The sequence below is a fragment of the Streptomyces sp. NPDC006197 genome (assembly GCF_040613865.1).
In the GTDB taxonomy this organism is placed as follows: domain Bacteria; phylum Actinomycetota; class Actinomycetes; order Streptomycetales; family Streptomycetaceae; genus Streptomyces.
Map to the genome: position 1 here is coordinate 1 of NZ_JBEXSZ010000021.1, position 55,224 is coordinate 55,224.

Here is a 55,224-nt window from a genome sequence, read left to right on the forward strand (position 1 = left end):
GCGGCGCCGAAGAAGGTCAGGTCGCCGTCGACCCGCTCGGACTTGGCGGCGGCGGCGTAGGTGAGCTGGCGGGCGGCCTCCAGCTTCATGGCCATGTCGGCGAGCATGAACTGCACGCCCTGGAAGTCGGCGATCGGCTTGCCGAACTGCTTGCGCTCGCCGACGTAGCCCTTGGCGTAGTCCAGGGCGCCCTGGGCGACGCCGAGGGCCTGGGCGGCGATGGTGATGCGGGTGTGGTCGAGGGTCTTCATGGCGGTGGCGAAGCCGGTGCCCTCGGCGCCGATCATGCGGTCGGCGGGGATGCGGACGTTGTCGAGGTAGACCTCGCGGGTGGGCGAGCCCTTGATGCCGAGCTTCTTCTCCGGGGCGCCGAAGGACACCCCCGGGTCGGACTTCTCCACCACGAACGCGGAGATGCCCTTGGAGCGCTTGTCGGGGTCGGTGACGGCCATCACGGTGTAGTACTCCGACACGCCGGCGTTGGTGATCCAGCGCTTGACGCCGTTGAGCACCCAGAAGTCGCCGTCGCGTACCGCGCGGGTCTTCATCCCGGCCGCGTCCGAGCCGGCGTCGGGCTCGGAGAGGGCGTAGGAGAACATCGCCTCGCCCTTGGCCAGGGGGGCGAGGTACTTCTTCTTCAGTTCCTCCGAGCCGGACAGGATCACCGGCAGCGAGCCCAGCTTGTTGACCGCCGGGATCAGCGAGGAGGAGCAGCAGGCGCGGGCGACCTCCTCGATCACGATCACCGTGGCCAGCGCGTCCGCGCCGGCGCCGCCGTAGCTCTCGGGCACGTGCACGGCGTGCAGGTCGTTGGCGACCAGCGCGTCCAGGGCCTCCTGGGGGAAACGGCCCTCCTCGTCCACCGCCGCCGCGAACGGGGCGATCTTCGCCTCCGCGAGGGCACGCACCGACTCACGGAGCATGTCGTGCTCCTCCGAGGGCCGATAGAGGTCGAAGTCAGTCGTACCCGCCACGTTCATTCACTCCCACACTTGCTAACTACCGTTAAGTAACTCGAATGGTAGGGCGTGACCGGGCCCCGGACCAGGGCCCGACTATGCTCGGGCAGGCATTCCGCCCGACGTTCCCATGGAGTCCCGCATGGCCCTCAAGATCACCGTGATCGGCACCGGCTACCTCGGCGCCACCCACGCCGCGGCCATGGCGGAGCTGGGCTTCGAGGTGCTCGGCCTGGACGTCGTCCCCGAGAAGATCGAGATGCTGTCCGCCGGACGCGTCCCGATGTACGAGCCGGGCCTGGAGGAGCTGCTCGCGAAGCACGTGGCCGGCATCGAGGGGTCGAGCGGGCGGCTGCGCTTCACCACCTCCTGGGAGGAGGTCGGCGCCTTCGGCGACGTGCACTTCGTCTGTGTGAACACCCCGCAGAAGCACGGCGAGTACGCCTGCGACATGAGCTACGTGGACGCCGCCTTCGCCTCCCTCGCCGGGGTCGTCCGCGACGGGGCCCTGGTCGTCGGCAAGTCGACCGTGCCGGTCGGCTCGGCCGAGCGGCTCGCGGCGCTCCTCCCGGAGGGCGTCGACCTCGCCTGGAACCCCGAGTTCCTGCGGGAGGGCTTCGCCGTCCAGGACACCCTGCACCCGGACCGGATCGTGGTCGGCGTGCGCGGCTCCGGCGAGCGGGCCGAGAAGACGCTCCGCGAGGTGTACGCGGTCCCCGTCGGCGAGGGCTCGCCGTTCGTGGTGACCGACTTCCCGACGGCCGAACTCGTGAAGACGGCCGCCAACTCCTTCCTGGCCACGAAGATCTCCTTCATCAACGCGATGGCGGAGGTCTGCGAGGCCGCCGGCGGCGACGTCGTCAGGCTCGCGGAGGCCATCGGCCACGACGACCGGATCGGCGCCAAGTTCCTGCGCGCCGGCATCGGCTTCGGCGGCGGCTGCCTCCCGAAGGACATCCGGGCCTTCATGGCCCGCGCGGGCGAGCTGGGCGCCGACCAGGCCCTGACCTTCCTCCGCGAGATCGACTCGATCAACATGCGGCGGCGCGGCCAGATGGTCGAGCTGGCCCGCGAGGCCCTCGGCGGGTCCACCTTCCTGGGCCGCCGGGTCGCCGTGCTCGGCGCCACCTTCAAGCCGGACTCGGACGACGTCCGCGACTCCCCCGCCCTGAACGTGGCCGGCCAGATCCACCTCCAGGGCGGCCAGGTGACCGTCTACGACCCGAAGGGCATGGAGAACGCCCGCCGGGTCTTCCCGACCCTCGGCTACGCCTCCTCCGCCCTGGAGGCGGTGCGCGGGGCGGACGTGGTGCTGCACCTGACCGAGTGGCGCGAGTTCCGCGAGCTCGACCCGGCGGAGCTGGCCGGGGTCGCCTCGACGCGGGTGATCCTCGACGGCCGCAACGCCCTCGACGGGGAGCGGTGGCGGGCGGCCGGCTGGACGTACCGGGCGATGGGCCGCCCGACCGCCTGACGGTACGGGACGGAGGGGCGCACCTGGTGCGCCCCTCCGTCCCGTCCGCGTACGGCTCAGGCCGCGGCCCGCCGGATCCGGTTCGTCCGGGACAGGAACTCCGTCTCCCGCAGCGCCCGGGTGGCGTTGCCGTGGGCGAGGCCGACCAGTTCCTGCGCGGTCCAGCCCCGGCGGAGCAGCTCGGCGAAGAGCGGTGCGTAGCCGACGGCCGGGGCGGTGGTGTGGGAGACGCCGACGCACTGCGGGCCCGCCCCCGCCCGTACCCGGTCGAGGGCGTCGGCGGCGGCCGCCGGGTCCTCGGTGACGGTGACCATGAGGACGGCGCCGTTCCCGCCGAGGAGGCGCAGGACGTCGTCCGGCAGGGCCTCCGGAGCCGCCCTGGTCAGCAGGGCGGGGGCGCGGGTGACCGCGAGGGCGCTGCGGACCGTGTCCGGGTCGGCGCCGGAGAGGTCCACGGCCAGGCCGATGCGGTTCATCTCCCGTACGGCGTCGCGGGCGAAGCGGTCGAAGCAGGTGAGGTTCACGGCCCGCACGCCCAGGGCGTGGTAGGCCCGCAGGGTGGCGGCCGAGCCGCCGAGCGCCGTCCAGCCGACCGGGCCGAGCAGGGCGGCGACGCGGCCGCAGTTGCGGGCGTCGGCCAGCTCGGAGGAGGTGTGCGCGAGGCGCAGGTCCTCGGGGCAGGTGGCGACGAGGGCGCGGACGGAGTCGATCCGCCGCAGGGTCCCGATGACGCCCTCGTCCGCCTCGACGTGCAGGGACCAGAGCTGGGCCCCGGCCTCCCGGGCGCGGACGGGCGGCAGGTCCTCGGGGTCGAGGGACTCGGGAAGCTCGGTGTGCCCCTCGGTGACGGGCTGGGCGGCCAGGAGGGCGCGGGCCCGGGCCGTCTCGTCGAGCGGCGGGGGTGGTGGGTCCGGGGGCGTGGGCGGCGGGGACGGGTCCGGGGGCGTGGGCACGCCGGCGGCAGGGGCGGTGGAGAGGGTGGGATGGTCGTCTAGCAGTTCCGCCATGGTGTGACTCCGGACTCGGCGATGCAGTACCGCCCCGCCGAGCGCGGCGGGGCGGTACCGTCCACCGTGCCACCGGCCCCCTCGGGGGGCTCGGTGGGCTGGACCGTCCGGGTGACGACAGGCCCTACGGAGCGTCGAGCGCGTCGATCGTCGCGTTCGACGGGGCCGTGCGGGCCTTCAGGTCGCGGGAGACCGCTTCCGCGTCCCTCAGGGCGCGGACCGCGTTGGACCAGGTCAGCTTGGCCAGGTCCGGGCGGGACCAGCCGCGGTCCAGGAGCTCCGCGATCAGGTTCGGGTAGCCAGCGACGTCGTCGAGGCCGGCCGGGGTGAAGGCCGTGCCGTCGTAGTCGCCGCCGATGCCGATGTGGTCGATGCCGGCGGCCTCGCGCATGTGGTCGAGGTGGTCGGCGACCGTGGCGGCGGTGGCGACCGGGCGGGGGTTGGCCTCCTCGAAGGCGCGGTGCAGCCGCATCGCCTCGGGGGTGGTGTCGAGGTGGTCGAAGCCGTGCGCCCGGAGGTTGTCGTCCGCCCGGGCGGTCCACTCGACGGCCGCGGGGAGGATGAACTTGGGCACGAAGGTGGCCATCGCGACGCCGCCGTTCGCGGGCAGCCGCTCCAGGACGTCGTCCGGGATGTTCCTCGGGTGGTCGCAGACCGCCAGGGACGAGGAGTGCGAGAAGATCACCGGCGCCGCCGTGGCGTCGAGCGCGTCCCGCATCGTCGTCGCGGCGACGTGCGAGAGGTCGACGAGCATGCCGGAGCGGTTCATCTCGCGGACGACCTGCCGGCCGAAGGCGGAGAGTCCGCCGACGCCGGGCTCGTCGGTCGCCGAGTCCGCCCAGTCGTTGTTGTCGTTGTGCGTGAGCGTCATGTAGCGCACGCCGAGGGCGTGCAGCGCGCGCAGGGTGGCGAGGGAGTTGTTGATCGAGTGGCCGCCCTCGGCGCCCTTGAGGGAGGCGATGCGGCCCTGCTTCCGGGCCGTCTCCATGTCGTCCGCCGTGAGGGCCGGGGCGAGGTCGGCGGCGTACCGGTCGAGGAGCTGGTCGACGACGTCGATCTGCTCCAGGGTCGCGCTGACCGCGTCGTCCCCGGCCAGCCGGCAGGGCACGTACACCGACCAGAACTGGGCGCCGACGCCGCCGGCCCGGAGCCGGGCGAGGTCGGTGTGGAGCGCGCCGGTCTGGTCCGCGCCGATGTCCATCCGATCCAGGTCGTAGCGCACGTGCTCGCGCAGCGCCCACGGGAGGTCGTTGTGGCCGTCGACGACGGGGTGGCCCGCGAGCAGCTCGCGGGCCTCCTCCAGACGGTCGGCCGCGGTCACCTGGCGAAGCCGAAGGACGCCGCGCCCTCGACCTTGGCCCGCAGCCGCTTGCCCTTCTCCGTGGCCTGGTCGTTGAGCTCCTGCAGGAACTCGGTCATCCGGGTGCGGAGCTCGGCGTCGTGCGCGGCGAGGATCCGGGCCGCGAGCAGGCCCGCGTTGCGCGCGCCGGCGACGGAGACCGTGGCGACGGGGATGCCGGCCGGCATCTGCACGATGGAGAGCAGCGAGTCCATGCCGTCGAGGTACTTCAGCGGCACCGGCACGCCGATGACCGGCAGCGGGGTGACGGAGGCGAGCATGCCCGGGAGGTGGGCGGCGCCGCCGGCGCCCGCGATGATCGCCTGGAGCCCGCGGCCGGCGGCCTCCTCGCCGTACGCGATCATCTCGCGCGGCATCCGGTGCGCGGAGAGGACGTTCACCTCGTACGGGATCTCGAACTCGTCGAGGGCCTGGGCCGCGGCCTCCATGACGGACCAGTCCGAGTCGGACCCCATCGCGATGCCAATGAGCGGATTACTCAACGATCGTTCCTCGCAGATAGCCGGCGGCGTGACGGGCGCGCTCCAGCACGTCGTCGAGGTCGTCGCCGTAGGTGTTGACGTGGCCCACCTTGCGACCGGGCTTCACGTCCTTGCCGTACATGTGGATCTTGAGCTGCGGGTCCCTGGCCATGCAGTGCAGGTACGCGGAGTACATGTCCGGGTAGTCGCCGCCCAGGACATTGCACATCACGGTCCACGGCGCGCGCGGGCGCGGATCGCCGAGGGGCAGGTCGAGAACCGCCCGGACGTGGTTGGCGAACTGCGAGGTGATCGCCCCGTCCTGGGTCCAGTGGCCGGAGTTGTGCGGGCGCATCGCCAGTTCGTTGACGAGGATGCGGCCGTCCTTCGTCTGGAACAGCTCGACGGCGAGGTGGCCGACGACGCCCAGCTCCTTGGCGATCCGGAGGGCCAGCTCCTGCGCCTGCCCCGCGAGCTCCTCGTCGAGGCCGGGCGCGGGCGCGATGACCGTGTCGCAGACGCCGTCGACCTGGCGGGACTCGACGACGGGGTAGGCGACGGCCTGGCCGTGCGGGGAGCGGACGATGTTCGCCGCGAGCTCGCGGACGAAGTCGACCTTCTCCTCGGCGAGGACCGGGACCCCGGCGCGGAAGGGGTCGTGGGCGTCCTCGGGCGTGCGGACGAACCAGACGCCCTTGCCGTCGTAACCGCCGCGCACGGTCTTCAGGATGATCGGGAAGCCGCCGACCTCGGCCGCGAAGGCCGCGGCGTCGGCCGGATCGGCGACGATGCGGTGCCGGGGGCTGGGCGCGCCGATCTCGTCGAGCCTCGCACGCATCACCCCCTTGTCCTGCGCGTGCACGAGGGCCTCGCGGCCGGGGCGGATGACGACGCCGTCCGCTTCCAGGGCCGCCAGGTGCTCCGCGGGCACGTGCTCGTGATCGAAGGTGATCACGTCGCAGCCGCGCGCGAAGTCACGCAGCGTGTCCAGGTCGCGGTAGTCGCCGAGGACGACCTCGCTCACCACCTGGGCCGCGGAGTCCTGCGGGGTGTCGCTGAGGAGCTTGAACTTGATGCCGAGGGGGATGCCGGCCTCATGGGTCATACGGGCGAGCTGCCCGCCTCCGACCATGCCTACTACGGGGAACGTCACCCTCTTAGGGTATCCGCACCATCGGGGAACACTCGTCCGGCTGTGCTTTGGCACAAGTTCCGGGTGGGTGGGGCATGCCCGGGAAACGGGTTGTCCACAGGTTTGCGAGCTACACGGGCGGGTGACAGGGGCCCTGGTTAGCATGGATGGGTTGACGTCGCCCGGACGTCATCCGGACGGACGGACACTGCGATCACCATGAGTGAACCCGGCGCACTGCGTATGCGACTCGAGGGGCTCTTCCGCGAGGTCGCCAAGTTCGGTGCCGTGGGTGCCGTCGGGGTCCTGGTCGACCTCGGCGTGTTCAACCTCGTCCGTCACTTCTCGGAGCTGCCGGTCGTGCGGGCGAGCATCGTCGCCACCGTGGTGGCGATCGTGTTCAACTACCTCGGCTTCCGTTACTTCACCTACCGGGACCGGGACAAGAGCAGCCGCACCAAGGAGCTGGTGCTCTTCCTCCTCTTCAGCCTGGTCGGCCTGGTGATCCAGAACGGCCTGCTGTACGCGGCGACGTACGGCTTCGGCTGGGACTCCCCGCTGCAGAGCAACTTCTTCAAGTTCTTCGGCATCGGCGTCGCGACGCTGTTCCGCTTCTGGTCGTACCGCACGTGGGTGTTCCGCGCACTGCCGGCGAAGGAGGCCGTGCAGACCGCCGAATCGTTCCTGGAGAAGCCCCCGCGGCAGACGGTCCGCCGCCAGCCGGACCACGTCTGACCTGCCCTTTCGCCGCCGGGGGCCCTCGAGCGTGGGCTACCGTACGGGGCGGTCCTGCGGCTCCGTCGTGACGCTCCTGACCTCGCGGCTCAGGAAGAGCGCGAAGACCGGCGGCTGCTGCTGGAGCAGTTCGAGACGCCCGCCGTCCGCCTCCGCCAGGTCCCGGGCCACCGCCAGGCCGATCCCCGTCGAGCTGCGCCCGCTCACCGCCCGCTCGAAGATCCGCGCGCCGAGGTCGGCGGGGACGCCCGGGCCCTCGTCGGTGACCTCGATCACCGACTGGTTGCCGGTGACGCGGGTGCGCAGGGCGACCGTGCCGCCGCCGTGCATGAGCGAGTTCTCGATCAGGGCGGCGAGGACCTGGGCGACCGCGCCCGGGGTGCCGACCGCCCGCATGCCCTGCTTGCCGGAGTGCACGATGGCCCGCCCCGCGCTGCGGTAGGCCGGGCGCCACTCCTCGATCTGCTGCTTGATGACCTCGTCCAGGTCGAAGGCGACGGCGGAGCCGGTGCGGGGGTCCCGGGCGTTGGTGAGGAGCCGCTCGACGACGTCGGTGAGCCGCTCGACCTGGGTGAGCGCGATCGTCGCCTCCTCCTTGACCGTGTCCAGCTCCTCGGCGAGGGCGACCTCCTCCAGGCGCATGGAGAGCGCGGTGAGGGGCGTACGGAGCTGGTGGGAGGCGTCGGCGGCGAGCCGGCGCTCGGCGGTGAGCATCCGGGCGATGCGCTCGGCGGAGGCGTCGAGGACGTCCGCGACCCGGTCCAGCTCGGGCACCCCGTACCGCTTGTGCCGGGGCCGCGGGTCGCCGGAGCCGAGCCGCTCGGCGGTCTCGGCGAGGTCCGTGAGCGGGGACGCCAGCTTGTTCGCCTGCCGTACGGCGAGGAGGACGGCGGCGACGACCGCGAGCAGGGCCACCGCGCCGATGATCAGCAGGGTGCGGCCGACCTCGGCGGTCACCGCGGAGCGGGACTCCTCGACGACCACGGTCTCGCCGCGCTCGCCGTGGGCGGTGCCCCGGATGGCCTCGCCGTCGGGGCGGGTGCCGATCTCGATGGCGTCGCGGCCGGGGATGCTGATCCGGGCGTACCGCTTGGCGCCGCCCTGCTCGGCGAGGATGTCCGGGTTGACCGGCTCGCCGCCGATGAGCCGGCTGTCGACGATGGAGACGAGCCTCAGCGCCTCCGAGTCCACGCTCTCCTGGGCGCTGCTGGAGATCGTGCGGGTCTCGACGGCGACCAGGGAGACGCCGAAGACGGCGATGACGACGAGGACGACGGCGAGGGTGGAGTTGATCAGGCGGCGGCGCATGGGCCCTCCGGGGGGTGCTGGGAGTGCGGCGTCCCTGGGGTGCGGGCCCGGGTGCGGGGGCGGCCCCGGGGTGCGGGTTCAGGCGCGGGAGCCTGGGCCCGGCAAGGGGCGCCGTCCCGTTGTGCCCACCCTCCCCCAAGCTCTCGGCTTCGCTCGAGCAGGGGGGACCCCCTTGCCCCAGCGGAACAGTTGCCCACAACGGGGTGGGCGGGGCGGAGGTCGGGGACGGCGGGTTAGCTCTTCTCGAAGCGGAAGCCGACGCCTCGGACCGTGGCGATGTAGCGGGGGTTCGCCGCGTCGTCGCCGAGCTTCTTGCGCAGCCAGGAGATGTGCATGTCGAGGGTCTTGGTGGAGGACCACCAGGTGGTGTCCCAGACCTCGCGCATCAGCTGGTCGCGGGTGACGACCCGGCCGGCGTCCCGGACCAGGACGCGGAGGAGGTCGAACTCCTTCGCGGTGAGCTGGAGCTCCTCGTCGCCCATCCAGGCGCGGTGCGACTCGACGTCGATCCGGACGCCGTGGGTCGCGGGGGCGACGGCGGGCTCGGTGGAGCCGCGCCGGAGCAGGGCCCGGACGCGGGCGAGGAGCTCGGCGAGCCGGAAGGGCTTGGTGACGTAGTCGTCGGCGCCCGCGTCGAGCCCGACGACGGTGTCGACCTCGTCGGCGCGGGCGGTGAGGACCAGGATCGGCACCGTGTGGCCCTCGGCGCGCAGCCGGCGGGCGACCTCCAGGCCGTCCATGCCGGGCAGGCCCAGGTCGAGCACGACCAGGTCGACGCCGCCCTGGAGGCCGGCGTCGAGGGCGGTGGGGCCGTCCTCGCGGACCTCGACCTCGTACCCCTCTCTCCGCAGGGCGCGGGCCAGCGGCTCCGAGATGGATGCGTCGTCCTCGGCGAGCAGTACACGGGTCATGGGGTGATGGTAGTCCGCACGGCGCCCGGGCCGGGGCGGGATCCGCAGGGCCCGGATGACCCCTGGGGATCTTGTGGGCATCCATCAGATGACCTTCGAAAGATCGCGTACGGTTCCCTTGTCGCCTGTGATCCATGTCTCAAGTCCTTCCATATCCGACCCTGTCGTGTCGTATGGTGGCGATACGTCAGTAGCGGTAATCGGGGACCTTTGGCCAGCTTCGCGCGCCAAGGTCCTCTTTCTGCGTAGGGTCGGCCCGGCCGAACCTGGAGACGGTGAAGACCTGTGGGCCGGGTCCCGGAGCGCGCACACGCGCCTGCCGGGGCGTGGATCCCGGCGGAGTCCCTCGACCCCGCCGGTGCCGGCCTCCCCCACCGGGCGCATCACGCTCACAAGGCGTGCGTCCCGACAGAGCAAGGATCGACATGGCGTCCAGCCTGACGACGGCTTCGAACGGAACCTCTGATTCCGGGAAGACGTTCTTCGGCCACCCCCGTGGTCTGGCCACCCTCTTCATGACCGAGATGTGGGAGCGCTTCTCCTACTACGGCATGCGGGCCCTTCTCGTTCTGTACCTGGTCTCCGGCGGCGCGGACGCGGCGACCGGCAGCCAGGGTGGCGGCCTCGCCATGACGGCGGCCACGTCGACGGCCATCTACTCGGTGTACGTCTCGATGGTCTACCTGATGGCCATGCCCGGCGGCTGGTTCGGCGACCGCGTCTGGGGCGCCCGCAAGACCGTCACCATCGCCGGTTTCGTGATCATGGCCGGTCACGCCTCGCTGGCCATCCCCGGCCAGGCGATGTTCTTCGTCGGCCTGGCGCTGGTCGCCGCCGGCTCCGGTCTGCTCAAGGCCAACATCTCCACGATGGTCGGCCACCTCTACGACGGCCCGGACGACCCGCGCCGTGACGGTGGCTTCACGCTCTTCTACGTCGGCATCAACCTCGGCGCCTTCCTCGCCCCGCTGGTCATCGGCACCGTCGGCGAGAACTACAACTGGCACCTGGGCTTCCTGCTCGCGGCCGTCGGCATGGCCCTGGGCCTGGCCCAGTTCCTGTACGGCAGCCGCCACCTGAACGAGAAGAGCAGCGTCGTCCCGAACCCGCTCGACGCCGCGGAGCGCAAGGCGATCCTGGTGAAGGTGTGCCTCACGGTCGTCGCCGTCGCCGTCTTCTACGGCATCGTCGTCGCCGCCGGCATGTACACCCTGAACTGGGCGCTGGTTCCGATCACCCTCGCCGGCCTGATCATCCCGATCGCCGTGATCGTCCGCATCAAGCGCGACAAGGACCTGACCAAGACCGAGCAGTCGAAGGTCTCCGGTTACATCTGGTTCTTCGTGGCCGCGGCCGTCTTCTGGATGATCTACGACCAGGGCGGCTCGACCCTGTCCCTCTTCGCGGACAGCAAGACCGCCGACCACATCGGTCCGCTCAGCTTCCCGGCCACCTGGTTCCAGTCGCTGAACCCGCTGTTCGTCATGGCGCTGGCCCCGGTCTTCGCCTGGCTGTGGCTGTGGCTCGCCCGCCGCAACCAGGAGCCGAGCACGATCGTGAAGTTCTCGCTGGGCCTCCTCGGCATCGGCATCTCGTTCTTCGTGTTCCTCGCCCCGATCGGCCTGGCCGGCGACGGCAAGGTCAGCCCGATGTGGCTGGTCGGCATCTACATGATCCAGACCATCGCCGAGCTGTGCCTGTCCCCGGTCGGCCTGTCGCTGACCACGAAGATGGCCCCGCAGAAGTACGCCTCGCAGATGCTGGGCGTCTTCTTCCTCGCCGTCACCGCCGGTGACTGCACCACGGGTCTGCTCTCCCTCGCGGGCGTGGACCTGAACGGCACGGGCATCATCGCCCTGGAGGCGGCGGCCGCCACTCTCGCCGCCTTCGCGATCTTCATGTACCGCAAGAAGGTCCGGGCGCTCATGGGCGACGTCCACTGACGTCCGTCCGTACGCCTCGGAGGGCCGCCGCACCGGGTTCGGTGCGGCGGCCCTCCGCCGTTTCCGCCCGCCTACCTGCGCAGCCGCGCCCAGGGGGTGAAGGTGAAGACCGCGCCGCCGACGAGGACGATCGTGCCCGCGACGAGGGCGAGGGCGCGCAGGGCGCCGTCGTTCTCGGCGCCGGTGTGGGCGAGGCTCCCGCCGTCGGAGCCGCCGGAGCCGCCGGAGCCGGACCCGGACCCGGAGGAGCCCGAGGCGGTGCTCGTGTCCGTCCCGCCGTCGGAGCCGCCGGAGGCGCCACCGGCCTGCTTGCTCGTGTCCAGCGTCAGGGAGGCCTGCACGGCGCCCTTGACCTGGCAGGGGATGACGATCGGCGAGCCGCCGAGCGAGACGCTGATGGTGAGCGCGCCGGGGCTGAGGGTGGACCTGCCCGTCGCTCCGGGGGTGTAGGTGCCCTTCATGTCGGGCAGGTCGACCGGCTTGCCCGCTTCGAGGGGGGCCGCGTTGGCGGGGCCGGTGACCTTCACCGTTCCGCTGTCGGCGCCGCCGAGCCCGACCGCCATGGACGGCTTGAGGGCGCCGGCGGGCAGGGCCGCCGGGCTGTCCATGACGCCCTTGGCGGTCTTGACCGTGAGGTCGTAGCCGTTGCCGTTCTTCCTGGCGTCGATCGTCACCTTGGAGGCGATCGAGGTGGGGCCGGGGGGCTGGCAGGAGAACTGGACCGCGACCTGCTTGCCGGGGAAGTCGGTCTGCCCGCCGGAGCCGCCGCCTGAGCTTCCGCCGGAGCCTCCGGTGCCGCTTGTTCCTCCTGTTCCTCCTGTTCCTCCCGTTCCTCCGGAGGAGCTGGTCGCGGAGCCGCCGGTGTTGTTCGAGCCGCCGCCGGTGGAGCTCGTACCGCCGCCGGAGGTGGTCGTGGAGCCGCCCGAGGTCGTACCGCCCGACGTGGTCGTCGTACCGCCCGACGTCGTCGTCCCCCCTCCCCCGTCCGTGACCTTGATCGTCGCGCCGACCGGCACCGCCTCCTTCGGGGAGCACTTGGTGTCCGTCGACAGGGGCTTGGAGACGTTGATCGTGTACTTGCCGGGCGTCAGCGTGATCTCGCCCGCCTTCTCCAGCTTCAGCTTCCCCTTCATGTCGGGCAGGACCATCGGGGAGTTCTTGGGGATCGGCGGGTTCTGCCGGGGGCCCTCCATCGCGACGGTCCCGCTCCCGGCGCCGCCGACGGTGAGGACGCCGGTCGGCTTCACCGTGTCCTTGCCGAGGTCGAGGACGTCGGGGTTCTTCGAGGCGGCCTGGACCGTCTTCCAGACGATCTCGACCTCGTCGCCGACCTTGGCCTCCGCGGGTGCGGTGATCAGCACCTTCGTCGTGCCCTGGACGGGCGGAAGGCCCGAGATCGACGGCGGGATGCACTCCGTCGCATAGCTCACCTCGGCGGCCTGGGCGGGGCCGGCGGCATACAGGATCCCCGCGCCGCCGAGCATCAGCGCGACTCCGGCCGCGCTCATCCTCCGTTGCGTACTCACACCTGTCCCTTCGTCGTCGGGCTGCTGCTCTCTGGCGCTGACGGTGCGGAGTCAGGGCTGAACCACGGCAGGGCCGCGGTCGTCTCCCCGTCCCCCGGTGCGGGGGCGGAAGCGGGTGTACGGGCCGGGGCGCGGCGACGCGGGCGCGCCCTCGCCCGGGTCCTGGCGGCCGGGGCCCGGCCGGCCCCGGAAGCGGGCCGCGCGCGGTCGACCACGGCCATGCCGATCCGGAACAGCGCGGCGGGCACCACGACGGCGAGGAGCACCCAGAAGAGGGTCACGCCCCAGGGCCTGCCGACGCCCCAGGGCTGCTCGACGAGGAGCTTGCCCGCGTACTTCACGGAGACCTGGTAGTCGCCGTGCGCGCCGGCGGTGAGCTCGGCGGGGAGGCGGATCAGGGCCTTCCCGCCGGGTTCGATCGTGCCGCGCCACTGGCGTTCCTCGTACTGCGGGGCGAAGACGCCGTGGCTGGTGCCGACCTGGAAGACCGGGTCCTTGACGGGGGCCGGGCCGAGGTTGCCGACGGTGAGGACGACCTCGCGGCGCGGGGGCGCCCCGAACCAGACGAGGAGCCCGCTGGAGCCGTCGAGGCGTACGGCGGCGAGGACGGCGAGGCGGCCGTCGCCGGAGGCTTCGGGGAGCGGGGCCGTGGGGTGGCCGGCGACCGCGAACTCCTTGTCGACGGCGTCCTGTTGTCCGGTGACGCCGGCGACGTGCACCACGCAGGGGCAGGGCTCGGGCGGTTCGGCGACGGGGAGCTTCGTGCTGAACGCGCCCCTGGCGTCGACGGTGGCGGCCCGGCCCTCGGCGTTGGCGCAGGAGTTGGTGCCGCCGATGACGCCCTTGCCGGGGGCGCCCTGGCCGCAGATCAGGAGCATGAGCAGCGCGCCGGGCTTCCAGCCGCTGCCGCTGACGGTGATCTCGCCGCCCTTGCCGCCCTCGGTCTTCGAGAGCTCGACCACCGGCCCCGGGGCCGCCGTCGCCGCGGGGAGGGCGGGCAGCAGGACGAGGGCGAGGGCGGTGAGGAGTGCGGCGGCCGTACGGATCGTCCTCATGGTGCCTCCGGCGCCGGCTGGGTACGGGACTTTCCGCGCCGCCGTAGCGCGTACCCGGCTCCGGCCGCCGCCGCGACGAGCAGTCCGGCCGCTCCCGCCGACGCGGGGCCCGAGGCGAAGGCGGCCTCGGTGCGGGCGGTGGCGGGGGCGGCGCCCGGTGCGGTGGCCGTCAGCCGGACGGTGACGGAGTCGAGGGCGGGCGGGTCGGGCCAGGGCTCGGTCCGGGTGGCCCGCTCGCCGGGGCGCAGGGTGAGCGGCAGGGCACGGTCCGGCCGGTCGAGGACGGTGCCGAGGAGGCCCTCGGCGCGGACCGCGAGGCGCGGGGCGAGGACCGTGGTGCCGCGGTTGACCAGGGTGTAGCGGAGGTCGCCGGTGGCCCCGTCGACGTGGACGTCCTCGACGGTGAGCGCGGCGAGGCGCGGTCCGCTGACCCGTAGCCGCAGGTCGACGCGGACCTCCCGGCCGGCGGCCGAGGCGCGGACGGTGCCGCGGTGTTCGCCGGGCGGGGTGTCCGCGGTGACGGTCACGGCGAAGGGCACGTCGGCCCGGGTCCTGGCGGGCACGCGTACGGTCCGCGCGGCGAAGGACACCGGGGTGCCCTGGCCGGTGAGGCGGACGGTGAGCGGTGCGGTGCCGGGGTTGGTGACCGACAGGGTGTCCTGGAGGACGCTGCCGGCCGGGCCCTCCAGGTAGGCGTACGGCCGTCCGGCGGCGGGCGCCGCCGTCCAGTCCCCGGCGCCGGGGGGCGCCGCCGCGACCGCGCCGAGGAGGGCGACGGCGGCGGCCACGAGCCCGGCGCGGGCGTGCGGCCGCATCAGCGTGCCGTGCGCCGCGTGAGCCAGAGGACTCCGGCGGCGCCGGTCAGCAGGACGGTGCCGCCGAGGGTGCCGAGCGCCGGGGCGGAGTCCAGCGGGCCGGTCCTGGGCAGCTGGTCGCCGTCGCTGGCGGGCGGCGGGGCGTCGTCCTCCGAGCCTCCGCCGGCGACCCCGGTGACCTGGAGCTCCAGCGACGGCTTCGGGTTGTTCTTCGGTGTGCAGACGGCCGCGTCCATGCCGAGGGCGTGCACGGTGAGGGTGCCCGCCGTGAAGGTGACCCTGCCGTTCTTCTTCGGGGTGAACGTGCCGGTCAGCGTGCCGATCCTGATCGGGGTGTCGGGCGGGACGGCGGCCGTGTTCGGCGTCCCCGTGACCTTCACCGTGCCGCTCGCGTCCCCGCCGAGGACGAGCTCGGCGCGCGGGGTCATGACGCCCTTGGGGAGCTCGACCGGGCTGTCGGAGACGCCTTTGTCGAACGACATGGTGATCGTGTAGCCGCCGCCGCTCTTCACGGCCTTGATGTCGACGGGCGAGACGGCGTTCTTGGGGCCGATCTTCGTCTCGCAGGCGTAGTCGACGTCGACGACGGCCGCCCGGGCGGCCGGTGCTCCGGCCAGCACGGTCGCGCCCGCCACCGCGGCCGCCGCCGTGAGCGCGGCGGTCGTTCTCCTCCGGTTCGGCACCTTGGACACCCCGAGCACCCCTCACCGCAACGTAACTGACGGTCTTTCAGATTGGCCGTCAAGGTACGCCCGGGGCCCTGAGGAGGGAAGGCAGGGGAAAGGGTGAACTTGTGAAGGTCCTAAACGGGTGCGGCCAGTTCGGCCCAGACCGTCTTGCCGGGGGCTCCCGGGGTGCGGTCGATGCCCCAGTCCAGGCAGAGCCGCTGCACGATGAACATGCCGTGGCCGCCCGGCCGCCCGGACCGGTGCGGGGTACGCGGCGCGGGCTGTCCGGCGCCGCGGTCGGTGACTTCGAGGCGCAGCGTCCGGGGCATCCGCAGGACGCGCAGCCGCTCGGGGCCCTCGGCGTGCAGACAGGCGTTGGTGACGAGCTCGGAGACGACGAGCAGGACGTCCTCGGCGGCGGCCCTGCGGTCGGCGGTGGCGGCCGGCAGCCAGCCCCACTCGTGGAGCGCCGTCCGCGTGAAGTCGCGCGCGAGCGGCACGGTGCCGCTGGTCTCGCCGAGGGCGAGCGTACGGACGTCGGAAGCTTGGTCCATCAACGCTTCACCTCACCTATCGACGGGACGGAGGAACAGGAATGTACGAGCACCACGGAGCGTGGCCGAGCGGTCGTGCGACGTGGCGGCCTCAGTCCGGGAGGGCTGTGGCGAGCGTCTCGTGGACGGTGAAGACGGCGTCCGCGCCCGTGATGTGGAACACCCGGGCCACCGCGGGCGGCATCGCCACCAGATGGACGCCGCCGCCGGCCGCGTCCGCCCTCAGCCGGGCGCCGAGCAGCACGTTGAGCCCGGTCGAGTCGCAGAACTCCAGGCCCGAGCAGTCGACGACGAGCCGCGCGCTGCCCTCGTCGAGGGCGTCGTCCAGGGGCGTGCGCAGCAGGTCGGCGGTGTGGTGATCGAGCTCACCGACGGGCGTGAGGAGCGTGCTCCCCGCCACGTCCCGGACCTCGACCCGCAGTCGCGCGGGCGGCGCGCTGCCGATGTGTTGGCGGTCCATGGCCGTGCCTCTTTCGCTCTCGCGGATGCCGACTGACGTGCCTCGAACCCTACAAGCGGCACGCCCTTCCATGCACACGAGGTACCGCGCATATCGGAACGAAAGGGATTATTGCCACTTGCAACCATCCGGGTCGACCGGGTAGGGCTAGAAGGGAACATCCGACCCGGCCGGCTTTGGAGGCGCCGCAAACCGCAGCGAGAAGCACCAGAAGGAGACCCATGTCACCCCGGCTCGACGCCCCGCGTACCCCCGACGCGCCGTCGGCAGTGCTCCCCCAGCACTCTGTCCCCCCTGTCGTCGACCTGCCCGACCGACTGATCGACACGCCGCTCGACCGGATCGGCCCGGTCGACGCCCGCGCCCTGTCGAAGCAGCTCTTCGCCCGGCTCTCCGAGCTGGAGGAGGGCACCCATGAATACGCGTATGTCCGCAACACCCTCGTCGAACTCAACCTCGCCCTCGTCAGGTTCGCCGCCGCCCGGTTCGGCACCCGCAGCGAACCCATGGAGGACATCGTCCAGGTCGGCACCATCGGCCTCATCAAGGCGATCGACCGCTTCGAACTGACCCGGGGCGTCGAGTTCCCGACCTTCGCGATGCCGACGATCATCGGCGAGATCAAGCGCTTCTTCCGCGACACCTCGTGGTCCGTGCACGTGCCCCGCAGACTCCAGGAGCTCCGGCTCGACCTCGCCAGGGCCGGTGACGCGCTCGCCCAGCGCCTCGACCGCGCCCCGACCGTCGCCGAACTCGCCGAGGAGCTCGGCATCGAGCAGCAGGAGGTCGTCGAGGGCATGGCCGCCAGCAACGCCTACACCGCGGCCTCGCTCGACGCACAGCCCGACGAGGACGACGGCGCCGGCGGCGAGGCCGCGCTCGCCGACCGGCTCGGCTACGAGGACCACGGCCTCACCGGCATCGAGTACATCGCCTCCCTCAAGCCGATGATCGCCTCGCTGCCCGCCCGCGAGCGGCAGATCCTCTCCCTCCGCTTCGTCTCCGGCCTCACCCAGTCGGAGATCGGCGCGGAACTCGGCATCTCGCAGATGCACGTGTCCCGGCTGCTCTCCCGCACCCTCGGCCGGCTGCGGCGCGGGCTGACGCTGGAGGAGTGACCTCCACCGGCACCGCCGGGCTTCCGGAACGGCCGCGGAAGGGCCCGTTCACGGTCTGACGACCCTGGACGGGCCCTTCGCCCTTGCGGGGTACGGCGGCCGGGCCGGCGGAATCGAGGTGCCCGCCCCACGAGACCACCGCTACGGTGCAGGTCCCCGGCCCACGCAGAGAGAGCGAACCGCCATGACCGCCCGCCCCCGCCCGACGACGACCCTGTGGCGCCCCACCGGCCCCGAGGAGCTGGAGCTCGTGAGGGAGTCGGGTTGGCGCGCGTGGCCGGCGCGGCTGCCGGAGCAGCCGATCTTCTACCCGGTCCTCAACGAGGAGTACGCGGTGAGGATCGCCCGCGACTGGAACGTGAAGCACAGCGGCGTCGGCTACGTCACCCGCTTCGAGGTCGACACGGAGTTCCTCCGCAGGTACCCGGTCCAGCAGGCGGGCGGCCGGACGATCCTCGAACTGTGGGTGCCGGCGGAGGAGCTGGACGAGTTCAACGCGCACGTCGTGGGCGAGATCGAGGTCGTCCACGAGTTCCGCTGACGGCGCTCAGGACGCGGGCCGGGCGGCCGTGAACGACGCCTGGTGGGCGAGGCGTTCGTCCGCGGCGGCGCCGAGGCGTTCGAGCAGTTCGTCGAGGGCGAGGAACTCCTCCCAGCGGGACCTGCCGGTCGCCTCGGTCAGCCGGGCCACCACCAGGTCCTCCAGCTCGGGGACCCGCTTGTTCTTCCAGATCTTGTCGGCCGTGCTGACCAGGAGGTCCTCCAGGGTCGCCCCGGAGTCCGTCCACGTCGCGTGGGTGGCCGCGAAGCGGGCCAGGTCCGGGGCGAAGCCGTGGGCCGCGAGGAGTTCCCTCCCCGCCTCCTCGTGGAGGGAGCCGGGGCCGGAGAGTTCGGCCGGGTGCACGACCTTGCCGATGTCGTGGGTCGCCGCCCCGAACAGGACGGCCTCCCGGTCGACGGCCAGGCCCGGACAGCGGTCCTCCGTCCAGGCGACCAGGTGCCGGGCGACGTCGTGGACCGCGCGCAGGTGGGCGGCCAGGCGGGGCGGGGCGTCGAGGGTGCGGAGGAGGTCCGCCACGACGTGCGGGAGCGGGTGGAGCGGCGGGTCCGCCGGATCGTGCAGCGCTCGGGACAGTTCGTCGTCTGACGGTCGCATCCGGTCAGACTACGGGGCGGCGGGTGTTCAGTCCCCGAGAGCCAGCCGGAGGCCGAAGGCCGTGATGACCGTGCCCGTGAGGCGGTCGAGGGTGCGGCGGGCCGTGGGGCGGCGGAGCCAGCCGGAGAGGAGGCGGGCGCCGGCGATCAGGGCGGTGGACCAGAGGAGGCCGAGGAGGATGTGCTCCGCGGTGAGGAGGAGGCCCATCGCCAGGTGGTTCACATCCGCCGGCAGGAACTGCGGGAGCACCGCCACGTAGAAGGCGCCCACCTTCGGGTTGAGCAGGTTCGTGAGGGTGCCCTGGCGCCAGCCGGCCGTGAAGGTGTCCGGGGCGGCCCGTTCCTGGGCCGCCTCCTGCGCCGGGTGTCCGCCGAACGTCTTCCTCAGCATCTGGACCCCCATCCACACCAGATACGCCGCGCCCGCCCAGCGCAGCGCCTCGTACGCCAGGTGGGAGGCCGTGAGGAGCGCGGTCACGCCCAGGGAGGTGAGCGCGCCCCAGGCCAGGACGCCCGTCTGGATGCCGAGGACGACGCCCCAGGCCCGCGCGCGGTGCCCGAGGGCCGCCGTGCGGAGGATCAGGGCGGTGTCGAGCCCCGGCGTGAGGGTCAGGAGACCCACGACCAGGGCGAAGGACCAGAGCGCGGTGGAAACGGTCATGGGCCGAGCGTAGGGCCCCGCCCTCAGCCGCGGCGCTTCACGTCCGGGCAGCGGACGTCCGGGGAGGCGCCGTACGGGTCGAAGCTCGTCCGGGTGCCGTCGTAGCTGCCCGAGAGGCACAGGAAGCCGCCCATGGACCGGAGGTCCAGCGTGAACTCGACCTTTCCGTTCACCTGCCGGGGGCCGTGGACGCGGTAGGGGACGTCGTAGCCGATGCCCTTGAGGGCCTTCTCCACGGCGGCCGGGGTCGCGGCCGTCCCGCCCTCCAGCGCCTTCGCGATGCGCTTGCCGTGGAGCGGCGCCACGCACTTGTCGCCGCTCTCCAACTCGACCTCCTGCCTGGCCTGTTCGAAGTTCCAGGGGCTCGGGGAGGGCGGCGGCGGGGCATCGGTCGGGAGCTCGACCGGGTCCTCGGAGGGCGGGACGTCGGTGGACGGCGGACCGTCCGGCTCCAGCGGCGGCCCCGGCGGGAGTCCCTCCATGCACGGTTGGGCGACGGTGACCATCAGCCGCATGAACCGCAGCTCGGCCGCCTGCTCCTCGGGCGTGCGGGCGGGGTCGTCGGCGGGGTCGGTGGCCGGCGCGGTGGGGGTCGCGGACCGGCTCGCGGCGGGGGTCGCGGACCGGCTCGGGGTGGGACGGGCCGCCTGCCCGGCCCCCGGCCCCGACGGGGTTCCGCTCCCCGCCCCCTCCGTCCCGCAGGCCGTGAGGGCGAGGGCGCACAGGGCCGCCAGTGCCGTACCGCGGCCGACTCGGCCCTTGCGTACCGGAGTTGTCTTCATGGGGCGAGTGTCGGCCGTTCCCGTCCCGGCCCGCCTGAGTACGGCTACTCAATCCCCCCGCCCGGGCACTCAGACCGTCCGCGCGCCCTTCCGCCAGACCTCCGCGACCAGCGGCACGCCCGGACGGTAGGCCAGGTGGACGTGGGACGGGGCGTCGAGGACGACGAGGTCCGCGCGGGCGCCGACGCCCAGCCTGCCGACGTCGGTGCGGCGCAGGGCCGCCGCGCCGCCGGCGGTGGCGGACCAGACCGCCTCGTCCGGCGTCATCAGCATGTCCCGGACCGCGAGGGCGATGCAGAACGGCATCGAGGACGTGAAGGACGAGCCGGGGTTGCAGTCCGTGGACAGGGCGACCGTCACGCCCACGTCGATGAGCCGGCGGGCGTCCGGCCACTCGGCGCGGGTGGAGAACTCGGCGCCGGGCAGCAGGGTCGCGACCGTGTTGCCCTGGGCGAGGGCGTCGATGTCGGCGCTCGTCAGATGGGTGCAGTGGTCGGCGCTCGCCGCGTCCAGCTCGACCGCGAGCTGCACGCCGGGGCCGTACGAGAGCTGGTTGGCGTGGACGCGCGCCTGCAGGCCCTTCGCCATGCCGGCCTTGAGGATCGCGCGGGCCTGGTCGCCGTCGAAGGCGCCCTTCTCGCAGAAGACGTCCACCCAGCGGGCGTACGGGGCGCAGGCGTCCAGCATCTCGCCGGTCACCAGCTTCACGTACCCGGCCGGGTCGTCGGAGTAGTCCGGCGACACGATGTGCGCGCCGAGGTAGGTGACCTCGTCGGTGTGCTCGGCGGCGATGCGCAGGGCGCGGGCCTCGTCCTCGACGGTCAGGCCGTAGCCGGACTTGGTCTCGAAGGTGGTGGTGCCCTGGCGCAGGGCCTCCCACATGTAGCGGGCCACGTTCGCCGAGAGCTCCGCGTCGGTGGCGGCGCGGGTCGCCGCCACGGTCGTGCGGATGCCGCCCGCCTTGTACGGCTGGCCGGACATGCGGGCGTTGAACTCGGCCGTGCGGTCGCCGGCGAAGACGAGGTGCGAGTGGGAGTCGACGAAGCCGGGGATGACGGCGCGGCCCTGCGCGTCGACGGCCTCGTCCGCGGCGGGGGCCTGCGCCGCCGGGCCCGCCCAGGCGACGGTCTCGCCGTCCAGGACGAGGGCGGCGTCCTCGATCAGGCCGAGGGGGCCTTTGCCGAGGGTGGGGTCGTTCGTGACCAGGCTGCCGATGTTCGTGATCAGCGTCGTCGTCATGCGTTGCTCTCCGGTGGGGGCGGGCGGTTCGGGTGCGGGCCGGTGGCCGGGTTGTGCCCACCCGTTCCGCCCTGCGGAACGATTGCCCACAACCCGGGGGCCGCTCAGCTTCTGAGTGCGGCGATCGCCGAGGCCAGGGCCTCTCCCACGTCCGGTACGGCGACGTGGACGCCGTCGTGGACGATCGTCCGGCCGCCCACCACCACGTGGTGCACGTCCGCCGCCGTCGCCGCGAAGACCGCCGTCTCCGCCGCCAGGCGCGGGACCGGGCCGGCGGTGCGGACCGAGTCCAGGGTGATCGTGGTGAAGTCGGCCAGGGCGCCGGCCTCCAGGACGCCCGCGTCGGCCCAGCCGAGGGCCGCGTGGCCGTCCGCCGTCGCCGCGCGCAGCAGCGCGGCGGCCGTCCAGTGGCCCCGGGTGCGGGTGCGCAGGCGCTCGTTCAGCTCCATGGCCCGCGCCTCTTCGAGGAGGTCGACGACGGCGTGGCTGTCGCTGCCGAGGGAGAGCGGCGAGCCGGCGCGCTGGAGGGCGACCGCCGGGCCGATGCCGTCGGCGAGGTCCCGTTCGGTGGTCGGGCACATGCAGGTGCCGGTGGACGTCGACCCGATCAGGGCGATGTCCGCATCCGTCATGTGGGTGTTGTGGACGCCCGTCGTGCGCGCGCCCAGGACGCCGTGCTCGGCCAGGAGTCGGGTCGGCGTCATGCCGTGGGCCGCCTGGCAGGCGTCGTTCTCGGCGGTCTGCTCCGAGAGGTGGACGTGGAGGGGCGCGTCGCGCTCCTGCGCCCACCGGGCCACCGTCGACAGCTGGTCGGCCGGGACGGCCCGTACGGAGTGGATCGCCGCCCCGATCCGGACGCCCTCGCGCTCCTTCAGCGCCGAGACCCGCTCCGCCCACTTCTCCGCCGTGCCGTCGGTGAAGCGGAGCTGGTGCTGCTCGGGGGCGGCGCCGAAGCCGGAGGAGAGGTACGCGGTGTCGAGGAGGGTGATGCGGATGCCCGCCTCGGCGGCGGCGGCGACGAGCGCCTCGCCCATCGCGTTGGGGTCGGCGTACGGGGTGCCGCCGGGCGCGTGGTGCAGGTAGTGGAACTCGCCGACGGAGGTGATGCCGGCGAGGGCCATCTCCGCGTACACCGCGCGGGCGAGCGCGAAGTAGCTGTCGGGGGTGAGGCGCTGGGCGACGGAGTACATGACCTCGCGCCAGGTCCAGAAGGTCCCGCTGCCGACCTGGACCGTGCCGCGCAGGGCCCGGTGGAAGGCGTGCGAGTGGGCGTTGGCCAGGCCCGGGATCGTGAGGCCGCGCAGGACGACGGCGCCCGGCGGGGGCGCCTCCACCCCTGTGCGTACGGTCTCGATCCGGCCCCCGGACGTCACCTCCAGGGCCACGCCCGGCTCGACGTCCTTGTCGAGCCAGGCGTGTTCCAGCCAGTACGTCGTCAGCGGCACGCCAGCTCCTCCAGTACGTCGGCGAGTGCGATGACCCCGGCCACGCAGTCGTCCTCGGCGGCGAACTCGGCCGGGGAGTGCGAGACGCCGGTGGGGTTCCGTACGAACAGCATGGCGGTCGGGATCGATTCGGACAGGATGCCCGCGTCGTGTCCCGCGCCCGTGCCGAGGACCGGCACCTTGCCCGAGGTGCCCAGGATCCGGGAGAGCTCGTCGCGCAGGGCGTGCGAGAAGTCCACGACCGGGGTGAACGACTCCCGTACGACGGCGAGGTCGATGCCGTGGCGGTCGGCGTACTCCCGGGCCGCGGCCTCGACGCCCGCGACGACCTTGTCGAGGGAGCCCTGGTCGGCGGCGCGGGCGTCGAGCCAGCCGCGGACCATCGAGGGGATGGCGTTGACGCCGTTCGGCTCGACCGCGATCTTGCCGAAGGTGGCGACGGCGCCCGCGAGTTCGGCCTCGCGACGGGCGGCGAGGACGGTCTCGGCGTAGGTGAGCATCGGGTCGCGGCGGTCGACGAGCCGGGTGGTGCCGGCGTGGTTGGCCTCGCCGGCGAAGTCGTACCGCCAGCGGCCGTGCGGCCAGATGGAGGAGGCGATGCCGACGGCGTCCCCGGACAGGTCCAGGGCGCGGCCCTGCTCGACGTGGAGCTCGACGAAGGCGCCGATGCGGTCCAGTCGCTCGGGGTCGGGGCCGATCCCCGAGGGGTCGTACCCGGCCGCCTCCATGGCCTGCGGGAGGCTGATCCCGTCGGCGTCGCGGAGCTCGTACGCCTGCTCCTTCGTCAGCCGGCCGGCGGTGAGGCGGGAGCCGACGCAGGCGAGGCCGAAGCGGGCTCCTTCCTCGTCGCCGAAGTTGACGATGGCGAGGGGCCGCTTGAACGAGGCGCCGCGGGCGCGGAGTTCGTCGAGTGCGGCGAAGGCGGACACGACGCCGAGGGGGCCGTCGAAGGCGCCGCCGTCGGGGACGGAGTCCAGGTGGGAGCCGGTGACGACGGCGTCGCCGGCCGTCGGGTCGCCGAGCCAGGCCCACTGGTTGCCGTTGCGGTCGGTCTCGACGTCGAGCCGGCGGGCCTCGGCCTGCATGCGGAACCAGAGGCGGCAGTCGGCGTCGGCGGGGGTCCAGGCGTAGCGGCGGTAGCCGCCGGAGGCCGCGTTGCGGCCGATGCCGTGGAGGCTGGTCCACATGGCGTGGAAGCCTGCGCCCACGGCCGCCTCGGGTTCCGGCGCGCGGGCGGGTGCACCCCGGTGGTCGGGTTGCACCCGCCCGTCCCGCCCTGCGGGACGATCGCCCGCAACCACCGTTACTCCCCCTCGCGCATCGGGACGCGGACGCCGCGCTCGTCGGCGACGCGCTCCGCGATGTCGTAGCCGGCGTCGACGTGGCGGATGACGCCCATGCCGGGGTCGTTCGTCAGGACGCGGCGGATCTTCTCGCCGGCGAGCTTCGTGCCGTCGGCGACCGAGACCTGGCCGGCGTGGATGGAGCGGCCCATGCCGACGCCGCCGCCGTGGTGGATGGAGACCCAGGACGCGCCGGAGGCGACGTTCACCATGGCGTTGAGCAGCGGCCAGTCGGCGATGGCGTCGGAGCCGTCGAGCATGGCCTCGGTCTCGCGGTACGGGGAGGCGACGGAGCCGCAGTCGAGGTGGTCGCGGCCGATCGCGAGGGGCGCGGCGAGGGTGCCGTCGGCGACCATGTCGTTGAACATGGAGCCCGCCTTGTCGCGCTCGCCCTGGCCGAGCCAGCAGATGCGGGCGGGCAGGCCCTGGAAGTGGACGCGCTCGCCGGCCATCTTGATCCAGCGGTGGAGGGACTCGTTCTCCGGGAAGAGGTCGAGGATCGCCTTGTCCGTCTTGTGGATGTCCGAGGCCTCGCCGGAGAGGGCGGCCCAGCGGAAGGGGCCCTTGCCCTCGCAGAACAGCGGGCGGATGTAGGCGGGGACGAAGCCGGGGAAGGCGAAGGCGCGGTCGTAGCCGGCGAGCTGGGCCTCGCCGCGGATCGAGTTGCCGTAGTCGAAGACCTCGGCGCCGGCGTCCATGAAGCCGACCATGGCCTCGACGTGCTTGGCCATGGACTCGCGGGAGCGCTGGGTGAAGCCGGCCGGGTCCTTCGCCGCCGCGTCGGCCATGTCCTCGAAGGCGACGCCGACCGGGAGGTAGGAGAGCGGGTCGTGGGCCGAGGTCTGGTCGGTCACGATGTCGATGGGGGCGCCCTCGGCGAGCATCTGCGGGAGCAGCTCGGCGGCGTTGCCGAGGAGGCCGATGGAGAGCGGCTTCCTCTGGTCGCGCGCCTCGGTGGCCAGCTGGAGGGCGTGGGCGAGGTTGTCGGCCTTGACGTCCAGGTAGCGGTGCTCGATGCGGCGCTCGATGGCGCGCGGGTCGCAGTCGATGCAGATGGCGACGCCGTCGTTCATGGTGACGGCGAGGGGCTGGGCGCCGCCCATGCCGCCGAGGCCGGCGGTGAGGGTGATGGTGCCGGCGAGGGTGCCGTTGAACTTCTTGGCGGCGACGGCCGCGAAGGTCTCGTAGGTGCCCTGGAGGATGCCCTGGGTGCCGATGTAGATCCAGGAGCCGGCGGTCATCTGGCCGTACATGGTGAGGCCGAGGTGCTCCAGGCGGCGGAACTCCTCCCAGTTGGCCCAGTCGCCGACCAGGTTGGAGTTGGCGAGGAGGACGCGGGGGGCCCACTCGTGGGTCTGCATGACGCCGACGGGGCGGCCGGACTGGACGAGCATCGTCTCGTCCTGCTTGAGGGTGCGCAGGGTGCGGACCATGGCGTCGAAGGAGCGCCAGTCGCGGGCGGCCTTGCCGGTGCCGCCGTAGACGACGAGCTTGTCGGGGTGCTCGGCGACCTCGGGGTCGAGGTTGTTCTGGAGCATCCGGAGGGCGGCTTCCTGCTGCCATCCCAGGGCGCTCAGTTCCGTACCGCGGGCTGCTCGCACGGGGCGGGGTCCTGACATGGGGGTGCCTCCTCGGAATGTCGTTCAGATATTCACATCTTGGCCCGCTGAATAGTTGTAGTCAACAGGGCGCCCCGGCCGGACGATGGACGAGGATGGGCCGCATGGCCTCCTACCGCCGTGATCTCGCCGTCCGAGCCTCCGTCGACCAAGGTCTCCTCTCCCCCGCGCAGCCGGTCGTCGCCCTCCTCGACACCGCCGGCATCCGCGCCTCCGCCGCCGCCCTGACCAGCGCTTTCGCCGCCGTCACCGACGCACCCGTCCTGCACGCCTTCGCCGTGAAGGCCGCCCCGCTCGTCCCCGTCCTGCGCCTGCTCCACGAGGCGGGGCTCGGCGTCGAGGTCGCGAGCCCCGGCGAGCTGGCCCTCGCCCGCGCGGCCGGCGTCCCGCCCGCGCGGACCGTGCTCGACTCCCCCGCCAAGACCCCGGCCGAGCTCCGCCAGGCCCTCGCGCTCGGGATCGCCGTCAACGCCGACAACCTCCAGGAGCTGGCCAGGCTCGACGCGCTCGTCGCCTCCGTCCCCACCGCCTCACCGCTCGGCCTCCGGGTGAACCCCCAGGTCGGAGCCGGCTCCATCGGCGCGCTCTCGACCGCGACCGCCACCTCCAAGTTCGGCGTGGCGCTCCGCGACGAGGGCGCCCGCGAGACCGTCGTCCGGGCCTTCCTGGACCGGCCCTGGCTGACCCGGCTGCACACCCACACCGGCTCCCAGGGCATCCCGTTCGCCCTCATGGCCCAGGGGGTCGGGGAGGCGTACGCACTCGCCGAGGAGATCAACCGGGCGGCCGGCCGGCAGCAGATCGACACCCTCGACATCGGCGGCGGACTGCCGGTGAACTTCGCCTCCGACGAGGAGACGCCGACGTACGCGGAGTACGCCCGGCTGCTCGCCGACACCGTCCCCGGGCTCCTCGACGGCCGCTACCGGCTCGTCACCGAGTTCGGGCGCTCCCTGCTCGCCAAGCACGGCACGGTCCTCGCCCGGGTGGAGTACACGAAGACCTCCGGCGGCCGCCCGATCGCCGTCACCCACGCGGGCGTGCAGCTGGCCACCCGCACGGTCTACGCCCCCGCCTCCTGGCCCCTGCGCGTCCTCGCGTACGACTCCGAGGGCCGGCCCCGCACCGGGGACGTCACCGTCCAGGACGTGGCGGGCCCCGCCTGCTTCGCCGGGGACCTGCTCGCCACGGGCCGCGCGCTGCCGCTGCTGCACCCGGGCGACGTCGTGGCGGTCCCGGACACCGGCGCGTACTACTTCGCCCACCACTACGCGTACAACAGCCTGCCCCGGCCCGCGATCCACGGCTTCACGGTCGACGACGACGGGGCGGTGGGGTTCACGACCGTGCGCAGGGCCCAGACGCTCGACGAGATCGTCGCCGAGGCGGGCGGGGAACGGGCGGACGCGCTGGTCCGGCAGCCCGCCGGGCAAGGGCCGTCCGATATCCCGAACGTCGTGGAGTCGCGCGGCTGATCCCGTGGAGCCGTGCGACGACCCGGCCCCGGCGGGGCAATTCGAGACAGACAGCGGCATGTTCCGATGGAAAATGCCAGAACTCCTGCCCGGGGCCGGAACGTTCAGTAGCGTCACCGTCACTGCCGCACGTATCCACGCCGCATCGGGAGGGGAATCCGCGTGCCCGGAATCGACGAGTGCCTCCTGGAGGCCATGGCCCTGCCGGGGGCCCGGGGCGCCTCCCTGGTCGACTGGACCAGCGGGCTCGCCCTCGGCACGGCGGGCGACTCACCGGTCGGCGACCACGAGACGACGGCCGCCGAGACCGCCGAACTCGCCCGCTCCGCCGCGGAGTTCGACTCCTTCACGACGGCGGACGGCAGCCCCGGGGCGGGCCCGCCCGTCGAGGACCTGATCGTCACCACCCGCGCCGGCTACCACGTCCTCCGCTTCGTCGAGACCTCCTTCGACAGCAGCGTCTTCCTCCACCTCTGGCTCGACCGCGACTCCGGCAACCTCGCCCTCGCCCGGCTCCGGCTCCGCGACCTCGCCGAGAGACTGGTCCTCGGATGAGCAGGACGGCCGTCTCCCCGATGCTGGTCCGGCTCGCCGCCGAGAAGGCCACCGGCGCCCTGCTGCGCGACCACGGCACGCTCTACCTCGTCGACGGCCGGGTCGTGCACGCCGAGTCGCCCGCCGCCCCCGGCGTCGACGTCCTCCTCACCACCGGCGGCCGACTGCCCCGCGAGGGCTGGGACGAGGCCGTCGACCGGGCCGGGGCGCACCGCGCGGTGGGCCGCTTCCTCGTCGACAGCGGCCGGCTGCACGACGGCGAGCTGGAGATCTGCCACCTCGGCGCCGTCTTCGACGCGGCCTTCTTCGCCCTCTCCCCCACCAGCGGACCGACCCGCTTCCGGTACGGGGTGGGGCACTGGTTCGGGACGGTGCGGCCGGTCTCCGCCGAGGCCGTCGAGCGCGAGACCGTCCGCCGCCGCGAACTCCTCGACGCCGTCTGGCCGTACCCCGCCGTGGACACCGCCCCGGTCGTGCCGCGCCCCGCCTCCCCCGGCCAGACCGTGGGGGCGCGGCAGCGCGCGCTGCTCGCCGCCGCCGACGGGGAGCGGACCCCGGCGGAGCTGGCCCGGCTGCTCGGCCGGCCCGCCTTCCACACGCTCCTCGACGTGCGACGCCTGGCCGCGGCCGGGCTCGTCGAGACCCCGCTCGCCCCCGAACCCGTACCGCCACCCCAGGCACTCTTACCGGCCCTGCCGGTGCCCGATCCCGACATCGCCCTGCTGCGCCGGCTCCGTGACGCCCTGGAGGCACATCTGTGATGAGGCGTGCCCTGCGCATGCGCGCCGAGAGGAGACAGCTCATGACGGCAGAAGCCGAGGTCCTCGGCGAGCTCAGACGGCTGCGGGCGCGGCTGCCCCAGCTCACCGGAGCCCTGGCGGCCAGCGCCGACGGGCTCGTCCTCGCCCACGAGACGGTGGACGGCGAGGCGGAGACCGTGGCCGCGCTGACCGCGGCGGCGCTGGGCGTCGGGCAGCGGCTGACCGACACCACCGGGCAGGGCCGCTTCCGCGAGCTGCTCGTACGCGGCGAGAACGGCTACGTGGCGACGTACGCGGCGGGCGGCTCGGCCGTCCTGACGCTGCTCGCCGAACCCCGGATCAACGTGGGGCGGCTCCATCTGGAGGCCCGCAGGTCCAGCGCCCGGATAGGGGAGCTCGTCGACGGCGCGCTGGAACGCAAAGACCTGAACTGAACCGTCCGAACAGCACCGAGAAGGAAGAAGTACGACACCATGGCGAACACCGAGACCTCCCTCAAGGAAGCCGTCACGATCGAAGGCGCGATCGGCGCGGCCCTCGTCGACTACACCAGCGGCATGGCGCTCGGCACGATCGGCGGCGGCAAGGAGCTCGACCTGAACATGGCCGCGGCGGGCAACACCGACGTCGTCCGGGCCAAGGTCCGGACGATGGAGATGCTGGGGCTCGACGACGAGATCGAGGACATCCTGATCACGCTCGGCGGCCAGTACCACCTGATCCGGCTGCTCAAGGGGCGCGGCACCAACGGCCTCTTCCTCTACCTGGCGCTCGACAAGGGCCGCGCGAACCTGGCGATGGCCCGCCACCAGCTGAAGAAGATCGAGGCCGAGCTGGAGGTCTGACGGCCCCGGGGCCTACTCGACGAACAGGCCCCGGGTCGCCGCCTTCGTGTCGAACTCCTCCAGGCGCGCCTGCGCGTCGGGGAGTTCGTCCGCCATGGCCTCCAGGAGGACCCGGCCGAGCAGCATCGGCGCACAGGCGGTGTCGAAGGCGAGTCCGGTGCCGACGGCTGCGGGGATCAGCAGGTCGCTGTGGGCGGCGACGGGCGCGAACGCCGACTCGGCGACGGTCACGACCGTGAGCCCGGCCTTCCGCGCGTACTCCAGGGCCTCGACGACCTCCCGGGGGTGCCGGGGCAGCGCGAAGCAGAGCAGGGCCGTGGCCCCGGCCCGTACGGCCGCGTCGACGCGGTCCGTGAGCATCGAGCCGCCCTCGTCGAGGAGCCGGACGTCCGGGTGGACCTTGGCGGCGAAGTAGGCGAAGCCCCGCGCCTGCGAGGAGGCGGCGCGCAGTCCGAGCACGGGGAGCGGGCGAGAGCCGGCGAGGAGCCGGCCGGCCCGCTCGACGGGGGCGGGGTCGGCGAGGAGTCCGGCGAGGTGCTGGAGGTTCTCGATCTCGGCGAGGACGGCCTGCTGGTACTCGTTGAGGCCCGAGGTCTCCTCGGCGGCCGCGGGCATGCTCTCCCGCAGGTGCTTGCGCAGGGCCGGGTAGCCGTCGAAGCCGAGGGCGACGGCGAAGCGGGTGACGGAGGGCTGGCTGACGCCGGCGAGTTCGGCGAGCTCGACGCTGGACAGGAACGGCACGTCGCCGGCGCGCCGCACCATGCAGTGCGCGATCCGCCGCTGCGTGGGTGTCAGCCGGTGCCCTTCGAAGAGCGCCTGCAGCCGGCCGGCCGGGCTGTCGCTCATGCCGCCCCCTTTCACCTATTCATCCATGAACTTCTTGCATAAGGATATGCACACCGGGTGCCGGGCGGCAGGGGTGTCAGCCGCCGCAGGGCTCCCCGGGGCCGTGGGCCGTGACCCGGGGCCGCGGCGGGCCGCCCTTCGGGAGGTCGATGGTGAAGCAGCGGGTGGCCATGGCGTCGGCCGGTCCGAACACGGGCACGGTCCGTTCGTAACCGCGGGAGAACCGGACGAGGACCCGGGTGCCGTGCTCCGTGCGGCGCACCTCGGTGACCGCTCCGAGGTGCGGGCCGTCGCCGGCGAAGCGGTCGAGGGCGTCCCGTACGTCCCGCACGGAGGGGGCGACGCCCTTCTCGGCGACGAGGACGTCGGCGAACCGCGCCGCGTCCGCCCGGGTGGCCTCGAAGGCATCCCGTTCCCGGGCGTCCTGGCGGAGGTCGGCGACGGCGGAACAGGCGGCGAGCGCCACGGCGGGAGCGAGCAGAACCGCGGCCAGGACCTTGGCCCAGGGTGGGGTTCCGCCTCTGCGTTCGGTTTTCACTGGGCCCCGAGGTTACCCGGGAAGCTCGTCCGGTGTACGGGGGAAAGCCTGTGAACAGGCCGCGGTACCGGCGGTGTCGGGGTGCGGCTCCCCCGGCTGACGCACCGGGTGCACCGGCCGGAGCCGGCGGCACCTCTCCCGGCCCTCGCCGACATGCGAACGGGCCCCCGCAGGCGGGGGCCCGTTCGCATGGGGCGGGATTGCGCGGGGACCGCCGCACCCCCGTTGCCGGGGGGCGGGACGACGGCGGTCCCCGCGGGGACGCGGGTCCGGGTCAGGGCCGGTCTCCGCGTCCGCGGCGTCCGACAGAAGCCCGGGAGCCGCTCCGGAAGTCCGTGACGCCGACGACCACCAATGTGCCGGACGCGTGTTAAGCCGGTGCTGCGGGTACGTGTCGCCCTCGTACCGGTTGTGCGAACCGCCGACGTGCTACTTCGTGCCGCCGTTGGCCAGGAAGGCCAGCAGGTCCTGACGGCTCACCACACCGGTCGGCTTGCCCTCGACCAGCACGATCGCCGCGTCGGCGGACTCGCCGAGGACGGACATCAGGTCGGCGACCGGCTCGCCCGAGCCGACCTGCGGCAGCGGCGCGCTCATGTGCTGCTCCAGCGGGTCCTCCAGGGAGGCCTTCTTGGTGAAGAGGTGGTCGAGGAGCTCGCGCTCGACGACCGAGCCGACGACCTCGGCCGCCATGACGTCGGGGTGGCCGGCGCCGGGCTTCACGATGGGCATCTGGGAGACGCCGTACTCGCGCAGCACCTCGATGGCCTGGCCGACGGTCTCGTCCGGGTGCATGTGGACGAGGGACGGCAGGCCGCCCTCCTTGTGGCGCAGGACGTCGGCGACGGTGGCGGTGGAGGTGTCCTCCAGGAAGCCGTGCCCGGCCATCCACTCGTCGCTGAAGATCTTCGACATGTACCCGCGGCCCGAGTCCGGCAGCAGGACGACGACGACGTCGTCCGGGCCGAGGTCCTTGGCGACCTCCAGGGCCGCGACGACGGCCATGCCGCAGGAGCCGCCGACGAGGAGGCCCTCCTCCTTGGCGAGGCGGCGGGTCATCTGGAAGGAGTCCTTGTCGGACACCGCGACGATCCGGTCCGTGACGTTCCGGTCGTAAGCGGTCGGCCAGAAGTCCTCGCCGACGCCCTCGACCAGGTACGGACGGCCGGAACCGCCCGAGTAGACCGAGCCCTCCGGGTCCGCGCCGATCACCTTCACCTTCCCGCCGCTGACCTCCTTGAGGTAGTTGCCGGTGCCGGAGATCGTGCCGCCGGTGCCGACGCCCGCGACGAAGTGGGTGATCTTCCCGTCCGTCTGGTCCCAGAGCTCGGGACCGGTGGTCTCGTAGTGCGAGCGCGGGTTGTTCGGGTTCGAGTACTGGTCGGGCTTCCAGGCGCCCGGCGTCTCGCGGACGAGCCGGTCCGAGACGTTGTAGTACGAGTCGGGGTGCTCGGGGTCGACGGCCGTGGGGCAGACCACGACCTCGGCGCCGTAGGCCCGCAGCACGTTGATCTTGTCGAGCGACACCTTGTCGGGGCAGACGAAGATGCACTTGTAGCCCTTCTGCTGGGCCACGATCGCCAGGCCGACGCCGGTGTTGCCGGACGTGGGCTCGACGATGGTGCCGCCGGGCTTGAGCTCACCGCTCTGCTCCGCCGCCTCGATCATGCGCAGGGCGATCCGGTCCTTGACCGAGCCGCCGGGGTTGAAGTACTCGACCTTGGCCAGAACGGTCGCCTGAATGCCCGCTGTGACGTTGTTGAGCTTCACCAGCGGGGTGTTGCCGACGAGGCTGATCATCGAGTCGTGGAATTGCACCGTAATCTCCGGGGTCTCCGTAATGGTGTGGCCAGCGTATGCGTAGTCGGAGCGGGTTACGGGGCAGTTAGACCCTGAACGGCTTGAAGGAGGTGACGGCCCCCATGTCGAGGGCGAGGGTGGCGCGGCGGATCGCCGCGGGTGCGGCGTACGGCGGCGGGAGCATCGGGCTGATCGGCGTGGCGGCGGTGGGGGTCCTCCTGGCCGAGGCGCAGCTGGCCAAGCGCACGGTCTACGGCGCCCCGGCACCGCTGCCGCCGGTGGCGGACGGCCTCTACGGCCGCGCCTTCGGCACGGAGGACCCGCTGCGGCTGGCCCTTCTGGGTGATTCCACGGCGGCGGGCCAGGGCGTCCGCCGCTCGGGGCAGACGCCGGGTGCGCTCCTCGCGTCCGGACTCGCGGCCGTGGCCGAGCGGCCGGTGGTCCTGCGGAACGTGGCGCTCTCGGGGGCGCGCTCGGACGACCTGGAACGCCAGGTGTCGCTGCTCCTCTCACAGCCGCTCGGGCCGCCGGACGTGTGCGTGATCATGATCGGCGCGAACGACGTCACGCACCGCCTGCCGCCCACGCAGTCCGTGCGGCTGCTCGCCTCGGCGGTGCGCCGGCTGCGGACGGCGGGCGCGGAGGTGGTGGTCGGCACCTGCCCGGACCTGGGCACGATCGAGCCCGTCTACCAGCCGCTGCGCTGGCTGGCCCGGCGGGCCTCGCGGCAGCTGGCGGCGGCGCAGACGATCGTGGTCGTGGAGCAGGGGGGCCGGACGGTGTCCCTGGGCGACCTCCTCGGGCCCGAGTTCGCGGCGAACCCGCGCGAGATGTTCGGGATCGACAGCTTCCACCCCTCGGCGGAGGGGTACGCGACGGCGGCGATGGCCGTCCTGCCGACGCTCTGCGCCGCGCTGGGCGTCTGGCCGGAGGCGGACCGGCTGGAGCCGGAGCGGCGGGAGAACATGCTGCCGGTGGCGAAGGCCGCGGCGGAGGCGGTGCGGGAAGCGGGGACGGAGGTCACGGGCGCCCGCGCTCCGTGGGCGCTCCTGAAGCACCGCCGCCGGCGCCGCCTCCCGGTCCCCCCGGAGCCTTCCCCGGAGGACGCCCAGGCGTGACCCTGTCAGGGGGGCTCCCGTACGGGGTCCCGACTGAGCGCCCGCTTAGAAAAGAGGTCCGCGTCACACCGTCCAAGCGGTGACCCGTGCGGTACGTACGGGTAACTTCCCTTTCAGTCCGCTCACTCCGCACCCTCATGGAGCCGTGATGCCCGAAGCCGTGATCGTCTCGACCGCCCGTTCGCCCATCGGCCGGGCCTTCAAGGGCTCCCTCAAGGACCTGCGGCCGGACGACCTCACCGCGACCATCGTCCAGGCCGCCCTGGCGAAGGTGCCGGAGCTGGACCCGCGCGACATCGACGACCTGATGCTGGGCTGCGGCCTCCCCGGTGGCGAGCAGGGCAACAACCTGGGCCGGATCGTCGCCGTGCAGATGGGCATGGACCACCTGCCGGGCTGCACGATCACCCGTTACTGCTCCTCCTCGCTGCAGACCTCCCGCATGGCGCTGCACGCGATCAAGGCGGGCGAGGGCGACGTCTTCATCTCGGCCGGCGTCGAGATGGTGTCCCGCTTCGTGAAGGGCAACTCGGACTCGCTGCCCGACACGCACAACCCGCTCTTCGCCGACGCGGAGGCCCGTACGAAGGCCGTCGCGGAGTCCGAGGGCTCCACCTGGCACGACCCGCGCGAGGACGGCCTCGTCCCGGACGCGTACATCGCGATGGGCCAGACCGCGGAGAACCTGGCCCGCTGGAAGGGCATCAGCCGCCAGGAGATGGACGAGTTCGGCGTGCGGTCGCAGAACCTCGCCGAGCAGGCCATCAAGAACGGCTTCTGGGAGCGCGAGATCACCCCGGTGACGCTGCCGGACGGCACGGTCGTCTCCGCGGACGACGGCCCGCGCGCGGGCGTCACGCTGGAGGGCGTGCAGGGCCTCAAGCCGGTCTTCCGCCCCGACGGCCTGGTCACCGCCGCCAACTGCTGCCCGCTGAACGACGGCGCCGCCGCGCTCGTGATCATGTCCGACACCAAGGCCCGCGAGCTCGGCCTGACCCCGCTGGCCCGGATCGTCTCCACCGGCGTCTCCGGCCTCTCCCCCGAGATCATGGGCCTCGGCCCGGTCGAGGCCTCGAAGCAGGCCCTCAAGCGCGCCGGCCTGACGATCGGCGACATCGACCTCGCCGAGATCAACGAGGCCTTCGCCGCCCAGGTCATCCCGTCCTACCAGGACCTGGGCCTGGACCTGGACAAGGTGAACGTCAACGGTGGCGCCATCGCCGTCGGCCACCCCTTCGGCATGACCGGCGCCCGGATCACCGGCACGCTGATCAACAGCCTCCAGTTCCACGACAAGCAGTTCGGCCTGGAGACCATGTGCGTCGGCGGCGGCCAGGGCATGGCCATGGTCATCGAGCGACTGAGCTGAGCCGTAGCGGAGGGTAGGGGTCGCCCGAGGAACGAGGGCGGCACCTGCCCGCAGCGGTGGCGAAGCTCAGTGCGACCAAGGAAGCGAGCGACTGAGCTGATCCAGGGGCCGGGCTGATCCAGGGGCCGACCTCATCCCCCGCTCTCCACGGGCCGAGCCCGTCAACCGCACCGCGTCCGAGCCGTGACCGAATCTCCCCCAGGATGTGACCTACATCCCGGGGGAGTTCGTTTTCCCAGGTCAGAGCTGTTCCGGGACTAAACACCTGGCAGAAATACCTGTCCAATTCGTGACGTAATGCACTGACAGCGGGCACCACCCCGGGACAAGCTGATGTAGGAAGTCGGGGGATCGTCTCGGAATCGGGAGTACGTCAGTGAGCGCCATGTCTCTTGCCCTGCTGCTGACCACGGCCGCTGCCACGGCCGTGGGCGCTGCTGCCCTGCACGCCGTCCACGGTCTCCGCAAGGAGGTCACCGCCCTCCGGGGCGAGCTGGCCGCCGGTCACGGCGGGACGATCCCGGCCGCCCGCACCTCGCCCGCCGCCGAGATACGGGCCGCGGTCGCCGAGGCGCTGGCCGAGGAGCGCGAGCGCGAGCTCGCGGAGGCGCGCGCCTTCTGGGCCGCGCAGGAGGCCCGGGACGCGGCCGACGCCCCGTCCCTGCTCGGCGGTCTGGGCGGCCCGGCCGACGACGGCACCTTCTTCGTGCCGCGCCAGACCGACTTCGTGGGTCTGGAGGCGATGGCCCTGGAGGCCATGGAGGCGGAGGCCGCCTCGCTGGACGGCCCCGAGGCGCTGGACTCCTTCGACGAGTACCCCGAGGACTCGGCGGAGCTGGCCGCGGCCCGCCGCCGGCACCCCTCGCACCCGGACTTCGTGCCGGTGCAGACGCCCGTGGTGACCGACCACGAGCGGACGGTGGCCCGCCTGGAGGAGCTCGCGGACACCCGCACCGCGCTCACCGACGTCCGCCCGGGCCCGCTCGGCACCCTCGACGTGTACGTCTTCGCGGACGGCACCACGCTCTGCATGACCCCCGGCCACCGCGAGACCGCGGAGCGCCTCGCCGAGGCCCTGCGCGCGGGCCGCACCCCGGTCCTGCTCGGCGGCTCGGGCGTCTCGGGCGCCTTCGCCCTGACCTTCTCGTACGGCGACACGGACGAGGAGAACGTCTACATCCTCGCGGACCGCGTGATCGCCTCCCTGTAGGGCCCACAGCCGCCCCACGGGGGCCCTACAGCCCCGCGCGCTCCATCGCCTCCCGTACCAGCCTCACGGCCTCGTCCAGCTCTCCCTCGCGGGAGCCGGCCGGGGCCGTTCGCAGTACCTCGGCCAGATCGTTCCCGGCGACGGCGAGTTGGTCGCCCACCGCGAACAGGCCCGCGTCCGGCATGATCCTCGGCTCCCGGCCGGGTTCCTCGGCGCGCTGGGCGCGCACCGCCAACTCGCGGGCGAGGGACAGCCCTTCGGCCGCCGCGGACTGCCGGAGGCGGCTCTGCGGGGCGGACCGCAGCCGGTCGGCGAACCGCTCGACGGCGGCGGTCAGTTCACTCATATCGTGCACCCCGCGACCCTACGCGCCCGCCCGGGCCCCCTGCCAACGGGTCACTTCACGTGCCGGCCGAGGAAGTCGCGGACGAGCCCGGCGATCTCCTCGCCGTGCGTCTCCAGGGCGAAGTGCCCGGCGTCCAGGAGGTGGATCTCGGCATCGGGCAGGTCCCGGGCGAAGGCCTCCGCCCCGGCCGGCCCGAAGATCTCGTCGCCGCGCCCCCAGGCCGCGAGCAGCGGCGGCCGGTGGGTGCGGAAGTACTCCTGGAAGACCGGGTAGCCGTCCAGGTTGAACTGGTAGTCCCAGAAGAGCTGGAGCTGGATCTCCTTGTTGCCGGGCCGGTCGAGACCGGCCTGGTCCAGGGTCCAGGTCTCGGGGGAGATCCGGTCGAGCCGGTCGGCGGGCACGCCGTGGGTGTACTGCCAGCGGGTGGCCTCGGCGGTCAGCAGCTCCCGTACGCCGGCCTCGTGCGCCGCCCGGTCCCGGGCATGGGCGAAGAGCACGTCCCAGAAGGGTGTGAACCCCTCCGTGTAGGCGTTGCCGCTCTGGCTGACGATCGCGGTGACGCGCTCGGGGTGCCGGGAGGCGATCCGCAGGCCGATCGGCGCGCCGTAGTCCTGGATGTAGAGCGCGAACCTCTCCGCGCCCAGCTGGTCGAGGAGCCGGAGGGTGATCTCGGTGAGCTTCTCGAAGCTGTACGGGAAGTCCTCGACGGCCGGTGCGGCGGAGGCGCCGAAGCCGATGTGGTCCGGGGCGATCAGGTGGTACTCGTCGGCGAGGTCGGCGATGAGCCCCCGGTACATGTGCGAGCTGGACGGGAAGCCGTGCAGCAGGACCAGGGTGGGGTTCGCCGGGTCTCCGGCCTCCCGGTAGAAGACGTCGAGCCCGTCGACGACGGTGGTGCGGGCGCGCAGGGCGAAGGCGGACATGGGTGTCTCCCCGTGGTCGTTCCCGATCGGGAGAACGGTCGTTCTCCCGATGCCCTGTAGACTACGAGAACGATGGTTCTCCACGCAAGGGGTGATCGGACGATGGACGCGGAGACGGCCGAACTGAAGCTGCTCGACACCGCGGAGCGGCTCTTCGACGAGCGGGGGGTGCAGGCCGTCGGCATGGACGCCCTCCGCTCCGCCTCGGGGGTCTCGCTGAAGCGGCTCTACCAGGTCTTCCCGTCCAAGGACCTGCTCGTCGAGGCCGTCCTGCGGCGCCGCGACGAGGCCGTGCGGACAGCGCTCGCCGAGCACGGCGCGCGGACCGCGGAGGGGCCCCACGAGCGGGCGCTCGCGGTCTTCGACTGGCTGGCCGGCTGGTTCGCGGAGCCCGGGTTCCGCGGCTGCGCGTTCATCAACGCCTTCGGGGAGCTCGGCGGGGTCACCCCGGCGGTCGCCGCGATCGCCCGCGACCACAAGGAGGCCCTGCGGGCGTACTTCGCCGAGCAGACGGACGCCCTCGGCGCCCCGCCCCTCCTCGCCGACCAGCTGGCCCTGCTCGCCAACGGCGCCATGGCCGTCGCGGGCATCACCGGCTCCCCGGAGCCGGCCGCCCAGGCGAAGGCCGCGGCCCGCGTCCTCCTCGACGCGACCCGCCCCTGAGAACGCGGAAGGGCCCGCCCGGCGCGAAGCCGGACGGGCCCTTCCCCCCCGAGTCGGGGGGTGCGTCAGTCGTCGCCCTGAAGGATCGACAGCAGACGCAGCATCTCCAGGTAGATCCACACCAGGGTCATGGTGAGACCGAAGGCGGCCAGCCAGGCCTCCTCGCGCGGCGCGCCGTAGGTCACGCCGTCCTCGACCTGCTTGAAGTCGAGGGCGAGGAAGCAGGCGCCGAGGATGATGCCGACGATGCCGAAGACGATGCCGAGGCCGCCGCTGCGGAAGCCGAGGCCGTCACCGCCGCCGAAGACCGAGAACAGCAGGTTGACCGCCATGAGCAGCACGAAGCCCATCGCGGCGGCCATCACGAAGCCGTAGAAGCGGCGGGTGACGCGGATCCAGCCCATCTTGTAGGCGAGGAGCACGCCGGCGAAGACCGACATCGTGCCCAGGACCGCCTGGATGACCACGCCGTCGGCGATGTACGTCGAGACGGCGGCGGAGATCACCCCGAGGAAGACGCCCTCGAAGGCGGCGTAGCCCAGGATCAGCGCGGGCGACGGCTTGCGCTTGAAGGACTGCACCAGCGACAGGACCAGCGCGACCAGACCGGCGCCGACGGCGATGCCGTAGGACTTGCCGAGGTTCGCCGGGTCGACCGGCAGCAGCAGCCAGGACAGGACGGCGGTGACCACGACCGTGCCGAGCGTCATGGCCGTACGGCTCACGACGTCGTCGATCGTCATCACGTTGCCGCGGGCCTGCTGCGGGGCGCCGAGCTGGGTGTCCTGCGGGGCGTACGGGTTGGTCGCGTACGGGTTCGCCGTGCCCTGGGCGTACGGGTTGCCCTGGGCGTACGGGTCGGTTCCGACGGCGGGGCCCCCGGCCTGCGGCTGCTGCGCGTTGAAGCCCGCGTAGCCGGCGTCGCGGCTGAACCCCCGTCGCGAGAAGACCGGGTTGCTGCTCCTCATCTCACTCCTCCATGGCGACCGCACGGCGCGGCCTTGCGTCAAGGGTAATGCGTAGGCAAAAGAAAGACCCTAGTGCTCGGGGAGGATCTTTTCCCGTAAGTTTTCGTTCTTCACCGACAGCGGGCCTCCCCGCCCGGCCAGGCTCTTCCCTACGGAACACCCCTACCCCGGGAGAGCCCCCTTGATCGCCGAGCCCCACGAGACCTGGACCCTGCGCCACGCGACCGCGTGGGTCTTCACCGCGAACGGGCACCTCGCCAGGCCCGTGGTCCTGGCCGGTGACGCCGGCACCGGGCTCGCCGACCTCGCCGCGCGCGCGGACCACGCCTCGTACTCGCTCCTCTCGGAGCTGAAGGCGCGCGGCCACGACCTGATCCTGCTCGGCCTGCCCGCCGACGGCTCCATGACCGGCGACGGCGGGATCGTGCAGAACACGGTGACGCGCGCGATCGCGGAGCGCCTGGGCGACGCCCCGCTGACCGTCGGCGGCACCGGGCGGGGTGCCCTCGCCGCGCGCTACGCCCTCGCGGGCATGGAGTACCAGAGGATCGACCACGGGACGGGGGTCCTCTTCTCCCACGACGGCGCCGACCCGGAGCTGGAGGACGAGGCCGAGCTGAGCCGCATGGGCGGACGGCCCCGGATCCCGCGCTTCCTGCGGCTCGTCGCCGAGGGCGTGGCCGACGGCCTGGACGACGGGGCCGCCGACGACGTGTTCACCGGCGGAACTGCGGCCTCCGACGGCCCGCTCCTCTCCGAGGAGTACGGCTCCTGGCTGCTGGACCGCCTGCCGTCGTGATGACACCGTGGTGCCCGGAACCGGACTCGAACCGGTACGGCCCGAAGGCCAGCGAGGTTTAAGCTCGCCGTGTCTGCGTTCCACCATCCGGGCGTCGCCGCGAAGCTCCGCGTCGGCACATGAGACTATCGGGACGCCTTCGCTCGATCAGCGGAACGTCAGCCCGATGTTGTCTTATTTTATTGACGTCTGAGGGTGCGTCAGTGCAGGTGGGGGCCCTTTCGCCAAACTGTGACGGGGGTCGCAGGCGCAAAGCCGCACCCCCTGGAATGACGAAAAGTCGTCGCACTTCTGTCACGTCGGTACGAGAGCGTCCCTCAGGGGCGCCGTCATACCTCAGGAGGACGGAGCGGCCCTCCGGTCAGACTCGAGACTGCCCCCGGAACGGGCATGTGGGCGGACGACCCGGACCGGAACGCTCGACACGATGGAGGGGTTCCCGCATCGCCGTCGCAGTGACAGGAGTCCTCCCGTGACCACCACCCCCACCGTGTCCCGCGCCACCGCGGTGGCCGCCCGCGCCACGGATCTCACGAAGGTCTACGGACACGGCGAGACCCAGGTCGTCGCGCTCGACCACGTCACCGTGGACTTCCGGCAGGGCGAGTTCACCGCGATCATGGGCCCCTCCGGCTCCGGCAAGTCGACGCTCATGCACTGCGTCGCGGGCCTGGACTCCTTCTCCTCCGGCTCGGTCCGGATCGGCGAGACGGAGCTCTCCACCCTGAAGGACAAGCAGCTCACCCAGTTGCGCCGGGACAAGATCGGCTTCATCTTCCAGGCCTTCAACCTGCTGCCGACGCTGACGGCCCTGGAGAACATCACGCTGCCGATGGACATCGCGGGCCGCAAGGCCGACCAGCAGTGGGTCCAGCAGGTCATCGACATGCTCGGCCTCTCCGGCCGCCTCAAGCACCGCCCCACCGAGCTCTCCGGCGGCCAGCAGCAGCGCGTGGCCGTGGCCCGCGCCCTCGCCTCCCGCCCCGAGATCATCTTCGGCGACGAGCCCACCGGAAACCTGGACTCCCGCTCGGGCGCCGAGGTCCTCGGCTTCCTGCGCAACTCGGTGCGGGAGCTGGGCCAGACCGTCGTCATGGTCACCCACGACGCGGTGGCCGCCTCCTACGCGGACCGCGTGATCTTCCTCGCGGACGGCCGGATCGTCGACGAGATGCTGCGCCCGACGGCGGACGGCGTCCTCGACCGCATGAAGGCCTTCGACGCCAAGGGCCGTACGAGCTGACGCGGCCCCGAGCCGCCCCCGCCCCGTCGCCCCCTCGAACTCCAGGACCCACCCATGTTCCGTACCGCCCTGCGCAACGTCCTCGCGCACAAGGCGAGACTGCTGATGACCGTCCTCGCCGTGATGCTCGGCGTGGCCTTCGTCTCCGGCACCCTCGTCTTCACCGACACCCTCTCCCAGGCCTTCCGCAACCAGTCGGCGAAGAGCTACGACGACGTGGCCGTCGCCGTCGAGATGTACCCGAACCCCGAGGAGGCCCGGAAGACCCCCGGCCTCTCCCAGAAGGTCGTCGACGAGGTCGCGGGGCTCGACGGGGTCGCCTCCGTCGCCCCGCGCGTCGACGGTTTCGCCGGCGTGCCCGACAGGAACGGCAAGCTGATCGGCCTCGGCTGGGCCAACAAGGGCGCCAACTTCACCCCCGGCAAGGACGGCAAGGACCGCGCGTACACCTTCACCACCGGCTCCGGCCCGGTGGAGGACACGCAGATCGCGCTCGACCGCGACACCGCCGAGAAGGGCGGCTACAAGGTCGGCGACACCGTCCGCGTCGCCACCAACGGCCCGGTGAAGGAGTACACCCTCTCCGGCGTCTTCACCACCGAGGACGGCGCCGTCAACGCGGGCGGCAGCCTGGTCGTCTTCGACACCGCCGTCGCGCAGAAGCTCTACCTGAAGCCCGGGTACTTCCAGAACCTCACCGTCACCGCCACCCCCGGCACCGACGCGGACAAGCTCGTCGACGAGGTCCTCAAGGTCGTCCCGAAGTCGGCCACCGCGCAGACCGGCACGGTCCTCGCCGACCAGCAGGCCAAGGACATCGAGGCCGGCATGGGCACCCTCAACCAGGTCCTGCTCGGCTTCGCCGGCATCGCGCTCTTCGTCGGGATCTTCCTGATCTCCAACACCTTCACCATGCTGGTCGCCCAGCGCACCAAGGAACTCGCCCTGATGCGCGCGGTCGGCGCCTCGCGCAGGCAGATCACCCGCTCCGTCCTCGCCGAGGCCGGCCTGGTCGGTCTGGTCGCCTCCGCCGTCGGCTACGTCCTCGGCATCGGCCTCGCGGTCGGACTCCGCTCGGCCATGAGCGCCTTCGAGATGAAGGTCCCGGACGGCGACCTGGTCCTCGGCGCCACCCCGGCCGTCGCCGCCCTCGCCGTCGGCGTCCTCATCACCATGCTCGCCGCCTGGCTGCCCGGCCGCCGTGCCGCGAAGATCCCGCCGGTCGCCGCGATGAGCAGCGTCCACGCCACCGCGAGCACCAAGTCGCTCGTCGTGCGGAACTCCATCGGCGCCGCGCTCACCGCCCTCGGCGTCGTCCTGATCGTCCTCGGCGCCAACCAGGGCGGCGACGACGGCCGCATGTTCATCGCGGGCGGCGCGTTCCTCACCCTCATCGGCGTCATCGTCCTGATCCCGTTCCTGGTGCGGCCCGTGATCGCCCTGATCCGCCCGCTCCTCGTCGGCGCCTTCGGCGTCTCCGGCAAGCTCGCCGGACTGAACGCGGTCCGCAACCCGCGCCGCACCGGCGCCACCGCCTCCGCGCTCGCCATCGGCCTGACCCTCGTCACCGGCCTCTCGGTCCTCGGCGCCACGGTCGGCGCGGCCCTGGACAAGGTGACGACCGACCAGATCAAGGCCGACTACATGGTCAGCATGGCCAGCGGCAACAGCCTGAGCAAGGAGGCGCTGGCCGCCCTGGAGAAGGCCCCGGGCGTCACCGCGGTCTCCCCGCAGCAGGCGGGCGCCCTGGAGATCAAGGGCGACTACGTCTCGGCCTCCGGCGTCACCCCCGGCGCCGTCGAGAAGGTCCTCAAGCTCACCGTCGTGAACGGCTCGCTGTCCTCCCTGGGCAAGGGCCAGATCGCCGTCGCGGAGAAGACCGCCGCGAAGCGCGGCCTGAAGGTCGGCGACACCGTCCCCGTCGAGTACCTCGACAAGCAGAAGGGCAAGCTGACCGTCGGCGCCGTCTACGAGGACAGCGACTTCCTCTCGCCGGTCCTCATCGACCACAAGCTGATCGACCGGCACGAGCAGCAGGCGGAGATCCGCGAGATCTTCGTCTCGACGGAGGGCGGCGCGAGCGCGGCGAACGAGCGGGCCCTGTCGAAGGCCATGGGCGACAACCCGGCCATCACCGTCATGGACCACAAGGACATCCGCGACTCCTTCGGCGGCCCGATCAACATCATGCTCAACATCATGTACGGCCTGCTCGGCATGGCCCTGATCATCGCCGTCCTCGGCGTCGTCAACACCCTCGCGATGTCCGTCTTCGAGCGTCAGCAGGAGATCGGCATGATCCGCGCGATCGGTCTCGACCGGCGCCGGGTGAAGCGGATGGTCCGTCTGGAGGCCGTCGTCATCGCGGTGTTCGGCGCGGTCGTCGGCATCGGCCTCGGTTCGTTCCTCGGCTGGGCGATCGGCGAGACCTTCAAGAACAGCCTGCCGGGCTACGCCCTGGTCCTGCCCTGGGACCGGATCGGCCTCTTCCTGGTCCTGGCGGCCCTGGTCGGCGTCCTCGCCTCCCTGTGGCCGGCCCGCAGCGCGGCGAAGCTGAACATGCTCACCGCGATCAAGGCCGAGTAGCCGCCCGTACACGCGCGAAGGGCCCGGTTCCCCTGGGAACCGGGCCCTTCGCCGTGCCGTCAGCCGGTCTTCTCGTTCCAGACGCGCGGCCGCAGCGCCGTGCCGCTCGCGCCCGACACCGGGGTCTTCACGGCGAGGAACTGGTTCACGCCGATCCGGTTGCGCTCGAAGGAGACCGCCGAGGCCGCCATGTAGAGCCGCCAGATCCGGGCCCGGCCCGGCGAGACGAGCCGGACCGCCCGGTCCCAGTCCGCCTCCAGGTTGGCCACCCAGCGGCGCAGGGTCAGCGCGTAGTGCTCGCGGATCGCCTCCACGTCCCGGACCTCGAAGCCGGCGTCCTCCAGGGTCGTCAGGGTGCGGCCCATGGGGGCGAGTTCGCCGTCGGGGAAGACGTACGCGTCGATGAAGGGGTCGACCTCGTAGGCCTCCTCGTCGGGCTCGGGGCGCCGGGAGATCTGGTGGTTCAGGAGCCGCCCGCCGGGCTTGAGGAGGCCGTACAGGGTGTCGGCGTACTCCCGGTACCGCACGGCACCGACGTGCTCGGCCATGCCGATCGAGGAGATCGCGTCGTACGGGCCGTCGGCGACGTCCCGGTAGTCCTGGACGCGGATCTCGATCAGGTCGGTGAGGCCCTCTTCGGCGATCCGCTTGCGGGCGTAGGTGGCCTGCTCGCGGGAGAGGGTGACGCCGACGACCCTGGCGCCGTACTCGCGGGCGGCGTGGACGGCCATGGAGCCCCAGCCGCAGCCCACGTCGAGGAGCCGGTCGCCCTCCTTGAGGTTCAGCTTGCGGGCGATGAGGTCCAGCTTGTCCCGCTGGGCGTCCTCGAGGGTGCCGTCAGCGTCCGCATCGGGCCAGTATGCGCACGAGTAGACCATCGAGGGGCCGAGGACCAGCTCGTAGAAGTCGTTGCCCACGTCGTAGTGGTGACTGATCGCCTGCTTGTCGCGGCGCTTGCTGTGCCGGCTGCCGCTGCGGCCGCGGATCTCCTCGGCCGGGGGCTTCGGCGGCGGGAAGGGGCCGGCGATCCGCAGCAGGGCGCGGGCGGCGGCGCGCAGCTTGGGGTCGCGTACGGAGTCCAGCAGGCTCCTGGTCTCCTCGCCGCGCTCCCACAGGAGGCCGGAGATGCTGTCCAGGAGCTCGTAGAGGTCGCCCTCGACGTCGATCTCGCCGGCCACCCAGGCGCGGGCGAGGCCCAGTTCGCCGGGCTTCCAGATCATCCTCCGCAGGGCCCGGCGGTCGCGGACGATCAGGACGGGGCCACCGGCGGGCCCGGCCTCGCTGCCGTCCCAGGCTCGCAGACGGACCGGGAGCGGCCCGCCGAGGAGTTCCTCGGCGAGGGTCGTCAGCCGCGACGCGGCGTCGGCCATGGTGCACACCTCCGTGATCTTCGTACCCCAGAAATGTTCGTCACCAAGGGAACACCGTCGGTAGGCGTCGCAGTCCCGAATCGGCGCAACGAGTCGGCAAAACACGCGAAGGGCCGTCCGCACCACGGATGGCGGACGGCCCTTTTACGGCCTTGCGTGTTACTTCGGGGTGTTGCGGGGGGGTCTTACGAGGCCTTGGCCTTCTCCTGCGCCGGGGCGGCCGGCGCCGGGGCGGGCTTGGCCGCCTCGTAGAACTCCTCGCGCGGCGTCTCCATGGCGCCGAGCGACACGACCTCGCGCTTGAGGAACATGCCGAGGGTCCAGTCGGCGAAGACGCGGATCTTGCGGTTGAAGGTCGGCATCGCCATGCCGTGGTAGCCACGGTGCATGTACCAGGCGAGACGGCCCTTGAGCTTGATCTTCACCTTGCCCATGACGATCATGGCGACGCCCTTGTGCAGACCGAGTCCGGCCACCGCGCCCTTGTTGGCGTGGCTGTACTCCTTCTGCGGGAAGCCGCGCATGCCGGCCACCACGTTGTCGCCGAGGACCTTGGCCTGGCGCAGGGCGTGCTGGGCGTTCGGCGGGCACCAGGCGCGCTCGGCCGGGACGCCGGCCTTGATCGCGGCCATGTCCGGGACCTGGGCGTTGTCGCCCGCGGCCCAGACGTAGTCCATGCCGTTGACCTGGAGCTTCTCGTTGCAGTCCACGTGGCCGCGGGGGCCGAGCGGCAGACCGAAGCGGGCGAGCGCCGGGTTCGGCTTCACACCGGCGGTCCAGACGATCGTGCTGGAGTCGACCTCGAGGCCGTTCTTCAGCACGACGTGACCGTCGACGCAGGAGTCCATGGAGGTCTCGAGGTAGATCTCGATCCCGCGGGACTCCAGGTGCTCCTTGCCGTACTGGCCGAGCTTGGGGCCGACCTCGGGAAGGATCTTGTCGGCCGCGTCGACCAGGATGAAGCGCATGTCCTCGCGCGACACGTTCTGGTAGTACTTCGCGGCGTCGCGGGCCATGTCCTCGACCTCGCCGATCGTCTCGGCGCCGGCGAAGCCACCGCCGACGAAGACGAAGGTCAGGGCCTTGCGGCGGACCTCCTCGTCGGTGGTCGAGTCGGCCTTGTCGAGCTGCTCGAGGACGTGGTTGCGCAGGCCGATGGCCTCCTCGATGCCCTTCATGCCGATGCCCTGCTCGGCAAGACCGGGGATCGGGAAGGTGCGGGAGACCGCGCCCATCGAGATGACCAGGTAGTCGAACGGCAGCTCGTACGCCTCGCCGACGAGCGGCGCGATCGTGGCGACCTTGCGGTCCTGGTCGATGGTGGTGACCCGGCCGGTGAGCACCTCCGCTCCGCGCACGACGCGTCGCAGCGGGACGACGACGTGACGCGGGGAGATGCTGCCGGCGGCGGCTTCGGGGAGGAAGGGCTGGTAGGTCATGTACGACCGCGGGTCGACGACCGTGACGGTCGCCTCCGCGTAGCGCATCTTCTTGAGGATGCGCCGAGCTGCGTACAGGCCTACGTACCCGCCGCCTACTACGAGGATCCTGGGACGCTCCGTGGTGCTCATGGGATCGAGTATCCACCCCTCCTGAGGGGGGTGCTCGTGCGCCCCTTCACAAGCTTCGAGGACACCTCTGCTACACTCCGCGGCCCACGTGATCCACGTCATGATCCTGCAAAGGAACCGGGGTGCACTGGCGAACGTTGTTCACCCCCCGTGAACTGGCCTGGAGAGCCTCCGTTAACGCTGAACCGGAGCCCCGCTTCACACGATGGAAACATCGAGCGAATCAGCCTCCAGACCTGCGAAAGGGCCCCGTGGCGCCCCCCGGAGGGCCTAAAGACCCTCCTCGGGCGCCATCGGGGCCCTTTTCCTTGTGAAGAACTTCACGAACCTTTTCCGACGGGGTGTCGCCGGGGCGCTCGATAGGCGCCCGCTATGCCACGGATAGGGCGATCCCATCGAGAATGTCGTGCTCGCTGACGACGACCTCGCGGGCCCCCACACGCTCCACGATCTCCCTCAGGACGAGCGCCCCGGCGATGATCACGTCGACCCGGCCGGGGTGGATGACGGGGATCGCGGCCCGCTCGTCGTGGGTGGAGGCGAGGAGCCGCTCGGTCACCTCGGCGACCTGCTCGGCGGAGATCCGGGAGTGGTGGACCTTCTCGGAGTCGTACTCGGGGAGCCCGAGGGCGATCGCGGCGACCGTCGTGACGGAGCCGGCGAGCCCGACGAGGGTCTCCGCCGTGTCGATCGGCACGGCCTCGGCTGCCAGGTCGAGCGCGGTACGGACGTCGGCGCGGATCGCGGCGACCTCCTCGGCGGTCGGCGGGTCGTGCCGGACGTGCCGCTCGGTGAGCCGGACGCAGCCGATGTCGACGGAGCGGGCGGCCTCGACGTGCTTGTTGCCGACCACGAACTCGGTGGAGCCGCCGCCGATGTCCACGACGAGGCGCCGGTCGTCCCCGTGCAGTTCGCCGGTGGCGCCGGTGAAGGAGAACTCGGCCTCCTGGTCGCCGGTGATGACCTCGGGCTCGACGCCCAGGATCTCCACGACCCCGTTCACGAAGTCCGCACGGTTCTCGGCGTCGCGGGAGGCGGAGGTGGCCACGAAGCGGAGCCGCTCGGCGCCCCGCTCCTTGATGACCTCGGCGTACTCGCGGCAGGCCGCGAAGGTCCGCTCCAGGGCCTCGGGGGCGAGCCGGCCCGTCTTGTCGACGCCCTGGCCGAGCCGGACGATCGTCATCCTCCGGTCCAGCTCGATCAGCTCGCCCGTCTCCGGGTGGACGTCGGCGACGAGGAGGCGGATGGAGTTCGTACCGCAGTCGATTCCGGCGACCCGGGTCATTCCGAGGACTTCCCTTCGTCGGTGCAGGGGTTCACGCAGGGGCCCTTCGCCCACCACTCCGGCAGCATCGCGAGCGCCTCGTCGCCGAACGGGTTCACGCCCGGGCCCGCGGCCAGCGAGTGGCCGACGAGGACGTGCAGGCACTTGACCCGGTCCGGCATGCCGCCGGCGCTCGGGAAGCCCTCCAGGACCTCGATGGCGTCGCGGCGGGCGATGTAGTCCTCGTGCGCGGCCCGGTAGGCGGCGGCGAGTTCCGGGTCGGTGGCGAGCCGGGCCTGCATCTCCTTCATGACCCCGTTGGCCTCCAGGGTGCCGATGGCCGAGGCCGCCCGGGGGCAGGTCAGGTAGTACGTGGTGGGGAACGGCGTGCCGTCGGGGAGCCGGGGCGCGGTCTCGACGACGTCCGGGTTGCCGCACGGGCAGCGGTGCGCGATGGCGCGCAGGCCGCGGGGCGGGCGGCCGAGCTGGAGCTCGAAGGCGGCGATGTCCGTGTCGGTGGGCTCGGTGCGTTCGGTCTGCGGAGGGGGCGTTTCCATGTCTGCCTTGCTCGTCAGGTCGTTACGGGCGGTCGGCGTGGTCGACGCCGTCCCAGAGGTTGTCGTACCAGGGGCGGTCGGCCGCGCCCTGGTCGGCGCGGGGCCGTCGCTCCGCGTCGGGGTCGTTCACGGTGAAGCCGGTCTCGCCGGGCATCACGTAGTGCAGGTGCTCGCGGGCGAGGCGGCGGACGTAGGCCGGGTCCTGGAGGCGGGCCTTCTCGTCCTTCAGCTCCTCGACCCGCCGGGCGGCCTCGTCGGCCCTGCGCTCCTGCTCGGCGATCTCGCCCTGCTGGGAGACGTAGCTCCGCATCGGGTAGGCGAGCGCCACGACGAGGGAGCAGACCACGAGGGCGAGGAAGGCCGCGCGGCCGGTGAGCCGGGAGCGGCGGGCCTGACGGCGGGTCTGGGAGCGGTAGACACGGGCGGCGGTCTGCTCGCCGAGCAGTCTGATCCGGGTCGCGGTCGAGAACCGGTCCCGGTCCTTCGCGGCCATGTCGTGTCGCCTCCCCTGTTCACGCGTACGTCCCCGCACACGGTACGGGACCGAGTACGGGGACGGACGTAACTACAGCGTCAGGCGAGGTCAGCCCTTGAAGCGCGGGAAGGCGCTGCGGCCGGCGTAGACCGCGGCGTCGTCGAGGATCTCCTCGATGCGCAGCAGCTGGTTGTACTTGGCGACGCGGTCCGAGCGGGCCGGGGCGCCGGTCTTGATCTGACCGCAGTTCACGGCGACGGCGAGGTCGGCGATGGTGACGTCCTCGGTCTCGCCGGAGCGGTGGGACATCATGCACTTGAAGCCGTTGCGCTGGGCGAGCTCGACGGCGTCGAGGGTCTCGGTCAGCGAGCCGATCTGGTTGACCTTGACCAGGAGGGCGTTCGCGGTGCCCTCCTCGATGCCGCGGGCCAGGCGCTCCGGGTTGGTGACGAAGAGGTCGTCGCCGACGATCTGGACCTTGGAGCCCAGCTTGTCGGTGAGGATCTTCCAGCCGTCCCAGTCGTCCTCGAACAGCGGGTCCTCGATGGAGACCATCGGGTACGCGGAGACGAGCTCCTCGTAGTACTCGGTCATCTCGGCGGCCGAGCGGGACTTGCCCTCGAACTCGTACGCGCCGTCCTTGTAGAACTCGGAGGCGGCGACGTCGAGCGCGAGCGCCACGTCGGTGCCCGGGGTGTAGCCGGCCTCCTTGATGGCCTCGACGATGAGGTCGAGGGCGGCGCGGTTCGACTCCAGGTTCGGGGCGAAGCCGCCCTCGTCGCCGAGGCCGGTGGAGAGGCCCTTGCGCTTCAGGACGCTCTTGAGGGTGTGGTAGATCTCCGCACCCCAGCGGAGGGCCTCGGAGAAGGACTCCGCGCCGATCGGGGCGATCATGAACTCCTGGATGTCCACGTTGGAGTCCGCGTGCGAACCGCCGTTGAGGATGTTCATCATCGGAACGGGCAGCAGGTGCGCGTTCGGGCCGCCCAGGTAGCGGAAGAGCGGGAGGTCGCTGGCCTCGGAGGCGGCGTGCGCGACGGCGAGGGAGACGCCGAGGATGGCGTTGGCGCCGAGCGAGCCCTTGTTCTCGGTCGCGTCCAGGTCGAACATGGCCTGGTCGATCAGGCGCTGCTCGGTGGCGTCGTAGCCGACGAGCTCCGGGCCGATCTGCTCGATGACGGCGAGGACGGCCTTCTCGACACCCTTGCCCTGGTAACGGTTGGGGTCACCGTCGCGGAGCTCGATGGCCTCGAAGGCACCGGTGGAGGCACCGGACGGAACGGCAGCACGGCCGGTGCTGCCGTCGTCGAGGCCGACCTCGACCTCGACCGTGGGGTTGCCTCGGGAGTCCAGGATTTCCCGGGCTACGACGACGTCGATGGACGGCACGAGCATCTCCTTCTGGGATGTGACGCTGGATGTGACGCAAGGTCGGTGCAGGGTCGCTTGGCCTTGCGACAAGAGCCTAACCGGCTCGGGGGCTCCGGCCAGCCGGGCGCCCGCCCGCTGGGACGAAAAAGGACCCAAGGGCACGCATCCCGGGACGAAGGACCCCGGATCTACTGGACAGTAACCGCTGAAACCGCCACGTTCCCCGGAAACGGGGAACCCCGGTCCGGCGCGCACGGGGGAAGGGCACGCCGGACCGGGGTGGTCACCGCGGGAGGGTCGTCGGGGCCGCGTGAGCCGCCGGACTCACGCGAGCCGCCGGACTCACTTCAGGTGGAGCTGCTGGCCCGGGTAGATGAGGTCGGCGTTCTCGACGACGTCCTTGTTCAGCTCGAAGAGCTTGGCCCAGCCGCCCTTGACGCCGTGCGCCTGGGCGATCTTGCTGAGGGTGTCGCCGGTGACGACCTTGTACTCGCCGTCGCCCTTCTTGACCTTCTCGCCGGTCGGGGTGGTGACGGTCTTGGGGGCCTTGCGCTGCTCGCTGCGGGTGGTCGGCTGCTCGGCGCGACGCTCCTGCTGCTTCGGGGCGGCCTGCTGCTTCGGGGCGGCCTGCTGCGGGGCGGCCTGCTGGGGCTCGCTCTGCTGCGGGGCGCTCTCGGCGGCGCCGCCGTCGTAGGAGGCACCGGAGAGGCCGACGCCGCAGCTCGGCCACGCGCCCTTGCCCTGGCCCGCGAGGACCTTCTCGGCGACGGCGATCTGCTGGGACTTCGACGCCAGGTCGGCGCGCGGGGCGTAGGCGGTGCCACCGAAGGCGGCCCAGGTGGAGTTGGTGAACTGCAGGCCGCCGTAGAAGCCGTTGCCGGTGTTGATGGCCCAGTTGCCGCCGGACTCGCACTGGGCGACGGTGTCCCACTCGGCGGAGGTGGCGGCCGAGGCGGTGCCCGCGGTCATCAGCGGGGCGGCGACGGCGATGCCGGTGACGCCGACGAGCGCGGCGACCTGGGTGGCCTTGGAGGGACGACGGTGTTTGCCCTTGGCGGAAAACAGCATGGGGATTCTCCTCACCGACGCCTGTGAGGTGAGCTGTCGGGTTCGGGCCGGAAAGTTGCCCGGCCGCGTGTCCTTGCACGCGGCTTCACCCCAAGCCGGTCGTCGGCCGTCTGTCTCAACGGCCGGGACCGGCACTTACCTTGGGTCCCCCACTCCTGCCTTCGGCGCTTGCGCGACGACTGTTCCCATCGGCCGACGGCAGGATTCGGCGTTTCGGTCGACGGGGCCCGCGGTGGCGAGCGGTGACGACCGTAGACACAGACCCGCCGGAAGTTCAAAGAGGCTCATCGGGGAAAAATCGCCCTTGTCCACCCTCCGGCGGGCGGTGTTTGCGCAGGTGAGAGGTGACGGAAGCAAAGTTTGCGGACGCGACACGCCAGTTGGGGCGAAGAGACCCATGTCTCACTTGCCCAGAACCGGACATAAGCCCGCGAACTAACCGGCTGCCGTTGTCGAACCCACCGTCAGGTCAAGGCTCTGACCAGGGAGGATGAGGTTCGGATCGGTGCCCACCGTCTGCCGGTTGGCGTCGTAGAGGGCGGTCCAGCCTCCGGGGAGTTCGTTCTCCTGCGCAATGCCGGACAGGCTGTCACCCGGACGCACGGTGTATTCGCCCGTAGTGTCCTGACTGTCCGTTGCGCCCGAATCCTTCGCCTCGTCAGTCGCGGGCGTGGCGTCGACCTTTTCTCCCGCCTTGTCCGCACTCGAAGCGTGTCGACCCGATTCGGGCGAGCTGTCCGTCTCGCCGGATTCCTCCGGAGCGGCCTCGCCCCGGTGCTTGCCGGTGCCGGGCGTGGCCGACGGTGCGTCAGTCTCCGGCGTGCCGGACGAATCCGGTGTACCGGGCGTAACGGACGCGTCGGGGGTGCCCGGAGTCGTCGGCGCGGCGGGCGCGGTGGACGTGGCCGGCGCGGTCGGCGTGGCGGAGGTCGCCGGAGCGGTCGGCGTGGTCGGCGCCGTGGGGGTCGCGGAGGTGGCGGACCGGTCCGTCGTCCCGGTGGTCCCCGTGGGGGCCGTCGGCGTCCCGGCGGTGCGGCCGGACTCGGGAAGGGGGCCGGTGGGCGCCGTCGGGACGACGGTCGGGCCGGGGTTCACGCCGGTGGCCCTGCCGTCGTTGGTCAGACCGGCGATCGGCGCGCAGGTGGCCCACTCGGTGCTGCCCTTGGCGAGCGCCTTCTCGGCCACCGCGATCTGCTGGGCGCGGCTGGCCAGGTCGGGGCTGGGCGCGTAGGCGAGGCCGCCGTTGCGCTCCCAGCTGTCCTGGGTGAACTGGAGGCCGCCGTACATCCCGTTGCCGAAGTTGGCGCTCCACTGGCCACCGGACTCGCACTCGGCGACCCGGTCCCAGGTGGCGGCGTCGGCGGCGGAGGCGGATCCGGTGGCGAGCAACGGCAGTGCCATGGCGGATCCGGTCACGCCCGCGGCGACGACGATGGCGGGGGCCTGACGGGGGCGACGGTGTCGTCCGTTCCCGGAACGCATAAGAGCGCCTTTCGCGTGACGGCTGAGACTGCCGGGAAACGTAGCCGCATTCGAACGTCCGTCACAAGTCGATGGCGCCACGATCACACGAAGATCACATTTCTGATGGACCCTCAGTGACCAGGACCGGTACGGAAGGGGAGAACTCCACCGGAAGCGTGCGCAAACCACGCATGATGAGCCCACCGCGCCACCGCAGTTCGGCCGGATCGGCGGCAAGTCGCAGGTCCGGCAGCCGGGTCAGCAGGGTCGCGAGCGCCGTCTGCCCTTCGAGGCGGGCGAGCGGCGCGCCCAGGCAGTAGTGGATGCCGTGCCCGTAGCCGAGGTGCTGGTTGTCGCGCCGGGCGAGGTCGAGCGTGTCCGGCCCCTCGAACCGCTCCGGGTCCCGGTCGGCGGCGGCGAGCACCACGAGCACCGGGTCGCCCGCCGGGATCTCCTGGCCGCCGATGGTCAGCGCCCGCGTCGCGTACCGCCAGGTGGCCATCTCCACGGGCCCGTCGTACCGCAGCAGTTCCTCGACGCCGGTCTCCAGGAGGCCGGTCTCCCCGGCGGCGAGCGAGGCCTGGAGCCGCTCGCGCTGCCCGGGGTGGCGCAGCAGCTGGTACACGCCGTTGCCGATGAGGTTGACGGTCGTCTCGAAGCCGGCGAACAGCAGGATGAAGGCCATGGCGGCGGCCTCGTTCTCGGTGAGGTGCTCGCCGTGGTCGGAGGCCTTGATGAGCCCGGAGATCAGGTCGTCCCCCGGGTCGAGCCGCTTGCGGTGGATCAGCTCGGCGAGGTAGCCCCGCATCTTCTTCACCGACCGGGCGACCCCGCCGCGCGGCCCGCCGCCGTGCCGGATCATCATCCCGGCCCAGTCCCGGAAGTCGTCCTGGTCCTCCTCGGGCACGCCGAGCAGGTCGCAGATCGCGTAGATGGGCAGCGGGAAGGCGAACTCGTGGATGAGGTCGGCGCTCCCCCGCGCCACGAAGGAGTCGATGAGCCGGTCCGTCAGCTCCTGCACGCGCGGGGTGAACTCGGCGACCCGGCGCGGGGTGAAGGCCTTCGAGACGAGCCGCCGCAGCCGGGTGTGGTCCGGCGGGTCGATGTTGAGCAGATGCGTCATCAGCTCGGCCTTGCGCTCGCCGGGGATGCCGGTCTTCCCCTTCGCGTGCGGGGACTCGTCGTGGTGCGCGGGGTTCTTGGAGAGCCGCTGGTCGGCGAGGGCCTGCCGGGCGTCCGCGTACCGGGTCACGAGCCAGGCCTCGACCCCGCTGGGCAGCGTCGTCCGGTGGACGGGGGCGTGCTCCCGCAGCCAGGCGTAGGCGGGGTACGGATCGCTGGCGAACTCCCAGGTGAAGAGCGTGGGAGCGGGGGCGGGACCGGGGGGCGTACTCACGGCACGACCGTACAGGGCCGCCCGGAAGGAACGTTTCGTGGAGATCCTGTGACCAAGCGGTACAGGTCGTGCCCTAGATTCCTGTCAGTGGATCCCCAGCTGCTCAGAAGCACGTTCGCGGTCGTCGAGAGACGCGCCGAGCACGCCGTCACGTTCTTCTACTCGCACCTCTTCTGGCACAACCCCGGGGTGCGCGAGCTCTTCCCCGAGGACATGCTCCCCCAGCGGGACCGGCTCTTCGCCGCGCTCACGCACGTGGTGACCCGTCTGGAGGACCCCGGGCTCGCGGCCTACCTCGGGCGGCTGGGCCGCGACCACCGCAAGTTCCTCGCCTCCCCCGCGCTGTACGCGGCCGTCGGGCAGAGCCTGCTCGCCGCGTTCGCGCACGCGGCCGGCGCCGCCTGGACGATCGAGGCGGAGAAGGCCTGGAGCGAGGCGTACGGGCACGTCGCCGATCTGATGCTGGCGGGCGCCGACGCGGCGGCCGGGGCCGGGGAGCCCGCCTGGTGGGACGCGGACGTCGTCCGCCACGAGCGGTACGGCGACGACCTGGCCGTCCTCACCCTCCGCCCCCGCCTGCCCCTCCCCCACCTGCCCGGCCAGTACGTCAGCGTCAGCTCGCCGCGGGTCCCGCGCGTCTGGCGCACCTACTCCCTGGCCGACGCGCCCCGCCCCGACGGCACGGTGGAGCTGCACGTGAGCCGGGTCGCGGGCGGCGCGATGAGCACGGCGCTGGTCGAGGAGACGGTCCCGGGCGAGGTGCTGCGGCTCAGCGCCCCCGGCGGCGGACTCGTCGCGCGGACGCCGCGGGGCGGACTGCGCACCTATATATGCGGGGGTACGGGCTGGGCCCCGGTGCGGGCGCTCCTCGCGGAGGCCGTCGACGCCGAGCCGGAGCTGGAGGGCCGGCTGT

At 72.3% G+C, this 55,224-nt stretch carries 53 protein-coding genes, 1 tRNA gene and 1 riboswitch (1 of these 55 only partly in view); of the genes, 18 read left to right on the top strand and 36 right to left on the bottom strand.

Features of this window, described 5'->3' with window-relative positions; translation table 11 throughout:
• Positions 1–974, bottom strand: a 974-nt coding sequence (locus ABZ318_RS09290) for an acyl-CoA dehydrogenase family protein (protein WP_356901856.1), incomplete at its 3' end; no start/stop codon positions are given.
• 127 nt (positions 975–1,101) lie between these two features.
• On the opposite strand from ABZ318_RS09290, the gene ABZ318_RS09295 reads away from it, so the two are divergent.
• Positions 1,102–2,433 (top strand): UDP-glucose/GDP-mannose dehydrogenase family protein, encoded by a 1,332-nt coding sequence (locus ABZ318_RS09295; RefSeq protein ID WP_356901857.1) that lies wholly within the window; start codon positions 1,102–1,104, stop codon positions 2,431–2,433.
• A 56-nt stretch (positions 2,434–2,489) separates the two neighbouring features.
• Here the strand turns inward: ABZ318_RS09295 and ABZ318_RS09300 are convergent, their stop codons facing one another.
• From ABZ318_RS09300 to ABZ318_RS09315, 4 genes are all read right to left on the bottom strand, one after another.
• Entirely contained in the window at positions 2,490–3,440 is a 951-nt protein-coding gene (locus tag ABZ318_RS09300; RefSeq protein ID WP_356901858.1) for a membrane dipeptidase, read from the bottom strand.
• A 124-nt stretch (positions 3,441–3,564) separates the two neighbouring features.
• Positions 3,565–4,761: a dipeptidase gene (locus ABZ318_RS09305; RefSeq protein WP_356901859.1), complete on the bottom strand. Its 1,197-nt coding sequence runs from the start codon at positions 4,759–4,761 to the stop codon at positions 3,565–3,567.
• Positions 4,758–5,255 (bottom strand): 5-(carboxyamino)imidazole ribonucleotide mutase, encoded by a 498-nt coding sequence (gene purE / locus ABZ318_RS09310; protein ID WP_356901929.1) that lies wholly within the window; start codon positions 5,253–5,255, stop codon positions 4,758–4,760. The genes ABZ318_RS09305 and purE overlap by 4 nt, the downstream gene beginning before the upstream one ends.
• Positions 5,256–5,274: 19 nt before the next feature.
• Complete coding sequence (locus ABZ318_RS09315; protein ID WP_356901860.1) at positions 5,275–6,414, bottom strand: 5-(carboxyamino)imidazole ribonucleotide synthase; 1,140 nt, start codon at positions 6,412–6,414, stop codon at positions 5,275–5,277.
• A gap of 198 nt (positions 6,415–6,612) precedes the next feature.
• Between ABZ318_RS09315 and ABZ318_RS09320 the strand changes: the two genes are divergently transcribed.
• Positions 6,613–7,128: a GtrA family protein gene (locus tag ABZ318_RS09320; protein ID WP_356901861.1), complete on the top strand. Its 516-nt coding sequence runs from the start codon at positions 6,613–6,615 to the stop codon at positions 7,126–7,128.
• A gap of 36 nt (positions 7,129–7,164) precedes the next feature.
• On the opposite strand, the gene ABZ318_RS09325 is transcribed toward ABZ318_RS09320, so the two are convergent.
• Positions 7,165–8,436, bottom strand: coding sequence for an ATP-binding protein (locus tag ABZ318_RS09325; RefSeq protein WP_356901862.1), 1,272 nt, complete (start codon positions 8,434–8,436; stop codon positions 7,165–7,167).
• A 233-nt stretch (positions 8,437–8,669) separates the two neighbouring features.
• Positions 8,670–9,347, bottom strand: coding sequence for a response regulator transcription factor (locus ABZ318_RS09330; RefSeq protein ID WP_030690380.1), 678 nt, complete (start codon positions 9,345–9,347; stop codon positions 8,670–8,672).
• A 425-nt stretch (positions 9,348–9,772) separates the two neighbouring features.
• On the opposite strand from ABZ318_RS09330, the gene ABZ318_RS09335 reads away from it, so the two are divergent.
• Positions 9,773–11,290, top strand: coding sequence for an oligopeptide:H+ symporter (locus ABZ318_RS09335; RefSeq protein WP_356901863.1), 1,518 nt, complete (start codon positions 9,773–9,775; stop codon positions 11,288–11,290).
• 71 nt (positions 11,291–11,361) lie between these two features.
• On the opposite strand, the gene ABZ318_RS09340 is transcribed toward ABZ318_RS09335, so the two are convergent.
• The 6 genes from ABZ318_RS09340 to ABZ318_RS09365 form a co-directional block, all read right to left on the bottom strand.
• Positions 11,362–12,798, bottom strand: coding sequence for a hypothetical protein (locus ABZ318_RS09340; RefSeq protein ID WP_356901864.1), 1,437 nt, complete (start codon positions 12,796–12,798; stop codon positions 11,362–11,364).
• Positions 12,799–12,812: 14 nt separating this feature from the next.
• Positions 12,813–13,871, bottom strand: coding sequence for a hypothetical protein (locus ABZ318_RS09345; RefSeq protein ID WP_356901865.1), 1,059 nt, complete (start codon positions 13,869–13,871; stop codon positions 12,813–12,815).
• The gene (locus ABZ318_RS09350; RefSeq protein WP_356901866.1) at positions 13,868–14,686 is read right to left on the bottom strand and encodes a hypothetical protein; all 819 of its coding nucleotides are present in this window, start codon (positions 14,684–14,686) and stop codon (positions 13,868–13,870) included. The genes ABZ318_RS09345 and ABZ318_RS09350 overlap by 4 nt, the downstream gene beginning before the upstream one ends.
• Positions 14,686–15,369, bottom strand: a complete 684-nt coding sequence (locus ABZ318_RS09355) for a peptidase (protein ID WP_356901930.1) — start codon at positions 15,367–15,369, stop codon at positions 14,686–14,688. Before ABZ318_RS09355 ends, ABZ318_RS09350 begins: the two co-directional genes overlap by 1 nt.
• A gap of 119 nt (positions 15,370–15,488) precedes the next feature.
• Positions 15,489–15,908 (bottom strand): ATP-binding protein, encoded by a 420-nt coding sequence (locus ABZ318_RS09360; protein WP_356901867.1) that lies wholly within the window; start codon positions 15,906–15,908, stop codon positions 15,489–15,491.
• 91 nt (positions 15,909–15,999) lie between these two features.
• On the bottom strand, positions 16,000–16,368 hold the full coding sequence (locus ABZ318_RS09365; protein ID WP_356901868.1) for an STAS domain-containing protein: 369 nt from the start codon (positions 16,366–16,368) through the stop codon (positions 16,000–16,002).
• A 221-nt stretch (positions 16,369–16,589) separates the two neighbouring features.
• On the opposite strand from ABZ318_RS09365, the gene ABZ318_RS09370 reads away from it, so the two are divergent.
• Both ABZ318_RS09370 and ABZ318_RS09375 read left to right on the top strand, forming a co-directional pair.
• A complete protein-coding gene (locus ABZ318_RS09370; RefSeq protein WP_356901869.1) occupies positions 16,590–17,486 on the top strand; it encodes an RNA polymerase sigma factor SigF in 897 nt (298 codons plus the stop codon).
• Between the two features lie 184 nt (positions 17,487–17,670).
• Positions 17,671–18,027: a hypothetical protein gene (locus tag ABZ318_RS09375; protein ID WP_356901870.1), complete on the top strand. Its 357-nt coding sequence runs from the start codon at positions 17,671–17,673 to the stop codon at positions 18,025–18,027.
• Positions 18,028–18,033: 6 nt separating this feature from the next.
• On the opposite strand, the gene ABZ318_RS09380 is transcribed toward ABZ318_RS09375, so the two are convergent.
• The 7 genes from ABZ318_RS09380 to hutU all read right to left on the bottom strand — a co-directional run bounded on the left by ABZ318_RS09380 (position 18,034) and on the right by hutU (position 25,730).
• Positions 18,034–18,642: an HD domain-containing protein gene (locus tag ABZ318_RS09380; RefSeq protein WP_356901871.1), complete on the bottom strand. Its 609-nt coding sequence runs from the start codon at positions 18,640–18,642 to the stop codon at positions 18,034–18,036.
• Positions 18,643–18,669: 27 nt separating this feature from the next.
• Positions 18,670–19,302 (bottom strand): LysE family translocator, encoded by a 633-nt coding sequence (locus ABZ318_RS09385; RefSeq protein WP_356901872.1) that lies wholly within the window; start codon positions 19,300–19,302, stop codon positions 18,670–18,672.
• A 23-nt stretch (positions 19,303–19,325) separates the two neighbouring features.
• Positions 19,326–20,084, bottom strand: coding sequence for a hypothetical protein (locus ABZ318_RS09390; protein ID WP_356901873.1), 759 nt, complete (start codon positions 20,082–20,084; stop codon positions 19,326–19,328).
• 69 nt (positions 20,085–20,153) lie between these two features.
• Positions 20,154–21,323: an imidazolonepropionase gene (hutI, locus tag ABZ318_RS09395; RefSeq protein WP_356901874.1), complete on the bottom strand. Its 1,170-nt coding sequence runs from the start codon at positions 21,321–21,323 to the stop codon at positions 20,154–20,156.
• A 104-nt stretch (positions 21,324–21,427) separates the two neighbouring features.
• Positions 21,428–22,768, bottom strand: a complete 1,341-nt coding sequence (locus tag ABZ318_RS09400) for a formimidoylglutamate deiminase (protein ID WP_356901875.1) — start codon at positions 22,766–22,768, stop codon at positions 21,428–21,430.
• Entirely contained in the window at positions 22,759–23,955 is a 1,197-nt protein-coding gene (locus ABZ318_RS09405; RefSeq protein WP_356901876.1) for an allantoate amidohydrolase, read from the bottom strand. The genes ABZ318_RS09400 and ABZ318_RS09405 overlap by 10 nt, the downstream gene beginning before the upstream one ends.
• Before the next feature lie 116 nt (positions 23,956–24,071).
• Positions 24,072–25,730, bottom strand: a complete 1,659-nt coding sequence (gene hutU, locus ABZ318_RS09410) for a urocanate hydratase (protein ID WP_356901877.1) — start codon at positions 25,728–25,730, stop codon at positions 24,072–24,074.
• 95 nt (positions 25,731–25,825) lie between these two features.
• On the opposite strand from hutU, the gene ABZ318_RS09415 reads away from it, so the two are divergent.
• The 5 genes from ABZ318_RS09415 to ABZ318_RS09435 all read left to right on the top strand — a co-directional run bounded on the left by ABZ318_RS09415 (position 25,826) and on the right by ABZ318_RS09435 (position 29,366).
• On the top strand, positions 25,826–27,205 hold the full coding sequence (locus ABZ318_RS09415; protein WP_356901878.1) for a diaminopimelate decarboxylase: 1,380 nt from the start codon (positions 25,826–25,828) through the stop codon (positions 27,203–27,205).
• A 162-nt stretch (positions 27,206–27,367) separates the two neighbouring features.
• Positions 27,368–27,760 carry a hypothetical protein gene (locus tag ABZ318_RS09420; protein ID WP_356901879.1) on the top strand — a complete coding sequence of 131 codons (393 nt, stop codon included), beginning with the start codon at positions 27,368–27,370 and terminating at the stop codon, positions 27,758–27,760.
• Entirely contained in the window at positions 27,757–28,521 is a 765-nt protein-coding gene (locus tag ABZ318_RS09425) for a transcriptional regulator (protein ID WP_356901880.1), read from the top strand. Before ABZ318_RS09420 ends, ABZ318_RS09425 begins: the two co-directional genes overlap by 4 nt.
• A gap of 41 nt (positions 28,522–28,562) precedes the next feature.
• Positions 28,563–28,955, top strand: a complete 393-nt coding sequence (locus ABZ318_RS09430; protein ID WP_356901881.1) for a roadblock/LC7 domain-containing protein — start codon at positions 28,563–28,565, stop codon at positions 28,953–28,955.
• Positions 28,956–28,994: 39 nt separating this feature from the next.
• Positions 28,995–29,366 carry a hypothetical protein gene (locus ABZ318_RS09435; protein WP_356901882.1) on the top strand — a complete coding sequence of 124 codons (372 nt, stop codon included), beginning with the start codon at positions 28,995–28,997 and terminating at the stop codon, positions 29,364–29,366.
• A gap of 12 nt (positions 29,367–29,378) precedes the next feature.
• On the opposite strand, the gene ABZ318_RS09440 is transcribed toward ABZ318_RS09435, so the two are convergent.
• The 3 genes from ABZ318_RS09440 to ABZ318_RS09450 form a co-directional block, all read right to left on the bottom strand.
• On the bottom strand, positions 29,379–30,212 hold the full coding sequence (locus ABZ318_RS09440) for a MurR/RpiR family transcriptional regulator (RefSeq protein ID WP_356901883.1): 834 nt from the start codon (positions 30,210–30,212) through the stop codon (positions 29,379–29,381).
• A 76-nt stretch (positions 30,213–30,288) separates the two neighbouring features.
• Positions 30,289–30,750 carry a hypothetical protein gene (locus ABZ318_RS09445; RefSeq protein WP_356901884.1) on the bottom strand — a complete coding sequence of 154 codons (462 nt, stop codon included), beginning with the start codon at positions 30,748–30,750 and terminating at the stop codon, positions 30,289–30,291.
• A gap of 429 nt (positions 30,751–31,179) precedes the next feature.
• Positions 31,180–32,568: a cystathionine beta-synthase gene (locus ABZ318_RS09450; RefSeq protein WP_356901885.1), complete on the bottom strand. Its 1,389-nt coding sequence runs from the start codon at positions 32,566–32,568 to the stop codon at positions 31,180–31,182.
• Positions 32,569–32,672: 104 nt separating this feature from the next.
• Between ABZ318_RS09450 and ABZ318_RS09455 the strand changes: the two genes are divergently transcribed.
• The 3 genes from ABZ318_RS09455 to ABZ318_RS09465 all read left to right on the top strand — a co-directional run bounded on the left by ABZ318_RS09455 (position 32,673) and on the right by ABZ318_RS09465 (position 36,247).
• Positions 32,673–33,668 (top strand): SGNH/GDSL hydrolase family protein, encoded by a 996-nt coding sequence (locus ABZ318_RS09455; protein WP_356901886.1) that lies wholly within the window; start codon positions 32,673–32,675, stop codon positions 33,666–33,668.
• Between the two features lie 148 nt (positions 33,669–33,816).
• On the top strand, positions 33,817–35,037 hold the full coding sequence (locus ABZ318_RS09460) for an acetyl-CoA C-acetyltransferase (protein WP_356901887.1): 1,221 nt from the start codon (positions 33,817–33,819) through the stop codon (positions 35,035–35,037).
• Positions 35,038–35,413: 376 nt separating this feature from the next.
• Positions 35,414–36,247, top strand: coding sequence for a hypothetical protein (locus ABZ318_RS09465; RefSeq protein WP_356901888.1), 834 nt, complete (start codon positions 35,414–35,416; stop codon positions 36,245–36,247).
• A gap of 25 nt (positions 36,248–36,272) precedes the next feature.
• On the opposite strand, the gene ABZ318_RS09470 is transcribed toward ABZ318_RS09465, so the two are convergent.
• Both ABZ318_RS09470 and ABZ318_RS09475 read right to left on the bottom strand, forming a co-directional pair.
• Positions 36,273–36,593 carry a hypothetical protein gene (locus tag ABZ318_RS09470; RefSeq protein ID WP_356901889.1) on the bottom strand — a complete coding sequence of 107 codons (321 nt, stop codon included), beginning with the start codon at positions 36,591–36,593 and terminating at the stop codon, positions 36,273–36,275.
• A 50-nt stretch (positions 36,594–36,643) separates the two neighbouring features.
• The gene (locus ABZ318_RS09475) at positions 36,644–37,516 is read right to left on the bottom strand and encodes an alpha/beta hydrolase (protein WP_356901890.1); all 873 of its coding nucleotides are present in this window, start codon (positions 37,514–37,516) and stop codon (positions 36,644–36,646) included.
• Between the two features lie 102 nt (positions 37,517–37,618).
• Between ABZ318_RS09475 and ABZ318_RS09480 the strand changes: the two genes are divergently transcribed.
• On the top strand, positions 37,619–38,179 hold the full coding sequence (locus tag ABZ318_RS09480; protein WP_356901891.1) for a TetR/AcrR family transcriptional regulator: 561 nt from the start codon (positions 37,619–37,621) through the stop codon (positions 38,177–38,179).
• 65 nt (positions 38,180–38,244) lie between these two features.
• Here the strand turns inward: ABZ318_RS09480 and ABZ318_RS09485 are convergent, their stop codons facing one another.
• Complete coding sequence (locus tag ABZ318_RS09485) at positions 38,245–39,147, bottom strand: Bax inhibitor-1/YccA family protein (RefSeq protein WP_356901892.1); 903 nt, start codon at positions 39,145–39,147, stop codon at positions 38,245–38,247.
• A 181-nt stretch (positions 39,148–39,328) separates the two neighbouring features.
• On the opposite strand from ABZ318_RS09485, the gene ABZ318_RS09490 reads away from it, so the two are divergent.
• Positions 39,329–39,946 carry a hypothetical protein gene (locus ABZ318_RS09490; RefSeq protein ID WP_356901893.1) on the top strand — a complete coding sequence of 206 codons (618 nt, stop codon included), beginning with the start codon at positions 39,329–39,331 and terminating at the stop codon, positions 39,944–39,946.
• An 8-nt stretch (positions 39,947–39,954) separates the two neighbouring features.
• On the opposite strand, the gene ABZ318_RS09495 is transcribed toward ABZ318_RS09490, so the two are convergent.
• Positions 39,955–40,039, bottom strand: a tRNA-Leu gene (locus tag ABZ318_RS09495).
• 379 nt (positions 40,040–40,418) lie between these two features.
• Here ABZ318_RS09495 and ABZ318_RS09500 point away from each other — a divergent pair.
• Complete coding sequence (locus ABZ318_RS09500; RefSeq protein ID WP_030690353.1) at positions 40,419–41,189, top strand: ABC transporter ATP-binding protein; 771 nt, start codon at positions 40,419–40,421, stop codon at positions 41,187–41,189.
• Between the two features lie 54 nt (positions 41,190–41,243).
• Positions 41,244–43,775 carry an FtsX-like permease family protein gene (locus tag ABZ318_RS09505; RefSeq protein ID WP_356901894.1) on the top strand — a complete coding sequence of 844 codons (2,532 nt, stop codon included), beginning with the start codon at positions 41,244–41,246 and terminating at the stop codon, positions 43,773–43,775.
• 59 nt (positions 43,776–43,834) lie between these two features.
• On the opposite strand, the gene ABZ318_RS09510 is transcribed toward ABZ318_RS09505, so the two are convergent.
• The 9 genes from ABZ318_RS09510 to ABZ318_RS09550 all read right to left on the bottom strand — a co-directional run bounded on the left by ABZ318_RS09510 (position 43,835) and on the right by ABZ318_RS09550 (position 54,311).
• Positions 43,835–45,145, bottom strand: a complete 1,311-nt coding sequence (locus ABZ318_RS09510; RefSeq protein WP_356901895.1) for a cyclopropane-fatty-acyl-phospholipid synthase family protein — start codon at positions 45,143–45,145, stop codon at positions 43,835–43,837.
• A 185-nt stretch (positions 45,146–45,330) separates the two neighbouring features.
• Entirely contained in the window at positions 45,331–46,716 is a 1,386-nt protein-coding gene (locus tag ABZ318_RS09515; protein WP_356901896.1) for an NAD(P)/FAD-dependent oxidoreductase, read from the bottom strand.
• A gap of 370 nt (positions 46,717–47,086) precedes the next feature.
• Positions 47,087–48,001, bottom strand: coding sequence for a Ppx/GppA phosphatase family protein (locus ABZ318_RS09520; RefSeq protein ID WP_356901897.1), 915 nt, complete (start codon positions 47,999–48,001; stop codon positions 47,087–47,089).
• Positions 47,998–48,537, bottom strand: coding sequence for a DUF501 domain-containing protein (locus ABZ318_RS09525; protein WP_356901898.1), 540 nt, complete (start codon positions 48,535–48,537; stop codon positions 47,998–48,000). Before ABZ318_RS09525 ends, ABZ318_RS09520 begins: the two co-directional genes overlap by 4 nt.
• A 22-nt stretch (positions 48,538–48,559) precedes the next feature.
• Positions 48,560–49,030 carry a septum formation initiator family protein gene (locus ABZ318_RS09530; protein WP_356901899.1) on the bottom strand — a complete coding sequence of 157 codons (471 nt, stop codon included), beginning with the start codon at positions 49,028–49,030 and terminating at the stop codon, positions 48,560–48,562.
• Positions 49,031–49,120: 90 nt separating this feature from the next.
• The gene (gene eno, locus ABZ318_RS09535; protein ID WP_356901900.1) at positions 49,121–50,407 is read right to left on the bottom strand and encodes a phosphopyruvate hydratase; all 1,287 of its coding nucleotides are present in this window, start codon (positions 50,405–50,407) and stop codon (positions 49,121–49,123) included.
• A 318-nt stretch (positions 50,408–50,725) separates the two neighbouring features.
• Entirely contained in the window at positions 50,726–51,451 is a 726-nt protein-coding gene (locus tag ABZ318_RS09540) for a transglycosylase family protein (protein ID WP_356901901.1), read from the bottom strand.
• 3 nt (positions 51,452–51,454) lie between these two features.
• Positions 51,455–51,628: riboswitch (cyclic di-AMP (ydaO/yuaA leader) on the bottom strand.
• A gap of 258 nt (positions 51,629–51,886) precedes the next feature.
• Positions 51,887–52,852 (bottom strand): transglycosylase family protein, encoded by a 966-nt coding sequence (locus ABZ318_RS09545; protein WP_356901902.1) that lies wholly within the window; start codon positions 52,850–52,852, stop codon positions 51,887–51,889.
• Positions 52,853–53,027: 175 nt separating this feature from the next.
• A complete protein-coding gene (locus ABZ318_RS09550; protein WP_356901903.1) occupies positions 53,028–54,311 on the bottom strand; it encodes a cytochrome P450 in 1,284 nt (427 codons plus the stop codon).
• Positions 54,312–54,398: 87 nt separating this feature from the next.
• Here ABZ318_RS09550 and ABZ318_RS09555 point away from each other — a divergent pair, with 87 nt between their 5' ends.
• On the top strand, positions 54,399–55,224 hold the 5' portion of the coding sequence (locus ABZ318_RS09555) for a globin domain-containing protein (RefSeq protein ID WP_356901904.1). It continues 389 nt past the right edge of the window; only the first 826 of its 1,215 coding nucleotides appear in the window; the start codon lies at positions 54,399–54,401; its stop codon lies off the right edge, out of view.

Bases quoted from the DNA above. Each gene is read 5' to 3' on its own strand.
- ABZ318_RS09385 (WP_356901872.1), bottom strand. From the start codon at position 19,302: ATGACCGTTTCCACCGCGCTCTGGTCCTTCGCCCTGGTCGTGGGTCTC.
- ABZ318_RS09415 (WP_356901878.1), top strand. From the start codon at position 25,826: ATGGGCCGCATGGCCTCCTACCGCCGTGATCTCGCCGTCCGAGCCTCC.
- ABZ318_RS09300 (WP_356901858.1), bottom strand. From the start codon at position 3,440: ATGGCGGAACTGCTAGACGACCATCCCACCCTCTCCACCGCCCCTGCC.
- ABZ318_RS09375 (WP_356901870.1), top strand. From the start codon at position 17,671: ATGACCGCCCGCCCCCGCCCGACGACGACCCTGTGGCGCCCCACCGGC.
- purE (WP_356901929.1), bottom strand. From the start codon at position 5,255: ATGGGGTCCGACTCGGACTGGTCCGTCATGGAGGCCGCGGCCCAGGCC.
- ABZ318_RS09370 (WP_356901869.1), top strand. From the start codon at position 16,590: ATGTCACCCCGGCTCGACGCCCCGCGTACCCCCGACGCGCCGTCGGCA.
- ABZ318_RS09540 (WP_356901901.1), bottom strand. From the start codon at position 51,451: ATGCTGTTTTCCGCCAAGGGCAAACACCGTCGTCCCTCCAAGGCCACC.
- eno (WP_356901900.1), bottom strand. From the start codon at position 50,407: ATGCTCGTGCCGTCCATCGACGTCGTCGTAGCCCGGGAAATCCTGGAC.
- ABZ318_RS09405 (WP_356901876.1), bottom strand. From the start codon at position 23,955: ATGTGGACCAGCCTCCACGGCATCGGCCGCAACGCGGCCTCCGGCGGC.
- ABZ318_RS09435 (WP_356901882.1), top strand. From the start codon at position 28,995: ATGGCGAACACCGAGACCTCCCTCAAGGAAGCCGTCACGATCGAAGGC.
- ABZ318_RS09430 (WP_356901881.1), top strand. From the start codon at position 28,563: ATGACGGCAGAAGCCGAGGTCCTCGGCGAGCTCAGACGGCTGCGGGCG.
- ABZ318_RS09525 (WP_356901898.1), bottom strand. From the start codon at position 48,537: ATGGAAACGCCCCCTCCGCAGACCGAACGCACCGAGCCCACCGACACG.
- ABZ318_RS09345 (WP_356901865.1), bottom strand. From the start codon at position 13,871: ATGAGGACGATCCGTACGGCCGCCGCACTCCTCACCGCCCTCGCCCTC.
- ABZ318_RS09530 (WP_356901899.1), bottom strand. From the start codon at position 49,030: ATGGCCGCGAAGGACCGGGACCGGTTCTCGACCGCGACCCGGATCAGA.
- ABZ318_RS09380 (WP_356901871.1), bottom strand. From the start codon at position 18,642: ATGCGACCGTCAGACGACGAACTGTCCCGAGCGCTGCACGATCCGGCG.
- ABZ318_RS09545 (WP_356901902.1), bottom strand. From the start codon at position 52,852: ATGGCACTGCCGTTGCTCGCCACCGGATCCGCCTCCGCCGCCGACGCC.
- ABZ318_RS09365 (WP_356901868.1), bottom strand. From the start codon at position 16,368: ATGGACCGCCAACACATCGGCAGCGCGCCGCCCGCGCGACTGCGGGTC.
- ABZ318_RS09340 (WP_356901864.1), bottom strand. From the start codon at position 12,798: ATGAGCGCGGCCGGAGTCGCGCTGATGCTCGGCGGCGCGGGGATCCTG.
- ABZ318_RS09390 (WP_356901873.1), bottom strand. From the start codon at position 20,084: ATGAAGACAACTCCGGTACGCAAGGGCCGAGTCGGCCGCGGTACGGCA.
- ABZ318_RS09330 (WP_030690380.1), bottom strand. From the start codon at position 9,347: ATGACCCGTGTACTGCTCGCCGAGGACGACGCATCCATCTCGGAGCCG.
- ABZ318_RS09360 (WP_356901867.1), bottom strand. From the start codon at position 15,908: ATGGACCAAGCTTCCGACGTCCGTACGCTCGCCCTCGGCGAGACCAGC.
- ABZ318_RS09455 (WP_356901886.1), top strand. From the start codon at position 32,673: ATGTCGAGGGCGAGGGTGGCGCGGCGGATCGCCGCGGGTGCGGCGTAC.
- ABZ318_RS09440 (WP_356901883.1), bottom strand. From the start codon at position 30,212: ATGAGCGACAGCCCGGCCGGCCGGCTGCAGGCGCTCTTCGAAGGGCAC.
- ABZ318_RS09470 (WP_356901889.1), bottom strand. From the start codon at position 36,593: ATGAGTGAACTGACCGCCGCCGTCGAGCGGTTCGCCGACCGGCTGCGG.
- ABZ318_RS09510 (WP_356901895.1), bottom strand. From the start codon at position 45,145: ATGGCCGACGCCGCGTCGCGGCTGACGACCCTCGCCGAGGAACTCCTC.
- hutI (WP_356901874.1), bottom strand. From the start codon at position 21,323: ATGACGACGACGCTGATCACGAACATCGGCAGCCTGGTCACGAACGAC.
- ABZ318_RS09505 (WP_356901894.1), top strand. From the start codon at position 41,244: ATGTTCCGTACCGCCCTGCGCAACGTCCTCGCGCACAAGGCGAGACTG.
- hutU (WP_356901877.1), bottom strand. From the start codon at position 25,730: ATGTCAGGACCCCGCCCCGTGCGAGCAGCCCGCGGTACGGAACTGAGC.
- ABZ318_RS09515 (WP_356901896.1), bottom strand. From the start codon at position 46,716: ATGAGCACCACGGAGCGTCCCAGGATCCTCGTAGTAGGCGGCGGGTAC.
- ABZ318_RS09350 (WP_356901866.1), bottom strand. From the start codon at position 14,686: ATGCGGCCGCACGCCCGCGCCGGGCTCGTGGCCGCCGCCGTCGCCCTC.
- ABZ318_RS09480 (WP_356901891.1), top strand. From the start codon at position 37,619: ATGGACGCGGAGACGGCCGAACTGAAGCTGCTCGACACCGCGGAGCGG.
- ABZ318_RS09335 (WP_356901863.1), top strand. From the start codon at position 9,773: ATGGCGTCCAGCCTGACGACGGCTTCGAACGGAACCTCTGATTCCGGG.
- ABZ318_RS09460 (WP_356901887.1), top strand. From the start codon at position 33,817: ATGCCCGAAGCCGTGATCGTCTCGACCGCCCGTTCGCCCATCGGCCGG.
- ABZ318_RS09295 (WP_356901857.1), top strand. From the start codon at position 1,102: ATGGCCCTCAAGATCACCGTGATCGGCACCGGCTACCTCGGCGCCACC.
- ABZ318_RS09485 (WP_356901892.1), bottom strand. From the start codon at position 39,147: ATGAGGAGCAGCAACCCGGTCTTCTCGCGACGGGGGTTCAGCCGCGAC.
- ABZ318_RS09320 (WP_356901861.1), top strand. From the start codon at position 6,613: ATGAGTGAACCCGGCGCACTGCGTATGCGACTCGAGGGGCTCTTCCGC.
- ABZ318_RS09425 (WP_356901880.1), top strand. From the start codon at position 27,757: ATGAGCAGGACGGCCGTCTCCCCGATGCTGGTCCGGCTCGCCGCCGAG.
- ABZ318_RS09475 (WP_356901890.1), bottom strand. From the start codon at position 37,516: ATGTCCGCCTTCGCCCTGCGCGCCCGCACCACCGTCGTCGACGGGCTC.
- ABZ318_RS09520 (WP_356901897.1), bottom strand. From the start codon at position 48,001: ATGACCCGGGTCGCCGGAATCGACTGCGGTACGAACTCCATCCGCCTC.
- ABZ318_RS09325 (WP_356901862.1), bottom strand. From the start codon at position 8,436: ATGCGCCGCCGCCTGATCAACTCCACCCTCGCCGTCGTCCTCGTCGTC.